Origin of the sequence: Pleomorphomonas carboxyditropha (assembly GCF_002770725.1) — a bacterium.
Taxonomy (GTDB): Bacteria; Pseudomonadota; Alphaproteobacteria; order Rhizobiales; family Pleomorphomonadaceae; genus Pleomorphomonas; species Pleomorphomonas carboxyditropha.
Genome location: NZ_NQVN01000004.1, coordinates 224,128 through 277,903 on the forward strand (window position 1 = coordinate 224,128; position 53,776 = coordinate 277,903).

Below are 53,776 nucleotides of genomic sequence, written 5' to 3' on the forward strand. Positions count from 1 at the left end.
CGTCGAGGGCGCGCTGCTGGTGCCGATCGACCGCAAGCCGAGCCACACGCTGGCCGCCCGGCGCGCCGAGGCCCGTCGCGCCGAACGGGAGCAGGCCCTCGAGGCCGCCGCCGCGCTTCGTGAATAACACGTACGTGTTTCATAAGAGTCCCGCATAAGTCCAATCGAAAACATTCGCCGGACTTATGAAAAGGTAAACGAAATCCCAACGGGGCTTCCAGGCGAAGCCCCGTTGCCACCTTCACCCCTCGACCTCAACCCCTGACCCAACGCGCAACGCGCCAAACCATCCCAAGCCCCTTGATGGAGCCGATCATGTCCACGACCCTCGCGTCCAACACCTACGCCGCCGCCTTTGTCACGACGTCCGCCTCGCTGGTGCGCGCCGCTGCCGAGCGCACCGCGTTCGTCGCGAAGATCCTGGCCAATCGCTGGATGGCCAAACAACTCTGCGACTTTACCGACCATGAGCTGGCCGACATTGGCCTCAGCCGATCCGACGTACGCGAGGCCCTCGACAGCCCGCTCTACGCCGATCCGTCGCTGACGCTCGCCGCCGTCGCCCATGGCAATTCGGTAAAAATGAGCAGTGTTGTCGCGCGCCGCGCGGAGAGCGTGGATTTCACGCCCTTGGTCAGGGGGAGGGAAGAATGATCGCGCCCAGACTGGAAGACTGCGTCAACGATCTCTGCCCGCTCACCCGCCGTCCCGTCAGCCCCGACGCCCTGACCTATTACAAGGGCAAGGTGGTCGGCTTTGCCGACCGGCAGGCGCGCGACACCTTCCTTGCGGCGATGCTGGCCTTCGAAACGGCCATCCAGCCGCCGCCGGAGGTCCGCTATTCGATGCCGCTCAAGAAGCAGAAGGAGCTCGAGGCGGCCTGAGCGCGGTTTCACGCGGGCGCATTGCCACCCCAGCGCGCCCCATTTCGGGGTCCGGACCGCCTCCCTGCCGGACCCCATCCCATCCCGGCCCCCTGCCGGATCACCTGGCGGCGTCGCAAGGCGCCGCCTCTTTTTTTGCCCCGGCGGGACGTGCTATTGGCCTCTGATGGCCCATTCCGATTTCCGCACGCCGCGCGTCTTCGTCGCAACGCCGCTCGACGGCGCGCCGGTGTCCTTCGACCGCGACCAGAGCAACTATCTCCTCAACGTGCTGCGCCTCAGGGAAGGCGACGACGTGCTGGTGTTCGACGGCCGCAACGGCGAGTGGCGGGGCCGGCTCGGTCTGGCCGGCCGCAAGTCGGCCGAGCTCGCCGATCTCCGGCCGAGCCGGCCGCAGCCGCCCGCTCCCGACCTCCTTTATCTCTTCGCGCCGCTGAAGCACGCCCGGCTCGACTACATGGTTCAGAAGGCGGTGGAGATGGGCGTCGGCCGGATGCGGCCGGTGCTGACCCAGCATACCCAGGCGAGCCGGGTGAACATCGAGCGGATGCGGGCCAACGTGATCGAGGCGGCCGAGCAGTGCGGCGTGCTCCATGTTCCCGTGGTCGAGGATGAAGAAAAGCTCGACCGGACGCTCGAACGCTTCGGGCGCGACGAGCCCCGCCGCCGGCTGATCTTCTGCGACGAGGGAGAGGAGACGACCAATCCGCTTGCCGTCCTGTCGGCGCTGCCGCGCGGGCCGCTCGCCGTGCTGATCGGCCCGGAGGGCGGCTTCTCCGACGACGAGCGGCGGACCTTGCGCGCCCTGCCCTTCGTCACGGCGATTCCCCTCGGCCCGCGCATCCTCAGGGCCGACACGGCGGCGGTGGCGGCGCTCGCCGTGATCCAGGCGACGCTCGGCGACTGGTAGCCCCCTCTCCTGACATGTCCGCGTCCCGGGCTGGAGCAAAACGTTTCCCGCCGGCCGCCTTCCGACGATTGAACAAACCTTGCCGGGCGGCTAGTTTGCCGCCCAATCCTCGGGGAACCCATTCATGGCGCGCGATACGTCCGACACCACGCCGATCACTTCCGTCGCCGATCTCGTCGAGCGGATCGCCGGCGGCTGCAAACCGAAGGCGCGCTGGCGGATCGGCACCGAGCACGAGAAGGTCGGCTTCCGCAAGTTCGGCCATAGTCCGGTGCCCTACGAAGGACCCGGCGGCATCCGCCAGCTCCTCGAAGGCATGGAGGGGCTGCTGGGCTGGGAGCCGATCGCCGACCAGGACTTGCCGATCGGCCTGCTCGATCCGGCCCACGGCGGCGCCATCAGCCTCGAGCCGGGCGGACAGTTCGAGCTCAGCGGCGCGCCGCTTTCCAACCTGCACCAGACGGCCACCGAGCTGCAGGCGCACATGATGCAGGTGCTGGAGATCGCGACGCCGCTCAGGATCGGCTTCCTCGCCCTCGGCGCCAGCCCGGTGTGGACGCTGCCCGAGACGCCGGTGATGCCGAAATCGCGCTACGCCATCATGGCCGACTACATGCCGACGGTCGGCACGCGCGGCCTCGACATGATGTTCCGCACCGCCACCGTGCAGGTGAACCTCGATTTCGCCTCCGAGGCCGACATGCGCCGCAAGATGCAGGTGTCGATCGCCCTGCAGCCGGTCGCCACGGCGCTGTTCGCCAACTCGCCCTATCTCGACGGCCGCGCCACCGGCCGGCTGTCGGAACGCTCCGAGATCTGGCGCGATACCGACAACGCGCGGGCCGGCATGATTCCCTTCGTGTTCGAGGAGAGCTTCGGGTTCGAGCGCTACGTCGAATGGGCGCTCGACGTGCCGATGTATTTCGTCAAGCGCGGCGACACCTACCACCGGGCCACCGACATCACCTTCCGGCAGTTCATGGCCGGCGCCTTCCGCAACCGGCTGCCCGACGTCGAGCCGACCATCGGCGACTGGGACAACCACCTCGGCACGCTGTTCCCCGAGGTGCGGCTCAAGCGCTACCTCGAGATGCGCGGCGCCGATTCCGGCTCCACCGCCCATATCCTGGCGCTGCCGGCCTTCTGGGTCGGCCTCCTGTACGACCAGGCCTCGCTCGACGCCGCCTGGGATCTCGTCAAGGGCTGGAGCGAGGAGGAGCGGCAGCGCCTGCGCGACGACGTGCCGGCCCTGGCGCTCGGGGCGGAGATCGGCGGGCGGACGGTGCGCGACATCGGCCGCGAGGTGGTGGCGCTGTCGCGGGCCGGCCTTGCCCGGCGCGCCCGGCTCAACCGCTGCGGCGAGGACGAGACCCAGTATCTGAGGCCGCTCGACATCATCCTCGACCGCGGCAAGACGGAAGCCGAGGTGCTGCTGGAAAAATTCGGCGACAATCTCGACGGCATCTTCTGCGCGCTCGACATGCAGCCGATGAGCGACCTCAACTGCCTGTGATCCGGCGGCCGGCCGGCGTTTGACGCCCCGCCTCGCGGCCGCCATGATCGCCCGATGCCCTCCGAGTCGCGCCGCGCGGCTCGCCCAACCTTGCCGGACATTCATCGGTGACCGACGTCTCTTCCAACGCCGCCGAATATACGGTTTCGGAAATCTCCTTCGCGCTCAAGCGCAGCATCGAGGACCAGTTCGGCTTCGTGCGCGTGCGCGGCGAGATTTCCGGCTACCGCGGGCCGCACTCCTCGGGACACGCCTATTTCGCCCTGAAGGACGAGGGCGCGCGCATCGAGGCCGTGGTCTGGCGCGGCGTGCTCGGCAAGCTGCGCTTCAAGCCCGAGGAAGGCATGGAGGTGATCGCCACCGGCCGGCTCACCACCTATCCCAACTCCTCCAAGTACCAGATCGTCATCGACGCGCTTGAACCGGCCGGCGCCGGGGCGCTGATGGCGCTGCTCGAAGAGCGCAAGCGCAAGCTCGGCGCCGAGGGGCTGTTCGATCCCGGCCGGAAGCAGCTTCTTCCCTACCTGCCGCGCGTCGTCGGCGTCGTCACCTCGCCGACCGGCGCGGTCATCCGCGACATCCTGCATCGCCTCGCCGACCGCTTCCCGGTCCACGTGCTGGTCTGGCCGGTGAAGGTGCAGGGCGAGGGCTGCGGCAACGAGGTGGCGGCCGGCATCGCCGGCTTCAACGCGCTGGCCGAGGGCGGCGCCATCCCGCGGCCCGACGTGCTGATCGTGGCGCGCGGCGGCGGCAGCCTCGAGGACCTCTGGGGCTTCAACGACGAGGTAGTGGTGCGCGCCGCCGCGGCGAGCGACATTCCGCTGATCTCCGCCGTCGGCCACGAGACCGACTGGACGCTGATCGACCTCGTCGCCGACGTGCGGGCACCGACGCCGACCGGCGCGGCCGAAATGGCGGTGCCGGTGCGGCGCGAGCTCCTGGACCGCGTCGACGATCTCGGCCGCCGGCTCACCGGCGCCAGCCTGCGGGCGATCGACCTCAGGCGGACGCGGCTCGTGGCCTGCGCCCGCGCGCTGCCGCGCGCCGCCGATATTCTCGCCCTGCCGCGCCAGCGCTTCGACGCCGCCGCCAACGCCCTGCCGAAGGCGCTGATCGCCAACACGACGCTGCACGCCCGGCAGTTCGAGCGCGTCACCGCCCGCCTGACGCCGGCGAGCCTTCTCCGCACCCAGGCCCAGCTCGCCGAGCGGCTGTCGGTGCTGTCGGCGCGCGGCGGCCGGGCGGTGGGCGAACTGATCGCCCGCCGGCGGGCGCGGCTCGACCAGGTGGCGTCGGTGTTCGACGCGGTCAACCACATGGCGACGCTGAGGCGCGGTTATGCGCTGGTGCGCGACGATGGGGGAAAGCCGGTGTTCCGCGCCGGGGGGCTCCTCGCCGGCACGGCGATCGAGATCGAATTCGCCGACGGCCGGCTTCGCGGCCGGGTCGGCGACGAGGCGCCGGCGGCCGAGGCGAAGCCGGCGCCGCGCCGCGCCAAGGCGAAACACGATCCGGACGATCAGGGCAATCTATTCTGATCGTCCGGAATCAGGCCGAGCGCGTCCGGCCGTCGCCCAGCTCGCCCGGCGGACGGGCGACCACGACGCGGTTGCGGCCGGCCCGCTTGGCGGCATAGACGGCCTTGTCGGCCTGCTGCAACATCTGCTCGAAAGAGGCGGCCGTATCCGGATAGGCGGAAATGCCGGCCGAGAAGGTGATCTCCGCCGCTCCCTGGCTGGTCGCCACCGGCTGGGCGCGAATGACCGCCCGCCACGCCTCGGTCCGGGCGCGCGCCTCCTCGATGTCGGCGTTGGGCATCAGCACCAGGAACTCCTCGCCGCCCATGCGCACGGCCACCTCGCCGGGCCGGAGCGACCGCGCGAGCACGCCGGCCATCGCCACCAGCGCGTCGTCGCCGGCCTTGTGACCGTAGGTGTCGTTGAGCCGCTTGAAATGATCGAGGTCGAGCGAGACGGCGACCAGCGATCGCCCGACGGCGTCGGCCGTGTCGATCAGCCGGCCGGAGATGTTCTCGAGAATGCGCCGGTTGTGAAGGCCGGTCAGGCTGTCGCGGTGCGCCATCTCGTGCAACTGCTCCTGCAGGCGTAGGTTGGCTTCGAGGCGCTCCTCCATCAGCCGCGTCGAGACGAAAAGGCTTTCCTGGGCACGCAGGTAGTCGGTGATGTCGCGCAGCACGTAGGCGACGCTCCGCGAATGGCGCACGGCGTCGACGGCCATGGTCCGCACCTCGTAGACGCGGTCGCCCCGCCGCCAGCGGTGGACCAGCTCGCTGCCGTCGAACAGGCTCGCCCGGTCGGCGGGGCCGAATGTGGCGCCCAGCTCGGAAAAGGGTTGTCCGACGAGCTGCCTGCCGTCGAAGATCGCCCGCATCGCCGCGTTGGCCTCGGCGATGAACCCGTTGCCGGAGACCACCAGAATGCCGTCGGGATGGGCGGCGACCACCGCGCCGATGGCGACGGGCGCCAGCGACAGGAACTGGTTGCGGCTGATCAGCACCCCGTAGATCATCGGCGCCAGGACATAGGCGAGCGGCGTCGGGTCGAAGCCGAAGACGCGGATGCCCGCCAGATTGTAGGCGGCGTTGGCCGCCCACGGCACCATTGCCGAAACCAGAAGGCCGATGAACTGGATGCGATGCACTCGCGGGGCGCGGATTGCCGCCCTAAGCGTCCGGACGGCCGTCAACGCCATGAAGAAATAGATGGCGATCATCGCCGCGAAGAACACCGGCCCGTGCTCGTAGTGCAGTTGATGCGGGTAGGCGGGCGTCGGCGCCGGCGTGATGGCGACATAGACGAGATGATGCACGTCGTTGGTCATCGCGATCGTCAGCATCACCAGCCCGGCCGCGATGGCGAGGCCGGTGTGCAGCGCGGCGTTGGGCAGGTCGGAACCGCGGATGTAGGCGGTCATGAACAGCATCCACGAGATCGGCGTGGTGACGATGCCGTACCAGGCGAGCTCGGCGTAGAATATCTTCGTCGCCGGATCGCTGGCGCTGATGTCGAAAAACGCGCTGACCGCCCACCAGCCGCCGGAGGCCATCAGCATCAGATAGTCGGTGCGCCCGGGGAAGTTGCCGAGCCGCAGCGTATGCCATGCGGTCAAGACCGCCCCGACCACGACGAAAGCCAGGATGACGGCGGCAGGCTGCACGAGTGTTCGAGCTCCGGGACAATCGCTCGTTTGGGGCGGTTCGGCGACGTTATTCTGCGGGTTCTTTCGATTTCGTTTCGACTTTATGCGGGTCCTCGCGAAAAAATGCACGCCTCCAAGCACCGGCAGGACTAGACAGCGGGCGTCGCAACGGCTTTCGTTGGGGCCGCCAGCCGTATGCGGCCGAGCTGCCCTTGCTTCTCAACCGAGACATATCAAGATGACCGCCTATCGCACGCTGAACGGCCTCAAGGTTGCCGCCGAACTTGTCGATTTCATGGAGTGGGAGGCGCTGCCCGGCAGCGGCCTCGCAGCCGATGGCTTCTGGGCGGCGCTCGCCGACATCATCGGCCGCTTCGGCCCCGAGAACAGGCGGCTTCTCGAACGGCGCGACGCCTTGCAGCGGCAGATCGACGCCTGGCATACCGCCCACCCCGGCGCCGTCGATCCCGCGGCCTATCGGGCGTTCCTCACGGAGATCGGCTATATCGTCGCCGAACCGGCGCCCTTCTCCATCGAGACGACCGGCGTCGATCTGGAGATCGCCGAGGTCGCCGGGCCGCAGCTCGTCGTGCCGGTGATGAACGCCCGCTACGCGCTCAACGCCGCCAACGCCCGCTGGGGCAGCCTCTATGACGCCCTCTACGGCACCGATGCCCTCGGCACGCCGCCGCCCACGGGCGGGTTCGACGCCGAACGGGCGAAGGCGGTGGTGGCGCGCGCCAGGACGGTGCTCGACGGGGTGGCGCCGCTCGCCTCCCGCGGCCATGCCGACGTCGTCGCCTACTTCATCACCGAGGATGGCCTCAAGGTGCGCTTTGCCGACGGCAACGAGGAGGAGCTCGCCGATCCCGAGGCCTTCGTCGGCTACCGCGGCGATCTGGAGGAGCCGGCCGGCATTCTGCTGCAGCGGAACGGCCTGCATGTCGACATCCACTTCGACCGGGGGCAGCCGACCGGAGCCAGCGATCCGGCCGGCATCGCCGACATTCTGGTCGAGAGCGCGCTCACCACCATCATGGACTGCGAGGATTCGGTGGCCGCCGTCGATGCCGAGGACAAGGTGGCCGTCTATCGCAACTGGCTCGGGCTGATGCGCGGCGATCTCCAGGCGAGCTTCGACAAGGGCGGCGTCGCCACGACGCGGCGGCTGGCCGCCGACCGCAGCTTCATCCGGCGCGACGGTTCGGACGGCGCGCTGAAGGGCCTCAGCCTGATGCTGGTGCGCAACGTCGGCTCGCTTCTCACCACCGACGCGGTGCTCGACGCCGACGGCCACGAGACGGCCGAATGCCTCGTCGATGCGCTGGTCACCTCGGCGATCGCCCTCCACGACGTCGGTCCGAACGGCCGGCACGCCAACAGCCGCACCGGCGCCGTCTACATCGTCAAGCCGAAGATGCACGGCCCCGACGAGGTCGCCGTCGCCGACCGGTTGTTCTCGGCGGTCGAGGCGGCGCTCGGCCTTCCGCCGCTCACCCTCAAGATGGGCATCATGGACGAGGAGCGGTGCACCTCGGTCAACCTCCGCGCGGCGATCGCTGCGGCGAAATCGCGCGTGTTCTTCATCAACACCGGCTTCCTCGACCGCACCGGCGACGAGATCCACACCTCGATGCTGGCCGGCCCGATGGTGCGGAAGGGCGACATGAAGTCGTCGGCCTGGATCGCCGCCTACGAGGCGGGCAACGTCGACGCCGGCCTGGCGCTCGGCTTTTCCGGCCGCGCCCAGATCGGCAAGGGCATGTGGGCGGCGCCCGACCGCATGGCGGCGATGCTCGCCGAGAAGATCGGCCATCCGCGCGCCGGCGCCTCCACCGCCTGGGTGCCGTCGCCGACGGCGGCGACGCTGCATGCCCTGCACTATCTCGAGGTCGACGTCGCCGCCCGGCAGGCCGAGCTTTCCGGCCGCGAGCCCGCTTCGCTCGATGCGCTGCTGACGCTGCCGATCGCCCCGGATCGCCCGTGGAGCGCCGCCGAGATCGCCGAGGAACTCGACAACAACGCGCAAGGGCTTCTCGGCTACGTCGTCCGCTGGATCGACCAGGGCGTCGGCTGCTCCAAGGTGCCGGACATCCACGACGTCGGCCTGATGGAGGACCGGGCGACGCTGCGCATCTCCAGCCAGCACATCGCCAACTGGCTGAAGCACGGCGTCGTCAGTCGCGAACAAGTGATGACGACGCTGGAGCGGATGGCGGCCGTCGTCGACCGGCAGAACGAGGGCGACCCGGCCTACCGGCCGATCGGCAACGATTTTGCCGGATCGCTGGCCTTCCAGGCCGCCGTCGAGCTGGTGCTGACCGGCGACCGCCAGCCGAACGGCTATACCGAGCCGGTGCTTACCGCCTTCCGGCGTAGGCGAAAGGTCGAGATCGCCATGAGATGAATTGATCGGCGCCAAGACCTATCTAAGGATTATGGCGCCGGTGGTTTTGTGGTCTCGTACAAGAGCTTGCCGCCGGTGCCGGGTCGCCGGGACCCTTTTGAAGTCGCTGAGGAGGCGCCGCCATGACCGTCAGGGACATCTTCACCATCATCGACATTTATAACGACAAGATGAACGCCTCCACGGCGGCGCTGGAACTCGCATCGCGGCGAAAGGCCCACGTCACCGGGCTGGCGCTGGCGCTCGAACCGATCGCGCCCGGCTTCCTCGCCTCGCCGGTGCCAGCGGAATATCTCGTCGAGGCGATCACCAACGCCGAGAATTCGGCCAAGGACGCCGCCGCCGCCTTCACCGCCGAAGCGGCGAAGTTCGGCGTCGACGCCGAGGCGCGCACCGCCACCGTCTATTCCGGCGGCACGCCGGCCATCGTGCGACAGGCGCAGCTTTCCGATCTGATCGTCGTCGGCCAGGACGATCCCGAGCACGGCGAGCCGATGCGCGCCGCCATCATCGAGACGCTGCTGTTCGAATCCGGCGTGCCGGTGCTGATCGTTCCCTCGGCGTGGAACAAGCCGATCACCTCGGAGAAGGTGATGATCGCTTGGGACGGCTCGTCGACGGCGGCCCGCGCCGTGCACGCCGCCCTGCCGGCGCTGAGGGTGGCGACCTCGATCGAGATCGTCATGGTGGCCGGCTCCAAGAAGTGGTCCGGCGAACCCGGCGCCGACGTCGCCGCCTATCTCGCCCGCCACGACCACAAGGTCACGGTGACGACGCTGCCGCGCTCGGCCTCCGAGGTGTCGACGGTGCTGCTCAACCATGCCAGCGAAAGCGGCGCCACCATGCTGGTGATGGGCGGCTACGGCCACAACCGCTTCCGCCAGTTCGTGCTGGGCGGCGTCACCCGCGACATGCTGGAAAAGATGACGATCCCGACGCTGATGACCCACTGACCCCCGACGCCGGAGCGCGGCCGGGCGGCCGCGTTCCGGCTCTCTTGCTGCCGAGCCTCAGCCCGACATGAGCCTTTCGAGCCTCGACCCCTTTTTCCGGCCGAAGCGCGTCGTGCTGATCGGCGCGACGCCACGGCCGAACTCGGTCGGTTCGGTGCTGGCCCGCAACCTTTCCGCCTTCGGCCGCGACCGGGTGGCCTTCGTCAATCCCTTCTTCACCGAGCTCGACGGCGCTCCCGTCCACCCCTCGCTCTCCGAGCTCACGGCGCCGGCCGACCTCGCGGTGGTCGCCGTGCCGCCGGAGGCGATCGTCGGCGTGATGGAGGAGATCGGCGCCGCCGGCATCCGCCACGCCGTGGTGATCACCACCGGCCTCGGCCACGGGCCGGGCAGCCTTCTCGAAGCGATGACCGCCGTGGCCCGGCGGCACGGCATCCGCGTGCTCGGCCCCAACAGCGCCGGCCTGCAGATCCCGCCGATCGGCCTCAACGCCAGTTTCGCGCAGCGGGCGGCGGTGCCCGGCGATCTCGCCTTCATCTCGCAATCGGGCACGCTCACCCACGCGGCGCTCGACTGGGCGGCCGGGCACGGCATCGGCTTTTCCGGCATCGCCGTGCTGGGCGACGCCGTCGATGTGCATTTCGACGAGATGCTCGACCATTTCGCCCTCGACCACCGGACGCGGGCGATCCTGCTTTACCTCGAGAGCATACGCGACGCCCGCAGCTTCCTGTCGGCGGCGCGCGCCGCCGCCCGCTCGAAGCCGGTGGTGGTGATCAAGGCCGGCCGCCACGCCGCCGGCGCCCGCGCCGCCCGCTCGCATACCGGCGCGCTGGCCGGCGTCGACGCCGTCTACGACTGCGCCTTCCGCCGGGCCGGCCTGCTCAGGGTGGCCGACCTCGACGAGATGTTCGCGGCCGCCGAGACGCTCAGCCTGGTGCCGCGCATCCAGGGCAAGCGCATCGCCATCGTCACCAACGGCGGCGGCGCCGGCGTGCTGGCCGCCGACCGCGTCGTCGACCTCGGCGGCGAGCTCGCGACGCTCGGCGAGGAGACCCTCGCGGCGCTCGACCGGCTGCTGCCGCCCGGCTGGTCGCGCGGCAACCCGGTGGACCTGATCGGCAACGCCGCCTCCGACCGCTACGGCGCCGCAACGCGGGCGGTGCTCGCCGACAGCGGCGTCGACGCCGTGGTGGCGATCAACTGCCCGACGCCACTCGCCCCTTCCAGGCTGGCCGCCGAAGCGGTGGTGGAAGCCGTCGCCGACTACCGCCGCGGCCGCTACGACGGCAAGCCGCTGATCGCCGCCTGGCTCGGCGAGGACGACGGCTGGAACGCCACCTTCGCGCGGGCGCGCATCCCGGCCCTCGAAACGCCGCGCGCCGCCGTAGAGGGGCTGATGCAACTGGTCCGCCACGCCGAGGCGCAGGCGGCGCTGACCGCGACGCCGGCCGACGTTCTCGCCGGCTTCTCGCCCGACCGGGCCCGCGCGGCGGCGGTGATCACCGCGGCGCTGGCCGACGGCCGCCTGTGGCTCAAGGCGAGCGAGGTGGTCGACCTTCTGGCCGCCTACGACATTCCCATCGTGCCGGCGCTCGCCGCGGCCGACGCCGCCGAGGCCCGGCTTCTCGCCACCGGTCTTTTCGCCGAGCACCGCTCGCTGGTGGTGAAGATCGCCTCGCCCGACATCGTTCACAAATCCGACGTCGGCGGCGTGGAGCTGGAACTGTCCAGCCCGGAGGCGGTGGGCGAAGCGACCGCGGCGGTGATCGCCCGCGCCAGGGCTGCCCGCCCCGGCGCCCGCATCGACGGCGTGACGCTCCACCCGATGATCGTGGCGCCCAAGGCGGTGGAGCTGATCGCCGGCGTCACCGACGATCCGGTGTTCGGCCCGGTGATGGTGTTCGGCCGCGGCGGCACCGCCGTCGAGGTGATCAACGACCGGGCGCTGGCGCTGCCGCCGCTCGACGCCAACCTCGCCCGCGACCTGATCGCCCGGACGCGCGTCGCCCGCCAGCTCCAGGGCTATCGCGACCGGCGGCCCGTCGACGAGGGCCGCCTGGCCGGCGTCCTGCAACGGCTCGCCCAGCTCGTCGCCGAACATCCGGCGATCGGCGACATCGACCTCAACCCGCTGATCGCCGAGGCGGACCGCCTGGTGGTGGTCGACGCGCGGGTGACGCTGGTCGCCGGCTCGCCGGCGTCGGGCGCCGCCGTGCATCATCCCCGCTTCTCCATCCGTCCCTACCCGACCGAGTGGGAGGACACCATCACGCTGCCCGGCGGCCGGTCGGTGTTCGTGCGGCCGGTGCGGCCGGAGGACGAAGGCCGCTATGTCGATTTCTTTTCCAAGATGACGGCCGAGGACATGCGCCTGCGCTTCTTCCAGCGCGTCCACGACCTCGGCCACGCCTTCGTCGCCCGGCTGACGCAGATCGACTACGCCCGCGCCATGGCCTTCGTCGCCCTCGACCCGCAAAGCGGCGACATGCTCGGCGGCGTCCGGCTGCACGGCGATCCCGGCGGCGGCGACGGCGAATATGCCGTGTCGGTCCGCTCCGACCTCAAGGGGCTCGGCCTCGGCCGGGCGCTGATGGTGCAGATCATCCGCTACGCGCTCCGCGAGCGCTACGCGCACATCCACGGCGAGGTGCTCGCCGAAAACCGGCAGATGCTGCGGATGTGCGAACGGCTCGGCTTCGTGCTGACGCCGGATCCGGACAGCCCGGAGATCATCAAGGTGGATCTCGATCTCCGGTCGATGACCGTTTGATCCAAAGTCTATACGTCGGATGGTCGGGCCTGCGCGGGCGCCGCCGGAGCGATGCCTCGCCCTAAGGCATTGGTTTTCGCCTCCTTTCCGGCCGTTGACGAAGGACCGTCGCGACCTCGGACGCCCGCGTTTCGCAAACGATTGCAAAGTCAGCAAATTTTCGCGTTTTGGGAGTGTTTCATCCACTTTTTCTTTACCCGGCCGCCGCACAGTGGCGGGCATGCGCGTGGAGCCTGCGCGCCGTCTCGTGGCGGGCGCCAATCCGGGGGGAGAAGATGTCGCTCACGGCTTTCCTGTCGAACCGTTCGATCTCGATGAAGATCGGCGGTGGTCTGATTTCCCTCGCGGTGCTGGCCGCCATCGTCGGAGGCGCCGGTTTCCTGGGCCTCAACCGGCTGGGCCTCGCCGTCGACATGACGTCGAAGTCGGCCTCGGTGCTGGCGACCGTCAACGACGCCGGCAACGCCGTCACCACCTTCATCCAGAATCGCGACAACGGCGCCGCCGCCGAGGCCAACCGCCTGCTCGACCAGGTCAACGCCAGTCTCGACGCGCTCGGCGGCAAGGCCGATACCGGCCTTGCCCCGGCCTACGCGGCCGTCGGCCAATTCCGCGCGTCGATCGGTGTCCTGTCCTCGTCGTCGGACACCGTGGCCGCCACCGCCGCCACCACCATGGAGCTCTTGTCCAACATGCAGAGCCGCGCCGGCCAGATCGAGTCCGACGCGGCGGCCAAGGCCAGGGACTTCCAGACCAAGGCGGCCGACGCGGCCAAGGCGGCCAACACGGCGGCCGACCTCGCGGTCGTCGCCTACAACATCGAGGCCCACGTGCTGAAGGCCAACGAGGCGCTGGCCAAGTTCGCCGCCGACAGCGACGCCAAGAACGTCGCGGCCGCCTCGCAGTCGGTGACGTCGGCGCGCATGCTGGTCGACCAGATCCGGGCGCTCGGCACGTCCGACGACATCCAGGCGCAGGCCAACGCCATCGAATCGACGGCCCAGGGGCTCGGCGCGCTGTTGCAGGGCATGAAGGACAGCGCCAATCCCTTCTCGGTCGAGCAGAAGCGCATCTTCGTCCTGGACCGCCTCGCCACGCTGACCAAGGGCACCGAGGAGATCATCCGCCTCGCCGGCCAGCAGCGCGACGGAGCCGTCGCCAACATGCAGACCTCGCTCACCGACGCCGACAAGGCGCGGCAGCTTTCCGAATTCGCCACCGCCTTCGGCGCGGCCATCGACACCCTCGCCCTGCAGACCACCACCTACCGCTACGATCCGGAAGCCATCAGCACCAAGATGCTGCTGAAGGCGGCCGACGCCGCCAAGGAGATCGGCCAGAAGATCGTCGCCGCCGGCGGCGTCGATCCCTCCAAGGACATCGACCGCTTCAAGGAGGCCTTCACCAAGCTGATCGATGCGTCGAAGGCCTTCATGGGCGCGCGCGAGGAGTCGCGCAGCCAGTCGGCGGCCGCCATCTCGGCGATCAAGACGGTGGTCGACGACCGCGCCGCCGCCGCCAGCCGCAATCGTACGTCGAGCACCTTCACCATGTCCGGCACGCTGGGCGTCGCGCTGGTGCTGGCGCTGATGATCGGCATCGTGCTGTCGCGCCTGATCACCCGGCCGATCACCAGCCTCACCGCCGCCATGCGGCGGCTGGCCACCGGCGACACCGACATGGCGCTCGACCTCGCCGGCCGCCGCGACGAGATCGGCGGCATGTTCGGGGCGGTGCGGGTGTTCCGCGACAACGCCATCGAGCGCCGCCGCCTCGCCGAGCAGACCGAGGCCGAACAGCGGGCGCGCGAACAGCGGCAGGAGACCATCGAGGGCGTGATCAACGACTTCCGCCTGGAGATCGAGCAGCTCGTCGGCCTGGTCGGCGGCAACGCCGACCAGATGGAGGCGACCGCCCGGGCGCTGGCCGCCATCGCCGAGGAGGCGCGCGAACGCGCCGGCACCGCCGCCTCGGCCTCCGAGCTCGCCTCCGACGGCGTCCAGACGGTGGCCGCCGCCGCCGAGGAGCTGTCGGCGTCGATCGGCGAGATCTCGCGCCAGACCGACACGGCGACCGCCGTCGCCCAGCGCGCCACCGGCGAGGCGAAGAAGACCGACGCCACCATCTCCGGCCTTGCCGACGCGGCGACGCGCATCGGCAACGTCATCACCCTCATCAAGGCGATCGCCGAGCAGACCAACCTGCTGGCGCTCAACGCCACCATCGAGGCGGCGCGGGCCGGCGAAGCCGGCAAGGGCTTCGCCGTCGTCGCCGCCGAGGTGAAGAACCTCGCCGGCCAGACCGCCAAGGCCACCGAGGAGATCGCCTCGCAGATCGCCCAGATCCAGTCGTCGACCGGCGAGGCGGTGGCGGCCATCCGCGCCATCTCCGACATCATGGGCGAGGTCGACCGCACGACCAACGTGATCGCCACCGCCGTCGGCGAGCAGGGCCACGCCACCGCCGAGATCTCGCTCAACGCCCAGAAGGCGGCCGGCGGCACCAAACAGGTGGCCGACGAGACGCAGGCGCTGACCCGCGTCGTCGGCGAGACGTCGCAATCGGCGAGCCAGGTGCTCGCCGTCTCCAACGACATGAACGATCAGGCGACCCGGTTGCGCGAGGTCGTCGAGCGCTTCATCAACAGGGTGATGGCGGCCTGACCGGTTTTCGGGGGGAGAGGGAAGCGGGCGGGCTCCGACAGGGCCCGCCCGTTCCATTTGTCGCTTGAAAATGCAATTAATTTCTTTTTATCAGTTTCTTGCATTTTAAAGGGCGAGGAGCCATAGTTCTGGAGGACGGAAAGCGGCCGCCGCACCGGAGAAGGCATCGGCCGGATATGGAGTTGAGGATATGGCTTCCAAGCTGGATCAATTGCGCGAGATGACCGTGGTGGTCGCCGACACGGGCGACATCGACGCCATCAAGAAGTTCAAGCCGGTCGATTGCACGACCAACCCGACGCTGGTGCTGAAGGCCATCGGCCTGCCGGCCTACGAGCCGATCCTCGCCGACGCGGTCGCCTGGGGCAAGAAGCAGGGCGGCACGCAGGAAGCGGCGGTCAAGGCGATCGGCGACCGGCTCGCCGTCGCCGTCGGCACCGAGCTCACAAAGCTGGTCGAGGGCCGCGTGTCCACCGAGGTCGACGCCGACCTCTCCTTCGACACCGCCGCCACCGTCGAGAAGGCGCGGGCCATCATCGCCGCCTACAAGGCCAACGGCGTCGAGCGCGAGCGGATCCTGATCAAGGTCGCCGGCACCTGGGAAGGCATCCGCGCCTCGGAGATCCTGCAGAAGGAAGGCATCGACACCAACATGACGCTGATCTTCGACATCGCCCAGGCCATCGCCTGCGCCGATGCGAAGGCCTTCCTGATCTCGCCGTTCGTCGGCCGCATCCTCGACTGGTACGTCAAGGCCGAGAACCGCACCTTCACGCCGGACGAGGATCCGGGCGTCATCTCGGTCCACGGCATCTACGACTACTACAAGGCGCACGGCATCCCGACCGTGGTGATGGGCGCCTCCTTCCGCTCGCAGGGCGAAGTCGAGGCGCTGGCCGGCTGCGACCGCCTGACCATCTCGCCGGCCCTGCTCGACGCGCTGGCCGCCGACAACGGCACGCTCAAGCGCGCGCTGTCGCCGGACAAGCCGGGCCCGAAGCCGGCGGTGGTCAACCTCGACGAAAAGGCCTTCCGCTGGGCCATGAACCAGAACCCGATGGCCACCGAGAAGCTGGCCGAAGGCATCCGCCTGTTCGCCAAGGATCTCGGCGAGCTGCGCAACATCGTCGCCAAGCGCTTCGTCGCCTGACGGCCGGCTATCTGCCTGCGCATCCGCCGTTCGATCGGCCGGTTCGGCCCGATCGGCGGATGCTTCAAGGCCGGGGGCGCCTCAAGTCGGTGCCCGCCGGCTCCTCCCCGGGCCGGCACGTCGACGACGGACGACGTGCCGGACGCCGGAGACGGTGATTTCCTCCCTCCAAGGCGAGCGCATCATGCCCCGGCCCCGCCGCAGCGAAGACATGATCGTCGAGATCGCCCGCCTCCGCTATGAACAGCGCCTGCCGCAGACCGAGATCGCCCGCCTGCTGGAAATCTCCGAGGCGACCGTCAGCCGGGCGCTGAAATCGGCGCTCGACCTCGGCTACATCGAATTCCAGGTCACGCCCAAGGCGTTCCGCGACGGCGCCGCCGAGCAGCGCCTCAAGGCGCATCTCGGCCTTCGCCTCGCCGTGGTCGTCGAGAACCGGGCCGGCGCCCATGCCCCGGCCGATACGCTGGGCAAGGCGGTGGCCCGCGTCATCGAGGACACGCTGAAGAGCGGCGACGTGCTCGGCGTGTCCGACGGCGCCACGGCGGCCGCCATCGCCGCCGCCGCCCGCCGGCCGCCGGCGCGCGACCTCAACGTGGTGGCGCTGGTCGGCGGCGTCGGCGCGCCCGAGCACTATACCCATTCGTCCGAGGTCTGCCGCCGCCTTGCCGCCGGGCTCGGCGCCCAGGCCTGGCAATTGCCGGTGCCGGCCATCGTCGACGATGCCGGCGCGGCGCGTCTGCTGCGCGAGACCGGCACGGTGCGCGGCGTCTTTTCGATGATGGACCGCATGGCCGTCGCCGTGGTCGGCGTCGGCGCCATCTCGGCCACCGCCATGGTGTTCCGCGAGGGGTTCATCGCCCCCGGCAAGCTCGAGGAGATCCGGGCCCACGGCGCCGTCGGCACCATCTGCGGACGCTTCTTCGGGCGCGACGGCCGGCCGGTCGGCACGGAATTCGACGACCGGACCCTTTCGATCTCGCTCGAACGCCTTTCCCGCGTGCCGCTCGCCATCGCCGCCGCGCTGTCGCCCCAGAAGGCCGAGGCGATCCGCGCCGCCGTCGCCGGCGGCCTCGTCAACGCGGTGGCGACCGATGTCGAGACCGCCGAGGCGCTGATGGCGTCACCCTCCGATTGATGCTGACAGGCGCCGTCGCGCCGCTGGCCTAGCTTCCCCTCGTCAATTTTTGGGAGGCTGTCATGACCATTGCCGACGACATTATCACCCTCGAGAAAGCGGCGCTCGACCGCTGGTGCGCCGGTGATCCCGACGCCGCCCTGGCGCTTTCGGCGGAGGACGTGACGTATTTCGATCCGTTCCGGGACAGCCGTCTCGACGGCCATGCCGCGCTGGCCGAGCTTTATGACGGCATTCGCGGCCAGATCGATGCGCCGCGCCACGAGATGATCGAGCCCAAGGTGCAGGTGGTCGGCGACGCCGCCGTGCTGACCTTCCGCTTCGTATCCTGGAACGGCAGCGAAGGCACGCGCCTGGCCTGGAACTGCACCGAGGTCTATCGGCGCGATGCCCAGGGCTGGCGGGTCATCCACACCCACTGGTCGTTTACCGGCGCCGGCCTTGCCGCCAAGCAGGCGGACGCATGAGGCCTATTGGGTTTTCCGCGTAGCCGTTGTTATGCTGGGTAACAGTCGCAACAGCGGGCGGATGGAATCATGGCGGATGTGAGGGCTATCTGCGCGATCGGTCAGCGCGGCCAGATCGGGCTCAACGGCGAGTTGCCCTGGGAGGGCAATCCCGGACGCGAATTCGTCGCCGATGTCGAGCGCTTCTACGAGCTGACGCGCGGCCACGTCATGCTGGCCGGGCCGCACACCATCTCCACCCTGCCCGGTTTCATGCAGTTCGACCGGACGCTCTGCCCCGTCCGCTCCGGCGACCGGCCGGAAGAGGTGTTGGCCCGCTTTGCCGACCGCGTCGTCTACGTCGCCGGCGGGCCGGCGGTGTGGGAAGCCTACGCGGCTTTCATCCGCCACTGGGACATCAACCGCCTGCCCTACGACGGCCCGGCCGACCGCTGGTTCAAGCCGGACTGGCTGGTGGCGACGCGCTGAAATGTCATCCGGCGGCCAGCAAAAAGGCACCGGAGCCATGCCCCGGTGCCCTTATTGTTTCCAGAACCACGAAAAAACGTTTCTGAAACCGCGATGCGCCGGCCTTTGTTTCCGTCTTGGAGCGCCATTCGATCCGATTGAATCAGATCGGCGCTCCAAGTCATCGTTTCGAAAGCATCATCTTTTCGATCCTCGTTTCACTCCGGTCGGATGATGCCCTAGAGACTTTTCAGCCACGCCATGCGCTTGCCGAGGTCGGGGGCGTCGAACACCAGCTTGCCGGCGACGATGGCTTGCGCGCCGGCCTTGCGCAGCACCGGAACGGTATCCTCGCGGATGGCGCCGTCGGCCACCAGGACAATCCGGTGATCGGACGGTACGCCGGCGATGTATTTCTGCGCTTCCTCGAGGCGTTGCGTGGCCGACTGGCTGATGCCCTCGCGCTCGCCGATGCCGGCCCCGAACAGGGTGACCAACTGCACGCGCGGCAGATGGCGGATCAGCTTGGCGACCGGCGTGTCGACCTTCAGCACGACGCCGGCGACCAGGCCGAGCTCGTTGATGCGGGCGATGCCGCTGTCGGTGAGCAGCGTATTCTCGGCGTGGATGGAGATGGCGTCGGCGCCGGCGGCGGCAAACTGGTTGATCTGGTTGATCAGCGCCGGCTCGCCCACCATCAGGTGGACGTGGATGGGCTTGTCGGTGATGGAGCGGATGCGGGCGACGATTTCCGGAAACATCAGCAGCGTGTCGGCGAAAACGCCGTCCGACGCATCGATGTGGATGACGTTGGCATAGGGTTCGACGCGGGCCACTTCGTCGGCGATACGCAGGAGATCCGATGACCACATCGAGAATTCGGTGATCAGGTGGTCGGTCGGGAGGCGGTCGATCCATCCGGCGGCGGGGCGGTTCATCAGGCGATTCTCCGGGGTCAAGCTATGCACGGCACCAGGCGTGCCGACGGCCCTCGCCGGCTGGCACGCCGTGTTCAAGATTGCGCACAAGTACTTGGATAGCACTAGTGCTTTCGTAGCGAGGAGCGCTTTTTTCGCGGCAAACGGGCCGGAGCATAGCTCCCCTGCCGATAACGCAAAGCGGCGGGGCAAGGCCCCGCCGCTCGGCTTGCGATCGGATGTTTCCGTCAGGCGACCAGATCGAACAGGTAGCTGGCGCTGCCCGACGAACTCGAGGAGCCGTCGGCGCCGTAGGAGGTCTGGCTGTTTTCGGCGAGAGCCTCCTGGAGCTGCTTCAGGATGTCGGCGATCGTGGTGCCGGACGACGAGCTGTCGTCGGCAGCGTCGGCCGACTGGCCACCCTCGGGAGGCGGTCCGGGAGGCGGACCGCCGGCACCCTGCGGCCCGCCGGCGCCCTGGGCGGCCTTGGAAAAGGTCTCGTCGAACACCTTGGCGAGTTCGTCGGCCTGGTCGGAGGTCAGCGTGCCGGCGTCGACCTGCTGCTGGATGAGATCGGCGATCTTCTCCTGCATCTCGTCGGGCGATGGCGGCTTGCTGCCGGAGGTCGCGTTCGATCGGTTGCCCGACAGCGTCTCGTCGATGCTTTCGAGCGCGGTGGCGAGCGCGGACTGGTCGCTCGACTGGATGCTGCCGGTGCTGATGTCGGACTGGAGCGTCGACTGCAGCCGGGCGAGCGGCGACTGGTAGGCACTGGCGGAGGAAATCGAGGTCATGTTTACCCTCGGGCTAGAGTCTTACGCATTACTTCGACGAGCCAAGCGCCCGGTTCGTTAACGACCGGTAACCAATGGGTTGGCGCGGTAACCATGCGTTTCGGCGGTCACAAAAAGAAACATATGGATACAAAATAACTGTCGGGCCCGGCCGCCCGAATGCTAAAGCTCGGCCGTTGAATGAGGATGGCCTTTCTTCATGCAGAACCACATCCTGCTGGTCGAAGATGACAACGACATCAATACGCTGGTCTCGCGCTACCTGAAGGCCAACGACTGCCGCGTATCTGTGGCGCGCGACGGCCGCGAAATGGATCGCATCCTGACGACCTCGCGCGTCGACATCGTGCTGCTCGACATCATGCTGCCCGGCGAGGACGGGCTCAGCATCTGCCGGCGGCTGCGCAACACCTCGACCATCCCCATCATCATCCTGTCGGCGCGCGGCGAGGAGATCGACCGGGTGGTCGGCCTGGAGATCGGCGCCGACGACTACGTCGCCAAGCCGTTCAGCGCCCGCGAGCTCTTGGCGCGCATCCGGGCCATCCTCCGGCGAAGCAGCCTGCCGGCCGCCAAGGCGACGCGGTCGGAAGCGCGCCGCCTCAGCTTTGCCGGCTGGGTGATCGACACCCGCGAGCGCAGCCTGACGACGCCGTCCGGCGCCAAGGCGACGCTGACCGGCGCCGAGTTCGACCTGCTGGTCGCCTTCGCCGAGCGGGCGGGCATCACGCTCAGCCGCGACCAGCTCCTGGAGCTGACCCAGGGCCGGCTCGCCGCGCCCTTCGAGCGGTCGATCGACATCCTGGTCAGCCGCCTGCGGCGCAAGCTCTCGCCCGACGACGAGAAGTCGGAATTCATCCGCACCATCCGGTCGGAAGGCTATCTGTTCACCCCGGAAGTGACGGCCTCATGATCGGCAGGATCCTGCGCCTGGTCTTCGATTCCGTCGCAGGCCAGGTCATCGTCCTGCTGGTGCTGTCGATCGCTGCCATGCACGGGGTGCTGACCGCCTATTTCTTCCTATCCAACCCGAGCACCATGTTCGCCGCCACGCCGGGCGAGACGGCCGGCGAGATCGGCGCGGCCGCCCATATGCTGGCCGCCGCCAGCCCGGACGAGCGGCCACGGCTCCTGGAGCTCTTGAAGGGCTCGCTGCCGTCGATCGCCGCTTGCAGCGCCCCGGTGCCGGAGGCGGCCGACAAGGTCAGGTTCGGGCCGCTCGCCGCCCGCCTCGGCGACGCCGCCACCGCCCGCAAGGTGTTCGACGGCCGGCCGGGGCCGGGCGACGAATTCGTCGGGCCGCTCTTCCTGGTGCTGAAGGACGGGACCTGCTACCGGCTCGAGCTGCCCGAAGGCGAGGCGCCGCATTTCTTCGGTCCGGGAACGACCATGCTCGGCTTCCTGCTGATCACCACGGTGGTGCTGGTGAGCTGGGCGATGGTGGTGATCATCGGCCCGCTCCGGCGGTTCGAAGCCGCCGTCGAGCGCCTGCGCGACATGCGCTCGGAAGTATCGGTCCCCGAGATCGGGCCGCGCGAGCTGCGCTCGGCCATTTCCGCCTTCAACCGCATGCGCGCCCGCATCGGCAAGCTGATGGCCGAGAAGACCGCCATGCTGGCCGCGGTCAGCCACGATCTCCGGACGCCGATCACCCGCCTCAGGCTGCGCGCCGAGTTCATCGACGACGAGACGATCCGCGAGCCGATGCTGGCGGATCTCGACCATATGGCGGCGCTGGCGCAGGTGGCGCTGGTCCATCTCTCCGGCACCGACAGCCCGGAGCCTTTCGACCAGACCGACCTGCCGAGCCTGTTGCAGACCATCGCCGACCAGTTCGCCGATCTCGGCCACGCGGTTTCCTACGAGGGGCCGAGCCGGCTCGCCGCCCGCGTCCGCCATCGCGACATCCTCAGGGCGGTGAGCAATCTCGTCGAGAACGCCGTGCGCTACGGCGACAAGGTGGTGGTGTCGCTGAACAAGCTGCCGGGCCGCCGGCTGGCCATCGCCGTCGCCGACAACGGGCCCGGCATACCGGCCGCCGAACGCGAGCATCTGCTCGAGCCCTTCGTGCGCGGCGACAGCGCCCGCGGTTCGCTGCCGAACTCCGGCTTCGGCCTCGGCCTCACCATCGCCCGCGACGTCGCCGAGGCGCACGGCGGCTCGATCGTGCTGGCCGACAATCCGCCGCATGGCCTCCTGGCCACCCTGGAAATCGAGGGATAGCCATCCCCGAAAGAATACGGCCGGCGTATTTCCCCGCCGGCCGTTCATTCCTTCCAAGCCGACCTCCGTCAGCCTTCCTTGGCAAGATTCGCCACGGTCCAGCCGAACATCTCGGTGTGGATGGTGTTGACCTTGAACTCGTAGCCCGCCGCCTTGTCGTTGATCGCCTTGGCGGCATCGGCCGCCTTGGGATCGACCGCCTCGGCGGCGATGCGGATCCAGCCCTTGCCGGCATCGTCGGCCGCCGGTACCGCCGTGGCGGTCACGGTAAGACCGTCGGTGGTCTCGTAGCGCAGGCGCGTCGTGTTGCCGATCGACGCCGGCGTTTCCTTGCGCACGTCGGTGAAGTCGAAGCCTTGCAGGAAGGCGGTGACGCGGTTGGCCTTGCCCTCGTCGGGCGCCTTGCCATCCGGCAACGCCGCCGGCAGCAGCTTGTCGCCCGTTCGCGTGAAGTCGACGGAGGCGCCGGCGGCGTCGGTCAGGGTCACCTTCGCCAAGGTCGCCGGCTTGATGTCGGTGATACGAGCGTCGAACCAGTCGGCGCGGGCGGTCGGCATGTCGAGCGAGCCGCGCACCAGATAGGACTGCGGGTTGCCGTCGAGACGGACATACTGGCCGCCGCGGCTGCCGCCCACCGTATAGTCCTTGGTGCCGGCATAGACGGCGGCGACCGGCTTGCCCTCCTTGTCGAGCAGCGCCACCTTGGTCGCCGCGCCGTCGTCCGCCGCCGGATCGGCAAGGCCGAGGTCGACATAGCGGTCGGGCTTGTCGGTCTTGTCCTCGTCGATGGTCAGCGTCGCCAGCGACGACACCAGCTTGCGCACCGTGTCGAGCCGAGCCGGATAGCCCGAGGCATCGACGAAGCGATCGCCGTCGCGCGTCAGCGTCGTGGTGGTCTTGCCGGCGGTGATGGCCAGGCTTTCGATCGAGGCGGATGTCCTGACGAGGTCGGGCAGCAGCGCCCGGCCACGGTCGGCGACCGCGCTGTCGGCGGCGGTTCCGCCAGCCACCACCACGGCGGCCGCGACGGCGGCGGCGGTGACGACGGCAAGGCCGATGAGCGATTTCGGCGTCATGTTTGCAACTCCTCGCGGGGATCAGGCTTTGCGGACCGGCACCGGCCGCCGGGGCCGGCGCAGGGCGAAGACGAGGGCGATAAGCGCCACCGCCGCCGGCACGACGCCGATGATCAGGATCATGATCCAGTTCTTGAGCCGCGCGACGTCGGCGCGGAGGTTGTACTGCACCTCGCGCAGCTCGGCGCGGGCCGACAGGAGATCGGACTTGAAGGTCTCGATCGCCTTGGCCTGCTCGGTGGAGACCAGTTCGCCCTCCTTGGCCTCGCCGGTGGAGGAAGCGTCCTTCAGCTTCTTCTCGGTGTCGGCGATGCGCTGCGTCAGCTCCTGCTGCTTGGCGAGGAAGCGTTCCTCGGCGGCGCGCTCCAGGGCGTCGATGCGGGTGAACGGCCGCCAGGAGACGGTCCGGCTGCGCAGATCGGCCAGCGCCACGCCGCCGGCCATCTGCTCGACGGCGTTGAGCAGGAAGTCGCCGTTGTTGGCGAAGGCCTGCGCCACCTCGCGGCCGAGCACGTTCTGCTTCTGCAGCCAGTTGCGGTCGGACAGCATGTCGGCGTCGCCGACCAGGATGACGTTGGGCGCCGAGGCGCTTTCCTTGACCGGCGTGCCGTCGGCCGCCGAATCCTTCGGCTTGCCGTCCGGGAAGGCGGTGTGCAGCTTGCCTTCGAGGCGGGCGGCGACCACCGGGCGACCGCCGGCCTTTTCGATCTTGGAGAGAAGGGCGCGCGGGTCGCCGTAGGGATCGGCCGCCTCGCCGGCCGGCAGAAGGCCGGCGTCGGCGGAGGCGTACATCAGCGGCTTCAGCGTCGCGTCCTTGCCGGTGGCGGTGAAGGCGCCGGCGGTGGTCATGACCACGGCGTTGAGCTTGGAGGTGACCGCGTCGCCCCGGTCGAAGCCGTCGTCGTGGATGGCGAACCAGGGATAGTTGGCGACCTCGGCCTGGCGGCCGCCGATGTTGCGGACGGTGCGGATCGCCCAGTCGGGATCGCCGATCGCCTTCTTGGCATCGAAGCCGACGCCCCAGGCATCGAACATCTTCTGGAAGTCGGTGGCGTTGTTCTCGGCCGGCACGCCGGGTTGCGGCCCGGCCTGCGTCTCGGCGAAGGGGTCGGCGAACACCAGCGTGGCGCCGCCCGACAGCACCCACTGGTCGAGCGTGTAGAGGGTGCGGTCGCTGAGCTTCTGCGGCTGCACCACCAGCACGACGCGGGTGTTGTCGGGCAGCTTGTCGATGTCGCCGCCGACCGTCTCGACGCTGTAGGTCTCCTTCAGCATCGCGAGGATCTGGGCCGGCTCCTGGCCGGTCATCGGGTTGCCGGCCATGCCGAGGCCGTCGAGAAGCGCCACCACCGGCTTCTTCGGCTGGCCCAGCTCGGCGACGAGGCGCGTCAGGTCGTATTCCAGGAAGGCCTCGCGGTCGGGCGTGAACACCGGAATGTTGGCCGAGCCGTTGGTCGAGTTGGTGGCGGCGAGACCGAAGTAGATCGGGTCGGAGGTGCCGTCGAGGCTGATGCGGTTGATGCCGAGGCCGACGGCGCGGTCCTCTTCCTCCGAATAGGGCTGCGGGTCGATCACCTCCAGGGTGATCTTGCCGTGCGACAGGCTCTCGTAGGTGTCGAGCATGGCACGGACGCGCGACGCGTAGGCGGACAGCGCCGGCGCCGCCTCGTGCAGGCCGGCGGACATGAACAGGCGCATGTGGATCGGCTCGTCGAGCTTGTCGAGCATCGCCACCGTGCCGTGCGAGAGCGAATAGAGGCCGCCGTCGGTGAGATCGATGCGGCTCGAACGGAACAGCGTCGCCGACAGCGAATTGACGGCGAGGTAGAGGATGACCGCCAGGACGGCGCCGACGGCGACGAGACGGGATTTCGGGATCCGGTTGAACTTCGACATCGCGGAACCTCAGGCGGCTTTCTTGGCGTCGACGACCTGGACGTTGATCCAGAGCGCGAGCACGATGGTCGACACGAAAAGGATGACGGCCGGCGCCTCGAGGACGCCGCGCGTCAGCCGGTCGAAGTTGGTGATGAAGGACAGCGACTGCACCAGGTCGACCACGAAGGCCGGCGCCCAGCCGCGCAGCGCCGCCAGCACCAGGTTGGTGCCGGACATCACCAGCAGGAACGACACGATGGCGGCGAGGATGAAGGCGATCACCTGGTTCTTGGTCATCGCCGAAACGCAGGCGGAAATCGCCAGGAAGGCGCCGGCCATCAGGAAGGAGCCGATGTAGCTCGCCGCGACGATGCCGTTGTCCGGCGAGCCGAGGTAGAGCGTCACCAGCCAGAAGCTCATGGTGAGCACCAGCGCCACCGCCGTGAAGGCCCAGCCGGCCAGGAACTTGCCGATCACCACCTCATGGGCGCGCACCGGCAGCGTCATCAGGAGTTCGATGACGCCGGAGCGGCGCTCGTCGGCCCAGAGTCGCATGCCGATGGCCGGCATCAGGATCAGGAACAGCCAGGGATGCCAGGCGAAGAACGGGCCGAGGTCGGCCTGTCCGCGCTCGAAGAAGCCGCCGGCGAAAAAGGCGAGGCCGGCCGAAAGGGCCAGGAACACCAGGAGAAACACGGCAGCCAGCGGCGTCGCGAAATAGGCGCGGAACTCGCGGCCGAACACCAGCGCGATGGTGCGGAAGGAGGTTTTCATCTCGGATCGTCTCCGGAAGGGAAGCGGCGTCAGGCGGCCTTGCTGCCGGTGATGGAGCGGAACACGGCTTCGAGCGTCGGACGCCGGCCATCGACGGCGGCAGCATCGAGCAGGGCGGACGGGGTCGCGTCGGCCACCACCCTGCCCTCGTCGATGATGACGACGCGGCTGCAGATCGCCTCGACCTCCTCGAGGATATGCGTCGAGATGACGATCGCCTTGCCCGGCGCGATGGCGGAGATCAGCTCGCGCATGTCGTGCTTCTGGTTGGGGTCGAGGCCATCGGTCGGCTCGTCGAGGATCAGCACTTCCGGGTCGTGGATCAGCGCCTGGGCGATGCCGACGCGGCGCTTGAAGCCCTTGGAGAGCGCGTCGATCGGCCGGTTCCACACCGCGGCGAGATTGACCCGCTCCACCATTTCGGCGAGGCGCTCACCGAGCGCGCTATTCGCGAGGCCGCGCATGCGGCCGACGAAGGCGAGGAAGTCGGCCACCGTCATGTCGCCATAGGCCGGCGCGCCCTCGGGAAGATAGCCGAGGCGGCGGCGGGCGGCGATCGGGTCGGCGAACACGTCGTGGCCGGCGATCGAGGCGGTGCCGGCGTCCGGCTCCAGAAAGCCGGTCAGCATCTTCATGGTCGTCGACTTGCCGGCGCCGTTGGGGCCGAGGAAGCCCACGACCTCGCCGCGGCTCACCTCGAGGCTGACGCCGTCGACGGCGCGCAGTCGCGAAAACGTCTTCACCAGGCCGCTGGCCTGAACGAGTTGCATGCCTTTTCCTCCAGCGTTCGAAATCGTCCATCCGGGGTGCGCGTGGCGCCGAACCGATGCCGGCCGCAGCTACCACAGGCGGGCAAGCAGGGATATCGGATTCTTGGCAAAATCGTGTTCAAAAACAGACCTTACCGATTGTTCATCAACAGACCGGCGGCGCATGCGTAGCGCCGCGTAGATGACTGCGTCCGAGGCGGCGCCTGCCCAACAAAACGCCTTGGCCAATCCTTAAGCGATGGTAGACTGACGATCATGCCCAGCTACGCCATCCTGCTCGACCGCCAGCGCCACGTCTTCGACGACCTCAAGGCCGTCATGGCCGCCGCCTCGCCGGAAAAATCCGGCGACCGGCTGGCCGGCATCGCCGCCGACAGCAACGAGCGGCGCGTCGCCGCCCGCTATCTCCTGGCCGACATTCCGCTCAGGACCTTTCTTGAAGAGCCGCTGATCCCCTACGAGGTCGACGAGGTCACCCGGCTGATCCTCGATGGCCACGACGACGCCGCCTTTTCGCCGGTCGCCCACATGACGGTCGGCCAGTTGCGCGACTGGCTGCTCTCCTACGAGTGCACCACCGCCGCGCTTTCGGCGCTCGCTCCCGGCCTGACGCCGGAGATGGTCGCCGCCGTCTCCAAGATCATGCGCAACCACGACCTGATCGTCGCCGCCGCCAAGACCAGCGTCGTCACCGGCTTCCGGACCACCATCGGCCTCAAGGGCCGCCTTTCCAGCCGCCTGCAACCCAACCACCCGACCGACGATCCCGAGGGCGTCGCCGGCTCGACGCTCGACGGCCTCACCTACGGCGTCGGCGACGCGGTGATCGGCATCAATCCGGCCGGCGACAACCTCGACGCCTGCATGCGGCTGATGGAGCTGTTCGACCGGCTACGCCAGCGCTTCGACATTCCCATGCAGTCCTGCGTGCTGACGCATGTGACCACGTCGATCAAGGCGGTGGAGGCCGGCGCGCCGCTCGATCTGGTGTTCCAGTCGATCGCCGGCACCGAGGCCGCCAACCGCGGCTTCGGCGTCGACCTTAAGGTGCTCAGGGAAGGCCGCGAGGCGGCGCTCGGCCTGAGGCGCGGCACGGTCGGCGACAACGTCATGTATCTGGAGACCGGCCAGGGCTCGGCGCTTTCGGCCGACGCCCACCACGGCGTCGACGAGCAGACCATCGAGGCGCGCGCCTATGCCGTCGCCCGCCACCTGAAGCCGCTGATCGTCAACACCGTCGTCGGCTTCATCGGGCCGGAATATCTCTACGACGCCAAGCAGATCATCCGCGCCGGCCTCGAAGATCACTTCTGCGGCAAGCTGATGGGCGTGCCGATGGGCGTCGACGTCTGCTACACCAACCACGCCGAGGCCGACCAGGACGACATGGACAACCTGATGTTCCTGCTCGCCTCGGCCGGCGTCAACTTCCTGATCGCCGTGCCCGGCGCCGACGACGTCATGCTGAACTACCAGTCATTGAGCTACCACGACATCGTCAGCCTCCGGCATTCCTTCGGCCGGCCGCCGGCGCCGGAGTTCGAGGCCTGGCTCCACCGCATGGACCTCATCGACGGCGACGGGCGGCTGGCGCCGCAGGCCAGCTCCGTCGCGCGGCGCCTCATCGACTACAGGGCGTCGGCATGAGCAATCCGATCGACCTCGACCCGTTCGCCCGCTTCCGCGCCGTCACCCGCGCCCGCATCGGTCTGGGGCGGGCCGGCGACTCGCTGCCGATCCGCGCCGTGCTCGACTTCCAGCTCGCCCATGCCCGCGCCCGCGACGCCGTGCACGGCCACGTCGACTTCGCCGCCATGGCCGCCCGGATCGGCGGACAGCGGCCGGTAATCCACCTGAAATCGCGCGCCGCCGACCGCTCGACCTACCTCGCCCGTCCCGATCTCGGCCGTCGCGTCGATCCGGCGGCGCTCGCCGGCGTCGAAAAGGGCGATTGGGACGTCGCCTTCGTCGTCGCCGACGGCCTGTCGGCCGCCGCCGTCGAGGCGCATGCCGAGATTGTGCTCACCGCCTGCCTGCGCCGGCTCGGCGACCTCAAGGTCGCGCCCATCGTGCTCGGCGAACAGGCGCGCGTCGCCTTCGGCGACGAGGCCGGCGAGGCGCTGGGCGCCCGCATGGTGGTGGTGCTGATCGGCGAGCGGCCGGGCCTGTCGGTTCCCGACAGCCTCGGCGCCTACCTGACCTTCGGTCCCGAGGTCGGCCGGCGCGACAGCGAGCGCAATTGCATCTCCAACATCCACGCCGACGGGCTGCCGCACGAGACGGCGGCCGACAAGATCGCCTGGCTGATCCGCGAGGCGCTGCGGCTCGGCCTCACCGGCGTCGACCTCAAGGAGGACATGGGCGCGGCCGCCCTTCCTGCCCCCTGAACGGCAATTTTTTGAACAATCCCTCGCTTGCGCGACCCTTCGCTAATACCTTCGGATCCGTTGCCGCACTAACATCCCCGATCGCGGAGGAGCGGATTCGAATTGGTGGAGGAGACGACGATGCGCTTCAGCGCCTTTCTGGCGGCGGCGACGCTGATCGGCGCGACCGGCGCCGCGGCAGCCGCCGACATGCTGACGATCGCCGCCGCCGACAACGCCGACATGGTCCGGATGCAGGAGCTCACCGACGACTTCGTGGCGAACAATCCGGGCATCCATCTCAACTGGGTGATTCTGGAAGAAAGCGTCCTGCGCCAGAAGATCGCCACCGACATCGAGACGCACGGCGGCCAGTTCGACGTCATCACCATCGGCAACTACGAAGTGCCGATCTGGGCGCGGCGGGGCTGGCTCAGGCCGCTCGACGCGCTCGGCGACAGATACGACGCGAACGATCTTCTGCCGGCCATCCGGAAGGCCATCTCCTACGACGGCAAGCTCTACGCCTCGCCCTTCTACGGCGAAAGCGCCATGCTGATGTACCGCACCGACCTGTTGCGCGCCGCCGGACTGGAGATGCCGCCCTCGCCGACCTGGACCTTCGTGCGCGAAGCGGCGCTGAAACTCACCGACAAGGCCGCCGGACGCTATGGCATGTGCCTGCGCGGCAAGGCCGGCTGGGGCGAAAACATGGCGCTCATCACCGCCGCCGCCAACTCGTTCGGCGCCCGCTGGTTCGACTTCGACTGGCGTCCGGAGTTCGAGACGCCGGAGTGGCGGCGGACGCTCGACTTCTACGTCGACCTGCTGCAGACGGCGGGGCCGCCGGGCGCCGCCTTCTACGGCTATGCCGAGAACCTCGACCTGTTCCGCACCGGCAAGTGCGCCATGTGGATCGACTCCACCGTCGCCGCCTCGACGCTGAACAACCCCAGGACGTCGGATGTGGTCGGCCGGGTCGGCTACGCGCCGTTTCCGAGCTACGGCAGCCTCGGCAACCACGGCAACTGGCTGTGGACCTGGAATCTCGCCGTTCCCGCCGGCACGACCAAGGCCGGGCCGGCGCAGCGCTTCATCGCCTGGGCGACCGACCGGGCCTATGCCGAGCTGGTCGCCGCCCACGAGGGCTGGGCCTACGCGCCGCCGGGCACGCGCGCCTCGCTCTACAGCAATCCGTCCTACCGCTCGGCGGCGCCGTTTTCCGGCTACACGCTGACCGCCATCCATACCGCCAATCCCGACCAGCCGACCGTCAAGCCGGCGCCCTACACGGGCAGCCAGTTCGTGGCGATCCCGGAATTTCCGCGCATCGGCAACGCCGTCGGCCAGATCTTCGCCGCCGCCGTCGTCGGCCAGATGAGCGTCGGGCAGGCGCTCGCCTCGGCGAACGACCTGACGCTCAGGGAGATGACGCGGGCGGGATACGTGAAGTCGCCGTGAAATCGCCGGTCAATTTGTCGCCGCGCAACGTCGCCGGCGCCCGTCCCGCCTAGGGTTCCCTCCATTCCGCCGGCTTGCCGGCAAGAAGGGCTAGAAGCCCCCGAGGATGGAGACGGACAATGTTTTGCTATCAATGTGAACAGACCGCCCGCGGAACCGGCTGCGTGACGCGCGGCGTCTGCGGCAAGTCGCCGGAGGCTTCCGACCTGCAGGACGTGCTCGTCCACGCGGCCAAGCGCCTGGCAACGCGTTACGCCGGCGTAGCGGCCGCCGAGCGGCCGGCGAGCCTCGCGCCGATGCTGGAGGACGCGCTGTTCGTCACCGTCACCAACGTCAACTTCGACACCGCCTCCATCCTCGAAAAGATCCGCGACGTGGTCGCCGCGGCCGGCGCCACCGCCGCCGGCGTGGCGGTCGAAGCGCCGGAGGACACCCTGCTGGCCTGGTCGCGCGATTCGATGATCGCCTCCCGCAAGGCGAGCCTCGGCGACGACATCACCGGGTTGCAGGAACTGTTGCTCTACGGCCTCAAGGGCATGGCCGCCTACGCCCATCACGCCCGCCAGATGAACCGCGCCGACCCGGTGGTCGACGCCTTCATGGTCGAGGCGCTGGCCAAGCTCGACGCCGGCGTCGCCACCGTCGACGAACTGCTCGCCCTCAACCTCAAGTGCGGCGAGGTCACCGTCAACGTGCTGGCGCTGCTCGACGCCGCCCATGGCGACACCTTCGGCAAGCCGACGCCGACGCCGGTGCTGATGGGCCACGTGCCCGGCAAGGCGATCCTGGTCTCCGGCCACGACATGGTCGACCTCAAGGCGCTGCTCGAACAGACCGAGGGCAAGGGCATCAATATCTATACCCACGGCGAGATGCTGCCGGCCCACGGCTATCCCGAGCTCAAGAAGTTCAAGCACCTGGCCGGCCACTTCGGCGGCGCCTGGATGCTGCAGCAGCGGGAATTCCCGAAATTCCCCGGCGCCATCCTGATGACCACCAACTGCCTGATGCAGCCGTTCGAGGAGTATGAGGGCCGTCTGTTCACCCGCAACCTCGTCGCCTGGCCGGGCATCGCCCACATCGACGGCCGCGACTTCACGCCGGTCATCGAGGCGGCGCTGGCCGCTCCCGGCTTCACCGACAGCGTCAAGACCGGCGAGCATCTGGTCGGCTTCGGCCATGACGCCGTGCTGGGCGCCGCCGACAAGATCATCGGCGCCGTCAAGGCGGGCGAGATCAAGCACTTCGCCGTCATCGGCGGCTGCGACGGCACCGAGGGCGAGCGTTCCTACTACACCGACCTCGGCACGACCATTCCGAACGACTGGGTGATCCTGACGCTCGGCTGCGGCAAGTACCGCCTGCTCGGCCACGACTACGGCACGGTCGCCGGTCTGCCGCGCCTGCTGGACATGGGCCAGTGCAACGACAGCTTCTCGGCCGTCAAGGTGGCGCTGGCGCTGGCCGATGCCTTCGGCTGCACGGTCAACGACCTGCCGCTGTCCATCGTGCTGTCGTGGTTCGAGCAGAAGGCGGTCTGCGTGCTGCTCGCCCTCCTGCACCTCAACGTCAAGAACATCCGCATCGGGCCGCGCCTGCCCGCCTTCCTGACGCCGGCCGTCCTGAAGGTGCTGGTCGACACCTTCGGCCTGAAGCCGGTCGGCGAGGTGGATACCGACCTCAAGGCGATGGCCAACGCCGCCTGACGGGCGCGTCGCGAGGAGGGAAAAACGGACCGGCCGGGCATCGCTGCCCGGCCGGCGGTTTCCATGAAGGGCCGTTGCGCGGATCAGACGCCGACGGCGATGGCCTGAAGGCCGAACAACACCGTCAGAAATGCCGCGGCAACAGCGATCCGCAGGCAGAAACCAGCGGACGGACACACAAGCGTCCGCCCCACTTCCTTGACCATGGTGACAATCACGGCCGCCTCCCTGTTGCGTTCGCAGGTCACCGATGAACCATGAGGCCCGGCAAGTTCCTCCCGCGCCGGACCGCACGTCGCAAGAAGCTAGAATCGAATCCGGCCGAGAGCCACTCAAAACGTTTCGCCTACGTATTCGGAGGGATGACCGCCGCCTGTCGCCGAGACGTCATTCAGGCTATATCTTACTCAATAAATATAAGTTTTCGGACAGCCGATGAGCAGAGCCGCAGCCCTTCTGGAACAAGTCCCGACCGGAGACGTTTTCGACCGCGCCGCCGTCAGGGCGTTGTTCGACCTGCCGCGCGAGACGCTGTTCGCCCGCGCCGACGCGGTGCGCAAGGACAACATGGGCGACGACGTGTTCCTGCGCGGCATCGTCGAGTTCTCCAACATCTGCGCCAACGACTGCCTCTATTGCGGCATCCGCAAATCCAACCACGACGTGCGCCGCTACCGCATCGACGAGGAGGAAATCCTCGAGGTGGCCCGCCGCATGGAGGGCTGGCAGCAGACCACCATCGTGCTGCAATCGGGCGAGGTGGCGGCCGACAAGGAAGACGAGCGCATCGAGCGCATCATCCGGCGGATCAAGACGGAGACGCGGCTGGCGGTGACGATGAGCGCCGGCAACCGGCCGCGCGACACCTACGCCCGCTGGCGGGCGGCCGGCATGGACCGCTATCTCCTGCGCTTCGAGACGTCGGATCCCGAGCTCTTCGCCTTCCTGCATCCGGACTGCGACCTTGAAGAACGCATCCGCTGCCTCCAGGACCTGCGCAGCCTCGGCGTGCAGGTGGGCTCCGGCTTCATGATCGGCGTGCCGGGCGAGACGCTGGACATTCTCGCCGACAACATCCTGCTCTGCCGCGATCTCGACTTGGACATGATCGGCATCGGGCCGTTCATCGCCCATCCCGATACGCCGCTCGTCGGCCAGCCGAACGCCTACGCCGGCGACAGCGACATGTTCTTCGCCGCCGTGTCGGCGCTGCGCATCGTCAATCCGAGAGCGCACATTCCGGCGACGACGGCCTTCGACGCCATCTTCCCGCATGCCGGCCGCGACCTCGTGCTGCAGCGCGGCGCCAACGTGTTCATGCCCAACGCCACGCCCGGCCGCTTCCGCAAGAACTACATGCTCTATCCGGACAAGCCCTGCGTCGACGAGGACGACCACCAGTGCTCGGGCTGCGCCGCCGCCCGCATCTGGTCGATCGGCCGGGTGATCGGCCAGGGACCGGGGCATTCGATCAAGGTGAGGTGATCGTCGCTTCCGTTGAAAAATGGCATATGCCCGGTTATATTTCCGGCTAGATACCGCCGGGATGCCTCCATGACCAGTTCCGCCCAGAGCCGAGCCATCAAGACCTATCGCAGCCGCCTTGCCGACAAGGGGCTGGTGCGCTTCGAGATCGTGGCGCGCGAGGACGACCGCGACCTCATCCGCCGGCTGGCCCGCACGCTGGCCGAGGAGACCTCCGAGGCGAGGACCTTGCGCGACAGCGTCGCCCAGGCGCTCGGCGGCGGCGACGGACCGACCGGCGGCATCCTCGCCGCGCTCAGGCGGTCGCCACTCGTCTCGGCCGATATCGACCTCGCCCGACCGCGTCTTGCCGGGCGCGAGGTCGAGCTGTGAGCCGCTACCTGCTCGACACCAACGTCATCAGCAATCTCGTCCGGCCGGTGCCGTCCCCGTCGCTGGTAGACTGGATGGCCGGGCGCGCCGACGGCGAATTGTTCATCTCGGCCCTAACGCTGGCCGAGATCGAACGCGGCATCCGCCAACTGCCGGACGGCCGCAAGAAGATTAAGCTCGAAGCCTGGTTTGCCGGGCCGGAAGGCCCCGCGGCGCTGTTCGCCGGCCGGGTCGTCGCCTTCGACGCGGCCGCCGCCGCGATCTGGGCGCGGCTGATGGCCGACGGCAAGCGTGCCGGCCGGCCGCGCAGCGCGCTCGACATGATCGTCGCCGCCTGCGCCGAAGCGATGGACGCCGTGATCGTCACCGATAATGCGCGAGATTTCGAGGGACTCGATATCCTGAATCCTATCCGCCCGGCTTGAGCCAGCGCCATGCGTGTCCATGGCGGCAATATACGGCTGTAAATCCATTCGCGGCGACGCATGGCTTTCCCCTTCCCTCGCCTACGCCGAAAGCCGTTCATTCCCCTGCAAAAACAGTCGCAAGAAGACAAAGCGCCCTGCCAGCGGGCGACTGTCAATCTTTTGCAGTTGGAACTTTTACCGTCGGTCGGCCGTTGTCGGGGGCATCAACAGACAGGAGTCCGAGATGAAAAAGATCCTCGCAGCTTCGCTTCTCCTCGGCGGTCTCGCCATCACGCCGGCCGCCTTTGCCCAGGAAGGCACTCTCTCCGGCGCGGCCGGCGGCGCCGCCACCGGCGCTGTCGTGGGTGGCCCGGTCGGTGCCGTGGTGGGGGGCGTAGCGGGCGCAGCCGTCGGCACCATCCTCGATCCGCCGCCGCCGGAGGTTCGCACCGTCGTCATCCAGCAGACGACGCCGTCGGTGGTCTATCAGCAGCCGGTCGTCGTCGGACAGGCGCTGCCGCCCACGGTGGTGCTCTATCCGGTGCCCGGCTACGACAATTACTACTACACCGTCGTCAACAACGAGCGCGTCATCGTCGACCCGCAGAACCGCACGGTGCTGCAGGTCGTCAACTGACGACAGACGAACGGTTGAAAGGCGGGGCTTCGGCCCCGCTTTTCATTGGGCGGCGTTGGCGCGCTCGAAAGCGATGCGCGCCGAGGGGAACGGGCCGAGCGAGCGGTGCAGGACGCCCTGCACGCGGCTGATGGCAACGCCGTAGTTGGTGATCGGTACGCCCTGCCGCTCCGCCTGGCGGATGCGAAGCAACGCCTGCTTGCGATTGACGGTACAGGCGCCGCACTGGACCACGAGGGCGTAAGGGCTGAGGTCCTCGGGAAAGGCCCGGCCGGCCATGGTCTCGAATTCGATGTCGCCGCCGGCATACTGGCGGAACCAGCGGGGGATCTTCACCCGGCCGATGTCGTCGGCCATCGAATGATGGGTGCAGGCCTCGGCGATCAGCACCTTGTCGCCGGGCTTCAGCCGGTCGATCCGCGCCGCGCCCTCGGCGAGGCGGATGAGATCGCCCTTGAAGCGGGCCATCAGGATCGAGAAGGTGGTGAGCGGCACGTCGTCCGGCGTGTCGGCCGCCGCCTTCAGCACGATCTGGCTGTCGCAGACCACCAGGTCGGGTTTCCTCTGGAACGACTTCAGCGTCGCCGCCAGCTCGCGCTCCTTGACCACCGTGCAGCTCGCATCGGCGTCGAGGATGTCGCGGATGGCCATCACCTGCGGCAGGATCAGCCGGCCCTTGGGCGCCGAGAGGTCGATCGGAACGACGAGCACCACGTGGCCGCCGGCCGGCACCAGGTCGGCGAGGAGGTGCGGCACCTCGAAGGAGCTTTCCGGCGCCGCCTCCAGGATCACCTCGCGCACGCAGGCGGCGTCGGCCTTCAGCGTTGTGGAGATCGAGGCGAAGGGCACATCGCGCGCCTTGACCAGCGCCAGCGCCTCGGCCGGCGGAGCGCCGAGGTCGGCCTTGGTGAAGACGACGCAATAGGGCGTCTCGCGGTCGGCGAGCGCGTCCATCAGCCTGACCTCGTCGTCGCCGATCGGCCCGTCGGTGACGATGATGCCGAGGTCGGTGTGGTCGAGCGCCTTGAGAGTCTTGTCGACGCGCATGCCGCCGAGATCGCCGACGTCGTCGATGCCGGCGGTGTCGACGAACAGCACCGGGCCGATCGGCAGCAGCTCCATCGCCTTCTCGACCGGGTCGGTGGTGGTGCCGGCGACGTCGGAGACGATCGACACCTCCTGACCGATGAGGAGGTTGACCAGCGACGACTTGCCGACGTTGCGCCGGCCGTAGACGCCGATGTGCAGGCGAAGACCCTTGGGCGTGGCAAGCATGATGTTTTCTCCAATGGCATCGGCCTGTCCGAAAACCGGTTCCCACTTTTCGGGCCGATGCTTTGTCTATTTCGTGCCCAGCGCCGTCATGGCGTTGGCGGAGAGCAGGCGTTCGAGGTCGGCCGGTTCGATCAGCTTGCGCTCGAGGACGATCTCGATCACCGATCGGCCGCCGCCCTGCGCCGCCAGCGCCACCTCGGTGGCCGTCTCGTAGCCGAGGCGCGGCAGCAGCGCCGTAACGACGGCGCGGCTTTCGCCTACCTGCCGGCGGCAGGCCGCCTCGTCGACCGAAAGACCCTCGACGCAGCGGCTGCGGAAGATGGTCGAAGCGGCTTCCAGCAGGCCGAGGCTGTCGAGCAGGGCGTCGGCGAGAAGCGGCAGGAAGGCGTTGAGCTCCAACTGGCCGTTCTGGGCGGCCAGCGTCACCACCTGGTCGTTGCCCATCACCCGCATCGCCGCCTGGCCGACCGCCTCGGGGATCACCGGGTTGACCTTGCCGGGCATGATCGACGAGCCCGCCTGGACGGCCGGCAGCAGGATTTCGCCGAGGCCGGCCTGCGGCCCGGACGACAACAGGCGGAGGTCGGAGGAAATCTTGAACAAGTTGACGGCGTTGGCCTTCAGGATGCCCGACACCTCGACGAAGGCGTCGGCGTTCTGGGTGGCGTCGACCAGGTTTTCCGCCCGGGCGAGGCCGAGGCCGGTCACCTCACGCAGCACCTCGGTGACCATGAACACATAGTCGCGCGGCGCGGCGATGGCGGTGCCGACGGCGGTGCCGCCGAGGTTGACGACGCGTAGCCGTTCCTCGCACTTGAAGATGCGCCAGCGATCGCGCGACAGCGCCTCGGCCCAGGCCGAGAACACGGCGCCATAGGCGATCGGACAGGCGTCCTGCAGCTCGGTGCGGGCGATCTTGACCACCCCCGACCAGGTCCGCTCCTTGTCCTGGAAGGCGACCTGCAAGTCGGCGATGGCCTTCTCGAGGCGGTGCAGCAGGCGGATGGCGGCGATCTTCAGCGCCGTCGGGAAGGTGTCGTTGGTCGACTGGTTGAGGTTGACGTGGTCGTTGGGATGGACGCGGGCGTGCCGACCGCGCCGGCCGCCGAGCAGCTCCTCGGCGCGGTTGGCGATCACCTCGTTGACGTTCATGTTGAGCGAGGTGCCGGCGCCGCCCTGCAAGGCGTCGACGACGATCTCGGAGACGAGCGTGCCGTCCTCGATGTCGCGGGCGGCGCGGATGATCGCCTCCGCCACGTCGTCGGCGATGAGGCCGAGGCGATGGTTGGTCTTCGCCGCCGCGATCTTCACCGCCGCGTAGGCCTTGACCAGCTCGGGATGGGCCGGCCGGCCGCTGAGCGGGAAGTTGTCGCGGGCGCGCGCCGTGTGGATGCCCCAGAGGACATCCTCGGGAACCTCACGCTCGCCGATGAGATCGGCCTCGCGCCGCGCCGCCATCATTCGCCTCCGGGCAACGTCCGCCTCAGCGGTAGACGTCGCGCTTGCCCTCGCGCACCTTGCGCATCATCGTCTGGGAATAGCGGGCGATCTTCGGTTCCATGGTGGCGACCTCGGCGGCCACCGCCTGTTCGCCGGCGGCGCAGGTTTCCTCGGAGCCGTAGTCGAGCATGTATTCCATGAAGGACGACAGGGCGTTCGGTCCGCACATTTCGCGGATCAGGCCGGGCTTGGCAAGGTCCATGAAGTCGGCGCCGGTGCGGCCCATGCGGTAGCAGGCGGTACAGAAGGACGGCACGCAGCCGCTGGCGGCGATGTCGCGCACCACTTCGTCGAGCGGCCGGTGATCGCCGCGGGTGAACTGGGCCGCCTGCTCCTCGACCGGCGTCGCATAGCCGCCGGGGTTGGTGCGGCTGCCGCCGGAGATCTGCGACACGCCGAGCCGGAAGGCCTCGCGGCGCATCTCCGGGTTCTCGCGCGTCGACAGGATGATGCCGGTGTAGGGCACGGCGATACGCAGGATGGCGATGATCTTCCGGAAGTCGAAGTCGGAGACGGCGTAGGGCGGCGCCATCGACACGTCGGAGCCGAACGCCGGCTCCATGCGCGGCACCGAGATGGTGTGCGGGCCGACGCCGAAGGCATCCTCCAGATGGGCGATGTGCTGCATGGTGGCCAGCACCTCGAAACGCCAGTCGTGCAGGCCGAACAGCGGTCCGATGCCGACGTCGTCGATGCCGGCCGCCATGGCCCGGTCCATCACCGACACGCGCCAGTCGAAGTCGGCCTTGGCGCCCGACGGATGCATCTGTTCGTAGACCTTGCGGTTATAGGTCTCCTGGAACAGCTGGTAGGTGCCGATGCCGGTGGCCTTCAGGCGGCGGAACTCGTCGGTCTCCAGTGGCGCGACGTTGACGTTGATGCGGCGGATCTCGCCGCGGCCGCGCTTCACCGAATAAATGTGCTCGATGGCGTCGATCAGATACTGGAAGCCGGTCTTCGGGAAGGCCTCGCCGCCGATCAGCAACAGGCGCTTGTGGCCCTGGTCGATCAGCGCCGCCGTCTCCGCCTCGATCTCCTCCATGGTCAGGATCTTGCGGTCGAGTTCCTTGTTGGACCGGCGGAAGGCGCAGTAAACGCACTCGTTGAGACAGATGTTGGAGAAGTAGAGCGGCGCGAACAGCACGATGCGCGGGCCATAGATCTCCGTCTTCACCGTCTCGGCGGTGTGGAACAGCTCGGCCGCGAGATCGGGATCGGTGACGGCGCAGAGAACGGCGACGTCGTCCTCCGACAGGCCGCCCAGCGTCGCCGCCTTGTCGAGGATCTCGCGCACACGCAGCTTGTCGGCGCCGGCGGCAGTGGCGGCGATCTCCGTCTCGATGCGGGTTTCGTCGAGCCAGGTGATCCGTTCAGTCTTCGTCATGGTTGCAGCCTTTCACCGGCCCGTCCGCCGGAGCTTTTCTGCAAGCGACACTGCCCGATCTCGGCCAAAGACGATTTGCGCAAGATCAATCCTAACTCGGTTAAACTGGAATAGTGAGGTAATAAAAGCGAGAACAGTCCCGTTTGCACGGTATTCACCTTCGCCATGAACGCTGTTTGCGGGCCGGCGTTTCCTGTGAAAGCAAAAGCGGGTAGGCTCGCAGCGAGTCAGCGAGGATTTTCATATGAGCGACAGGGACCACGAAGCCTTGTCCGGCGGCTTGGCCGGGCGGCAAGGCGGCGCCCGCCATCGGGGCCGCCTCAGGGATATTTCCCGGTCGCTGCCGATCGCCCTTCTGAGGACTCGGGAAGCGGTGATGCGGCAGTTCCGGCCGGCGCTGAGGTCCGTCGATCTCACCGAGCAGCAGTGGCGCGTGCTGCGGGCGCTCGATTCGGTGCCCGAGATCGACGCCACCGGCCTTGCCATGGCGACCTTCCTGCTGCCGCCGTCGCTGTCGCGCATCCTGCGCGACCTCGAGGGGCGGCGGCTGATCAGCCGGCGTCCCGACCCCGCCGACCTCAGGGCCTGGCTGATCTCGCTGACGCCGGAAGGACGCAAGACCATCGACGCCGCCGGCGTCTGGGTCGAGACGATCTACGCCGCCATGACCGACCGGATCGGGCAGGAGCGCCTCGGCGTGCTGATGCAGCTCCTCAGGGACATCGAGCAGGATCTCGATGCGCCGCTTGCCGACCACGGCGGCGGGACGCCCGACTTGCGCGGCGAATGAGCGGGGAAGACATGCCAAGAACGGGATTTGACGGCGGCGCCTGGCTGAACGAGCCGTCCCGCTGGAGCATCGACGGCGACCGGCTGACGGTGACCACCGAACTCGAGACCGATTTCTGGCGCGAGACCTACTACGGTTTCGTTCACGACAACGGCCACGCCTATCTGCTGCCGGTCGACGACGGCTTCACCATCCTGCTGCGCGTCCGCGCCGACTACACGGCCAACTTCGATCAGGCCGGCCTCATGCTGTATCTCGACGACCGGCATTGGCTGAAATGCGGCGTCGAGCTGACGGACGGCGACCGCTTCCTCTCCGTGGTGGCGACCAACGGCCGCTCCGACTGGTCGGTCTGCCAGCCGTTCCGCCAACTCGACGATTTCCGCCTGCGCATGACGGTGAAGGACGGCTCGGTGCTGGTTCACGCTTCCCGCGACGGCGCGGTCTGGTCGATGCTGCGGGTTGCCGCCTTCGCGCCGGCGCCACGCTACCGCGTCGGGCCGATGACCTGCTCGCCGTCGCGGGCCGGCCTCGAGGTGACGTTCTCCGACCTGTCGATCGGCCCGGCCTCCACCGAACCGCTGCACGCCGAGGCCTGAGACAATCGAGGTATTGCCATGACCGCTGCCCCCGCCATTCGGCTTGCCGGCGTCGGCAAGCTGTTCGCCGCCGAATCCGGCGGCACGGTGACGGCGCTCGCCGATGTCGGCTTCGACGTAGCGGCCGGCGAATTCGTGGCGTTGATCGGCCCGTCGGGCTGCGGCAAGAGCACCATCCTGCGGCTGGTCGCCGGGCTTGACCAGCCGAGCGACGGCTCGGTCACCGTGCACGGCGGCGATCCGGAGGCGCTCAGCCGCGCCCACAAGCTGGGCTTTGCCTTCCAGGATGCCGCGCTGCTGCCCTGGCTCGATGTGCGCGACAACATCGCCATGCCCTTCCGCCTGGCCGGCGTTCCGAAGGACATGGACCGGGTGGCGAAGCTCATCGACCTCGTCGGCCTTGCCGGCTTCGAGCGGGCGCGGCCGGACGAGCTGTCCGGCGGCATGCGCCAGCGCGTCGCCATCGCCCGGGCGCTGGTGCTCGAGCCGGAGGTGCTGCTGCTCGACGAGCCGTTCGGCGCGCTCGACGCCGTGACGCGGCGGCAGATGAATCTCGAACTGCAACGCATCTGGAGCGCCACCAGGACGACCACGCTCATGGTCACCCACGCCGTCGACGAGGCGCTGTTCCTCGCCGACCGCGTGCTGATCATGAGCCCGCGGCCCGGCCGCGTCGTCGAAGCGGTGACGGTGCCGTTCGGCCGGCCGCGCGCGCCGGCCCTCCTGCGCGAACCCGCCTTCCATGCGCTGGAGGACAGACTGACGGAGGCGCTCATTCCGGAGGCGCCCGGCGACAGCGGCCCTATCCAGCCTATTGCGTAGCCGCGCCCGAAACGCTAGGTAACTTTCACGTTTTGGTCGCGGGGCATAGCGCAGTCTGGTAGCGCACCTGCTTTGGGAGCAGGGGGTCGCAAGTTCGAATCTTGCTGCCCCGACCAAACGGCGGCCCTCGATCGCGGACCCGCGGGCGCGGGCCGGGACGGCGACAGAGGAGAAGGGCCACCATGACGGCGCGAATCTACAAGCCTGCCAAGACCGCCATGCAGTCGGGACGCGGCCGCACGGACCGCTGGCTGTTGGAATTCGAGCCGGAAAAGCCCAAGAGCATCGAGCCGCTGATGGGCTACACCTCGTCCGGCGACATGCGGCAGCAGGTGCGCCTTTCCTTCGACACGCGCGAGGAGGCGATCGCCTATGCCATGCGCGAGGGCCTCGCCTACCAGGTGATGGAGCCCAAGGAACGGACGCCCAAGAAGCTTTCCTATTCCGATAATTTCAAGTTCGGCAGGGCCGAAACCTGGACGCACTGACGTCCGTTCCGGCCGTTTCCAAGGCTCCATAGCTCAGCTGGATAGAGCAGCCGCCTTCTAAGCGGCAGGTCGCAGGTTCGAGCCCTGCTGGAGTCGCCACCATTCAAAAAGTCCCTTATATTTCATCTTCTTAGCCTCCGAAATTCCCAACCCGCGAACAGGGTTGGGATTATCTGTCCTTGGAATGTTCTTCGAGGCGGACAATCGCAGCCTTGGAAAGGGCCTTCTGGCCAGCCTCTTTCGTGTAGCGTTCGACCTCCGACAGCGTCTTATGGCCGGTGATCGACATGATCTCATTGGCGCTGCAACCGGCCTCAGCAAGACGGCGCGCCGCGGCCTTGCGAACACCGTGCAGGACGCAACGGTCCGGCAGCTTAGCCGCACCGATCGCATCTGCCAGCCAATTGCCATAGCCGGCGACAGAGCGAGCTTTGCCGCTCATCGTCGGCAACATCACCATATGCCGACGTGGCGTGACATCTAGAACCGCTCTCAGATCCTTGTGAACGGAAATGGTCAGCTTCGCTTCTGTCTTATCTTGCGCCACGTCGATGGTGTTGCGCGCCGCGTCATAGGCCGCCCATGTCATCTTGCAGACGTCGGAACGGCGCTGCCCGGTGTACAGGTGCAAAGCGAAGGCAAAACGCTCAGGCGTGCCGATCGGCCATTTGGCTTCGAATTGCTCAATCTCGTCTTCGGTCCACGTGTGATAGGTGCCCTGCTTAAACTTCTTGACGCCGGCCGCTGGATTGTCGGTCCGATAGCCATTGGCGATGCCGAAGCGAAGCAGCATGTTCAGGATCTTGAGGAGGTTGTTCGCGCCGGCCGGCGTGCTCGCCTTCTTCCCGATGATGGTCGAGACGTTCTGGCGTGTCATCTGGCGAACAAGTCGCTTGCCGTGCTCTTCGCAGAAGCGATCGATCAGCCCGCGGTTCTTTGCTTGGGTCGATGGTTTCAGGCCAAGGAAGTCGGTGGAGCGATAATAGTCATAGGCTAGGCGATCGAATGTGCCTTCAGCACCGCGCACCTTAGCCTTCTTCTCCACCGGCGCAGTTGATGCCTGTGCTGCCTCATAAGCTGCAAGGAAGCCAGGATCGCTCTCATCTGGCAGAGGAATGCGCTTACCGCCGGGCGGGCGGAAGTAGAAGCGCGTGATTCCATGCCGATCTTTGAAGCGGTCGATGTGCTTCAGCTTGAGCGTCATCCCACGTCGCCCCATGTGTCGACCTCATCTGCCTCGGTGTCGTGAGGCAGATTCTTGAATGCATCCCGCAGTTCGTCAACGTCGTACAGTTTGCGGCCATCCAGGCGCCGGGGCGACGGCATGCGGCCCGATATGACGAGTTGGCGAAATTTTGATGGACTGATTCCGATGCACGCTGCCGCCTCATCCTCGGAAAGGCCGAAGACAACTGGCAGGGTCGGAGTGATCAGAGAGCGTGCCCGCGACATGACAAGCCTTTCAGAAAGGCCCGGCGCGCTGCCGAATGTTGCGATATTCGACAGCGCGCCGGGTACGGTGAAGGCCTCCAAAAGCGCCCATAGCGGGCAGTCTCGTCCCGTTGAGATCAGGACGAAGTCAGAGAAGACGAAATCTTGTCCGCCAGAATTTCAAGGTCCAGAAGGTGCATAGAACAAGCAATGAAGTCGCCATCATGCTGTTGGTCTTCGGCGAACTTCTCGAAGGCAAGGCGAGCGAGAGCTAAGCCGCGCTGTAGACGCGCAACCTCATCAATTGCAAAGAACGTATCTTTCTCTGATGCGGTATCAATAGAAATCGTACCAACTACCTTGGGCATTGGAGGGTCTCCTCAATCTGTATGAGATTTGGCGGATTCATCGGCCGGATATAGCCGCTCAAGCTGCATGATGAGCTCGGCATTCATGCTGCGGTGGTTCGTAGCTGCCGCGATCTTGATCCGATCACGCAGGCCGTCAGGCAGGCGGAGAGCAAGTTGTTCGGTGTTTCTGAGTTGTTGCGTCATCTGGGAAGGCCCATCACCGTGATGTTATGTGCTATGTATCACGGTGCTTCATTGCACGCAATAGCATCGTGCTATATATCGAGCACATGGCACGCGATGACCTCCAAGTGAACGTTCGAATTCCCGCCGACCTCAAAGCCGCGCTCGAGGCCAAGGCGAATTCAAACTATCGGTCGCTGACAGGCGAAATCGTCGCCCGCCTGTGGCGTACTCTAGAAGAAGACGATTTGCTCAATGCCGTGGCCGGCGACGTGGAAGACCTCAAGGAACGGGTGAAAAACCTCGAGGACGAGCGCCGGATTGCGTACGATGGCGACTAATCCGCCGGCAATCTCGGATGACACGCCTTTGAGGCTTGCGGATGCCGTCGAGATCGCATTCCCTATGGGCGGCATGACGGTTTCAGGTCTCCGGAGCGAACGCGACGCCGGCCGGCTTGTCGTGCGCAGGATCGCCGGCAAGGATTTTACCACGCTGGCGGATATCCGGAGCATGATGGATAAATGCCGCGTCCAGCCGAAGGCCCCCGGCTCTACCTCCGAGCAAGGGAAGGCGCTACCTCGGTCTGGTACGTCCAAGACGGGAAAGAACTCACCAGCACTGGCTGCGTTGCTCACGACCATCCAGGAGCAGAAAGAGAGCTTGCGCGCCACTTCGGCGAAAAAAACACGCTAGCAAGGGCAGAAACAATAAAAGCCGCCCCCGTGAGGGGGCGGCGGACGGCGCGGACGGCGCGTGAGAAAGAACTATTTCGCAGGGCTAGCCGGCACGTTGCCGAGGCACTGATACTTGATCGTGGCGAGCCACTGATTGCAACCGTAGTTGGTTGAGACCTGACACATTCGAGACTCGCCACCGAATGGGGCGGCATCCTTGTAGCCCCAAGCCTGACAGCGCTCGCGAGCCGTAGCGACACCCTTAACCGGGTCGATCTTGACGTTCTCGATGCTGGCTTGCTCGTAGCTCAGGTCAACCGTTCCATCTGCCCGGCTGCCGCCGGTTGCCACGAGTTCCTTGTTCACGTTCACGCATCCGGCGAGTGCGAGGCACAGCGCCGCAATAGTCAGCTTTTTCATGATTTCCCCCGTTGCCACGTGGGGAACTCAAGCAAATCGCGGAATGGTTGTCGAGTCAGCGTTTTGGCGACAACCAACGCCCTTCGTGCGGACTCACCACCTCGGCAACGGAACAATCCAGTCCTTTATGTCGAAGTCGGGATCGTCGAGGATGCTGCCTCCGCCCTGCCCGGCTGCGCACCGCGCAACGGCCATTGCCGAAGCAACGGCGCCGTCGATGGAGAGCCAGCGCCGGGGCTTGGTCAGGCGAACGAGATGGCCATGGGTGTTCCGTTGCGCCTCGGCATTGGCGAATGACGTGCGCAAAACCGGGTGCCCGCCATGGCGGAACCGACGTCCGAGGACGGCCGTCTCCAGTTCGGCGAGCGCCGGCATCATCGTAAGCGAGCCCTGACGCATCTCGACGGCCGGCAAGCCGTCATCGCGCAGGTTCGACATGACGTCGCGCGCCAAGGCCGGATCAAAGGCGATCTCCCGGACGTCAAAGCGGTCGCAGATGTCCCGGATTACGGCTTCCACACGGCGGGTATCGACGACGTTGCCGGGCGTGGCTTCAATCAGCCCTTCCTCAGCCCATAGGCCGTATGGCGCGCCGGAGAGTGATTGCCGCTGCGCCAGGTTGTCCCTCGGGCAGAAGAACCATGGATAGACGATGTGGCCGCCGGTGCCATCGCTCCAGGCGGCGACGATCACCGTGAGGTCGATTGACGACGACAGGTCGACACCAAGCCAGCATGGCAATCCCGCCAGCTCCTCCAGGTCGACGGGGTCGCCGGCAGACTCGTCATAGGCGACCATGTCCACAAACGGGTTATTCGCCGCCTCAGCGCGGATGCCGAGGTAAAATTGCCGGAACTCCTCGCGTTCGGCGGGTCGCTCCATCGCTTCGTGAGCGAGGACGCGAAGGCTCGGCAGATCGGGATAGCCGTACTCGAGCCCGGGCAGGACGGCGCGCCAAACGGCCTCGTCAGTCCAGTCACATTCCCGCGGCGCCTCAAAGATCACCGGCAGGAACGACGAATCCACGATCTCGCCGAACTGGACCTTCTTCGCGTAGCTGTAGACGGGGAAATCAGCGCGGTCGTTGCCCCGGCCGGCGGTGGTGGCGACGACGAGAAGCGAGCCCGGCACCTTTGCCGCACCAAGGCGCATTGCCCTGAAGAGATCCGGCTTCTTGTGCGCCCATAGCTCATCGACGAGGACGAAGGACGGCGTGCGCGCATGGGCACGGTCACCGTCGGAGGCGATGGCCTCGAAGTAGCTGCCGGACTTCGGATGAGTCAGGCGGTTCTTGCTGTCGATCGGGCGGGAGGCGCCGGCAAGTTGCGGCACCTCTTCTATGATCGATGCGGCTTCCTCGAACGCTACGCGCGCTTGCGCTCGGTCGGCGGCCACGACGTAGTTCTGACCTCGAGGCGTCCGCTCCGGCCCGAAGGTATGGATGAGAGCGAGCACGGCGGCGAGACTGGTCTTCCTGCTTCCCTTGCCAACCTGGAGATAGACCGTTCGCACCTGACGGTTGCCGTTCTCGTCCGTTGGGCCGTAGATGCGGCGCATCAAGCGCTCGTGCCAAGGATCGAGACGAAGGGCGCGTTGGGGAAGGCGCGATTTCGGGTGCTTCAGCAGGCCGGCGAACCGAACGGCGCGTTCGCCAAAACCGCAGGGGTCGGGAATGGGGCTGTCGTCGAAAAGCCAGCCAGGCCTAAGCACCTCAGAGACCGAATTCGTCGAAGGGGTCGGCAGCAGCATCGGCCTTCCTCTCCTGGTCTCTGATGCCAGCGCGCGACCGGCCAAGGGCGGTAAGCCCCAACTCAGCGGCGAGGCGGGCGACGAGCTCGCCTTGGCTCTTCAGCATGTTGGCGGCCGGGTGTGGCTTGGGGTTGCCTTGGGCAGTCCGGACGATCGGGCCATCTTTGAAGATGGCGGCGCGACACTCGCGGGCGATGGCGAGGCCGCCAATATATTCGGCAACAACCGGCAGCACGGCAGGCAGGAGAAGACCGCGCCCCTGAAGGTCGGCCGTCGTCGTGCGCCAGTCGTCGAGGCAGGATTCCGGGAGATGCGAAGGCATCGGTGGGACGCGGTTTAGCCCGCCGTCGACGGCTTTGAGCGTCGGGCGGCGGCCCCTCATAGAGCCACCCCCGGAGCTTTCGCCTTGATCTCGAGTCCTTCTCGCCGGCCGATCTCGCGAACGCCCCGGATGTCGAAGACCCGGCCATCGATCACCAACCGATCGGTCGTGATCAGGCCGGCGAACCATCGGCACTGGACCTTGACCAGCACGAAGGCGAGGTCGACCCCGAGCTGATATTTCTCGTCCTCGCTGTCAGGCGTCACGCGTGCCCACACGGTACGAAGATCGTTCCATGTCTCCGATGGAACACCGTATTCGTCCGGCGTGCCGGTTGTGAGGCGCTGCATGGTCACGCGCCTGTCGAGAGTGCCGGCCTTCATTTCTTCGCCGCCTTCTTCGCTGCGCGCCGCGCCAGGCGGTCGGCCTGTTTCTCGATGGCCGGGCCGATGGTATCGGCGAAGATCTTCACCGCGCCTTCCTTGTTCTGTTCGAAGGCAGGACGCATAAAAGGCTTAGGCCGGGCGCCCGGGTGCATCCGATTGAGTTCGGGCTGGAAGTGCGGGGCGGTGCCGAACTCGACGAGATGGGCTTCCCTGTATGCAGGGTCAGAGCCGTCAGGTCCGACTTCGTAGACAGGCCTCAATGCCGAGGACCGCTTACGGTTTCGGACAACGGTGATGATGCGGTAAAGGCGGCCGGCTTTGACACTGCCGTTCCGCTTAAGCAGATCCTTGGCGGCTTCGGCCATCGGCTCCACGGCTCGTTTGGACGCCTCGTTCAGGGGGGCACCGAGGGCGGCACGCAGGGCCTTCAGGGCAGCGCGCGTCTCGGCACCACCGGTGACACCTGACTTAGCCATGGGTAAGCACCCTGTAATTGATGAAGGACGATAGGGCATCCTGAGCGGTCGCCGGCACCTGGTCGACCGACACGCCTGCGGAGGCGGACTCGCGGAACGCGTACCGGTCCGCGACGATTTCAAGGATGGCGCCGCGGATCGGCTCGGGCACGTCGGCGGCGGTGGCACCGTACCCTGCCGTGAAGGTGACGGTGACCGCCTCGGGGTGGCCGGAACGGACGGCAGGCCAGGACGTGCCCGGCGCGGAATGGACGGCAACGTCATCGGAGCCGATGCCGGCCACGACATAGGCGGCGACGTCGAGCGTCTGGGGAGCGCCCGCTGGGTCGAGATAGGCCACCGACGACACGGCCGACACCGGCGGCAGGGGAATGGCGATCGGACCACGGGGGAAGCGGGGGAGCTTGAGCGCCCACGTCTGCGATATAAGGCAGCGCGCCAGCATGCCGCCCGGCCCGTCGAGAAGCGCGCAGGCGGCGGCGACGTAGGACCGCACTAGATCCGCTTCAGCGGTGGCCGGCTCGCCTTCATCATCGAGGATAAGGCGGAGATGGGCAAAGACGACGGCCTCGTCGATGGGGAGCGAGGCCGGTGCAACGGTGCGAATGAGCGTCATCTGGACCTCGAAAAAATGTTGGCGAATTCGGAAAAATCGCTCGCGATGGACACCGGCTCGGTCTTTCTGCCGGCGGGAAAGTTGTTGCCCACCCCCCGGTTCGGGGTTGGCGGGCGCGACGTTGGCTCAGGATGGCCGTTCGCGGTTTGGGTGGTCGACTGACACGCAAAGCCCTGGTCTCGTGCCGTGCGTCTGCTGTGGCAGGATTTGCAGAAGGATCGCAGGTTCGACCACTTCAGACGGAGGTCAGGCCGCTCGGCAACGGGCTTGATGTGGTCAACCTCGGTTGCCGCGGCCCCACACTCGACGCAACGAGGGTGAGCGGCGAGGAATTGGGAACGCACCTTACGCCATGCGGCGTCATAGCCTCGAGCCGTGGCGCTTGGGCGCTTGGCATCAACGGCGCGGCGCGCTTCCTGCTGACGTCGGCGCTGGCATGGGCATAGCTCACCGGCCGCGATGGTCAGGCCGCAGCAGGGGGCAATGCGTGGCGGACGAGTTGGCATGGGAATCCTATGGGAAGGTGGCCCGGTCAGGGCGTGGGTGACCGGGCCGTGAGCGCTTCACAGCCATGGAGAGGTGCTACGCTCGGGATGTCTGCGAGATTGAACGGATCAAGTTCAGATGGCGGGCCGCATCTCGCTTCTCGTTGTCGGACGCACCCGATCACCCTCAGAATCCCCGCCGAATGGATCAGCTCACCGGGCGCTGATGGGCATGGCCCTTGATGAGCAGGGCGACGGCGACGATCGACGTGCCGCTGTTCTTGGTCACCACCAGGCGCAGGTAACGCTTGAAGCCGGCATAGCCGACCTTGACGACGCTGTCGGCGGCGAGAGACGCCGGGAAAGTGCCCTGAAGCTGGTCATCATCCACGTCGGTGAAGTCGCCGGCCGTGGTGGTGTCGCTCTCCTGGAGCTTGGCGGTATAGTTGCCGTCGCCGACGATAGCGCCGGTGGCGATGATGATGGCGGCGCTCTCGAAGCCGAGAAGGTCGAGGACGGCGCCGGTGGCCGTGGCGGTGAGCACCGCCGGAGCGAGCGCCGGAGCGGCGCCGATATTGTAGACGATATTACGCATGGTCTGTGTCTCCTTAGCTCGCGGCCATCTTCAGCTTGCGGAATCGGGCAGCCTGCAACACGCCGCCGCCGACGCGGCGGGTGGCGTGGATGCGGGTCGTGCCCTCGGTGGCGAGCAGGTAGGGGTTGACGAGGATGCTGAGGCCGACGCGATCGACGATGCGATAGGCGGAGAAGTCGCCGTAGATGATCGGGAAGGCGTTCGCCTCGATGTCCGGCATGTCGACCATCTCGACCACCGGACGGCCCAGGATGGTCTCCGGCTGACCGGCGACATAGGCCGGCTGCCAGAGATAGTTGTTCTGCCCGTCCTTGAGCTTGCGCAGCATGGCGAGCGTGGTGCCGTTCATGGCCCAGCTACCGGCGTTGCGATAGGCGCCCGGCAGCGCATAGAGCAGCGAAATCAGCGCGTCGGCCGAAAGGTTCGTCGCATGGCCGTTGAGGGTGAAGCCGATATCGGCATCGGTCATGAACCCTTCCGGCTGGAGCGGGCCGGCACCGTTGACGAAGGCCGTCGCCTCCGTCTTGCCGAAGTTCTCGGCGAGCGCCATCCGGACTTCCGCCTCCGCCTGTCCGGCGCTGTCGGCGAGCAACTGGTTGGAAATGTCGACGAAGGTGTTGATCTCCCGGACAGGGATTTCCGCCTGACCGAGGCTGATATTGCTCTCCTCCTGCGACTGCGTCTCGCCCTTCCATTTCGCGTTCGTGCCGGAGGTGCGCTTGGGGTAGATCACGCTCGGTGCGCCGGTCGAGCGAACCGAGGCGATGGAGCGCACCGGCGACACTTCGACCAGATCCCTGATGAACTCGGTCGACATCTCCGCCGGAGCGAGATAGCCGCCCTGCGTGTCGGTCGACACGGTAAGGGCGCGGATCTCTTCCGGCGGAGCGGCATTGCCGAAGCGGAGATAGGTCCCGAAGGCCCGGCGCTCGGCGGTGGGTTCCTCCTGCTGCTGCTGACCGCCGCCGGGGCGGTTGTTGCGGGTTTCGAGCGCGGTGAGGCGATCGGTCAACGAGCGGACTTCGGTACGAAGAGCCTCGGCGCCCTGCTGCTGCTGGGTATGGAAGGTGGTCTGAGCGCTGCGCATCTCCTCGATTGCAGCGACGGCCGCGACGATGGGGTCACCACCTTCGCCGCCGGCACCCTCGCGGGTCTCGATCGGCAGCGCCGAGCGAGTTTCAAGCATCATCTTGTTCATGCTGTCCTCTTCACTGGAAGGCGCGTGCGGCCGCCTTGGCCGCGATGGCAAGACGGATCGCCGCGCCGTAGCGATCGTCATTGGTGGTCCGGACACCGGTCACGCCGGAGCCGGGCACGGATGGGAAAGCGGTGAGGCTGATTTCGACGAGCTCGGCCGCCGTGATGGTCCGAATACCGGACTTCAACTCGGCCTTAATGGTGTTGAAGCCGATCGACAGTCCCTTGACGTCGCCAGCAATCAGCATGGCGCGAACCTCGCGGGAGCGCTGAACCTCCAAGTTCAGCTTGCCGGCGACCATCACCCCCTCAGAGGTCGATCGGAGTGAGGTCCAAGAGCCGATGACCTCGCGGGAGTCGTGCGCCCACAGCATCGGCACCGACCGGCCGGCAAGCCCCTTGAAGGCTGTGGGCGTGAATGTGCTCCCATAGGTATCGATCACGCCAAACCTGACGGCCACACCTTCCAGAGCGCCGTCCTCGATCTGGCCGGCGAAACGGACTTCGAGCGCCGCGGCGTGTTCAAGTTGAAGCACCATTGTCGGCACCTCCGTCTTTCGTGGTGTTGGGATTGAGGAACTCGTCGCCGCCGGCGTAAGGCGCGCGGCCTTCCATGGCGCGGCACTCGTTCGGGTTCAGAACGCGAGCGGTGATGAGCTTGCCGTAGGCATCGGCACGCGAGGCCAGGTCGGCGCGGAGAAGATCGTCAACGAGGAACTCCACGTCGAACTGGTCGCGCTCTTCGGACGAGAACAGCACACGGAGGATTGCCCCGATCCACGCCTCCAGCCAAGGCAGGATGGAAAAGGTCAGGAAGTCCTGCCGCATCTGGACGCTGTTCGCCCACGTCGCCCGGCCGTACTCATGAAGCAAAATCGATGGGGTTCGGAACGCGCGGGCAACTTCATCGATCAGGAAGCGCCGCTGGTCGACGAGCTCGAGCGCTTCGGGCGTCCAACTGGCGGCGTTGAAGTCCACCGGGGACGGGAGAACGAGCAAACTGCCCTCGGCGTCGCCAGTGGTCTGAGCGATTACCGCATCCCTGAGATTCTTAAGGGCTGCCGGGGTCAGGTCGTTCTTCGCGGAGAGGACCGCCCCCGCCTTTGGACCGTTCTTCATCAGGCGCCCGGCGTAGCTTTGGAGCGCCGACGTAAGCCCGATGCTTTCGGTTGCCAGGGTGAGAGGCGATTTCCCGAGGGAGGCCCGGATATGGATCACGTCGCCAGCACCGACCTTTCGGGAGCCGATGGCATCGGAAATCGAGTAGGTTGGAACGTCGAGATCGTCATACGAGACCGACCACTTGGCCGGCGGGATGCGGATCAGCTCTCGGACCTCATTGCCCACCCGGTTGATGAATATCAGCCCGCCGGCATCGCGCGTCAGGGCGTCAATCATCACCTTGAGCTTGAGGTCGTAGGAGCTTTGGAAGTCGTTCGGCGCGTCGTGCAGCAGGCGGTAAACCGGATGGTCGGTCGCCCGCTCCTTGCCGCCGCCATCAAGCCGGCGATGCACCAGAATGGGCAGGGTGGCGACGGTCTCGGCAATCAGTCGGATAGCGCAGCTCGCCGCGGTTACCATCAACGCCGTGTCTGGCGTCACCGTGATACCGGCGCTTGAGACGCGACCAACCATTGCCGCCAGGATGCCGCCGTTCTCCAGGTCAAGCGCACGCGTCTCCGCCGCCGGCCGAAGCCGTCGAAGCCAGTTGAACATGTGATTTTCCTTAGATCAGCCCAGGAATCCGCCAGTCATGATGGACGAGAAGCGGTTTTTTTCCTTGGGTCGGCGGCTCTTGGCCGGGACGAAGACGGCCGCCGGATCGAGTGGCTTGCCGACGCGATCGTCAGGCCAGCGGCCGACTTCCCGCTGATGAATGCCGGTCGCGCTCACTGTGGTCGCAACGACGCTGCCGCCGATGGTTGCCACCACCGGCCGGCGGCACCATCCGAAGGGCTTCAGGACGTTCCGTTGCGTCGAGGCCAACCACTTCACGCAGGAGCCGTCGTCCTCGTCGTACAGTGAGGGGAGATTGGTCGCGTCCTCATCGAAGTCGTCGCCCTCGCCTTCGTTGAAAATGCAGGATAACGGCGCCAACTGCCAGGCGGGCACGCCGAAGACCGGGCGGTTAGAAAGGCCCCATAGGCGGGCATTGCCCTTTTTAGGGACGTGTGCGACGACGAGATCAAAGGCGGTCCAGCGGAACAGCGGCAACCGCTTGAGACGGGCGGAAAGGCCGTTCTCGAATTCCGAATATGTCTGGAAGTCGGATTTTGCCAGGGCCACTAAGAGGCTCGGAATGTGCGCTGCGCTGCCACGGACGGCAACCGCCGCATTGAGGTGCGGGAAAGTCGTCACCTTGTTGGCGAAGCTGGCAACCCGGCCTGACTGGCGGAACGACTGCCGGAGCATGGCAGTATCCGTCAACAGCAAGATATCACCGTCGCGACGCCAAGCGTTCAACATGGTCATTTCCGGCACCTCCCGATGATTAGGCGGGTCACGCGAGCACTCGCGAAGAGGCTAATTCCGGCAAGAGTGGCACCGGTGAAACCAATGCCGGAGAAGATCGCAGTGAAAATCGGCGTAAAAATCGGGTCGGCGTTGGCAGTCCCAGCCATGGCGAAGAAGATCGCCAGTGTAATCAAAACCTTTTTCATCAGTCCCGCTCCTGCGACATGCGATGGTAAGAACCGAAGTT

The 53,776-nt window shown here is 67.4% G+C and carries 58 protein-coding genes and 2 tRNA genes (1 of these 60 cut by a window edge); 32 read left to right on the top strand and 28 right to left on the bottom strand.

Annotated features, from left to right (window positions below):
• The 6 genes from CJ014_RS09920 to xseA all read left to right on the top strand — a co-directional run.
• Positions 1-127 carry the 3' end of a YjiS-like domain-containing protein gene (locus CJ014_RS09920; protein WP_100080310.1) on the top strand. The gene continues 197 nt to the left of window position 1, outside the view, so 127 of the gene's 324 nt are visible here — the last part of the coding sequence; the start codon falls outside the window, past its left edge; the stop codon is at positions 125-127.
• Between the two features lie 188 nt (positions 128-315).
• Positions 316-654 carry a DUF1127 domain-containing protein gene (locus CJ014_RS09925; protein WP_165790809.1) on the top strand — a complete coding sequence of 113 codons (339 nt, stop codon included), beginning with the start codon at positions 316-318 and terminating at the stop codon, positions 652-654.
• Complete coding sequence (locus CJ014_RS09930) at positions 651-884, top strand: glutathione S-transferase (protein ID WP_100080312.1); 234 nt, start codon at positions 651-653, stop codon at positions 882-884. Before CJ014_RS09925 ends, CJ014_RS09930 begins: the two co-directional genes overlap by 4 nt.
• Before the next feature lie 166 nt (positions 885-1,050).
• Positions 1,051-1,794, top strand: coding sequence for a 16S rRNA (uracil(1498)-N(3))-methyltransferase (locus CJ014_RS09935; protein ID WP_100080313.1), 744 nt, complete (start codon positions 1,051-1,053; stop codon positions 1,792-1,794).
• A 124-nt stretch (positions 1,795-1,918) separates the two neighbouring features.
• Positions 1,919-3,307 carry a glutamate--cysteine ligase gene (locus CJ014_RS09940; protein WP_100080314.1) on the top strand — a complete coding sequence of 463 codons (1,389 nt, stop codon included), beginning with the start codon at positions 1,919-1,921 and terminating at the stop codon, positions 3,305-3,307.
• Between the two features lie 107 nt (positions 3,308-3,414).
• A complete protein-coding gene (gene xseA, locus CJ014_RS09945; RefSeq protein WP_100080315.1) occupies positions 3,415-4,845 on the top strand; it encodes an exodeoxyribonuclease VII large subunit in 1,431 nt (476 codons plus the stop codon).
• A 10-nt stretch (positions 4,846-4,855) separates the two neighbouring features.
• Here the strand turns inward: xseA and CJ014_RS09950 are convergent, their stop codons facing one another.
• On the bottom strand, positions 4,856-6,484 hold the full coding sequence (locus CJ014_RS09950; protein ID WP_133121836.1) for a histidine kinase N-terminal 7TM domain-containing diguanylate cyclase: 1,629 nt from the start codon (positions 6,482-6,484) through the stop codon (positions 4,856-4,858).
• Between the two features lie 220 nt (positions 6,485-6,704).
• On the opposite strand from CJ014_RS09950, the gene CJ014_RS09955 reads away from it, so the two are divergent.
• The 8 genes from CJ014_RS09955 to CJ014_RS09990 all read left to right on the top strand — a co-directional run bounded on the left by CJ014_RS09955 (position 6,705) and on the right by CJ014_RS09990 (position 18,485).
• Positions 6,705-8,873, top strand: coding sequence for a malate synthase G (locus tag CJ014_RS09955; RefSeq protein WP_100080317.1), 2,169 nt, complete (start codon positions 6,705-6,707; stop codon positions 8,871-8,873).
• 122 nt (positions 8,874-8,995) lie between these two features.
• Positions 8,996-9,826, top strand: a complete 831-nt coding sequence (locus tag CJ014_RS09960) for a universal stress protein (protein ID WP_100080318.1) — start codon at positions 8,996-8,998, stop codon at positions 9,824-9,826.
• A gap of 67 nt (positions 9,827-9,893) precedes the next feature.
• Positions 9,894-12,599: a bifunctional acetate--CoA ligase family protein/GNAT family N-acetyltransferase gene (locus tag CJ014_RS09965; RefSeq protein WP_100080319.1), complete on the top strand. Its 2,706-nt coding sequence runs from the start codon at positions 9,894-9,896 to the stop codon at positions 12,597-12,599.
• A 275-nt stretch (positions 12,600-12,874) separates the two neighbouring features.
• Positions 12,875-15,262, top strand: coding sequence for a methyl-accepting chemotaxis protein (locus tag CJ014_RS09970; RefSeq protein ID WP_100080320.1), 2,388 nt, complete (start codon positions 12,875-12,877; stop codon positions 15,260-15,262).
• A gap of 190 nt (positions 15,263-15,452) precedes the next feature.
• Positions 15,453-16,412: a transaldolase gene (gene tal, locus CJ014_RS09975; RefSeq protein WP_100080321.1), complete on the top strand. Its 960-nt coding sequence runs from the start codon at positions 15,453-15,455 to the stop codon at positions 16,410-16,412.
• A gap of 184 nt (positions 16,413-16,596) precedes the next feature.
• Complete coding sequence (locus tag CJ014_RS09980) at positions 16,597-17,550, top strand: sugar-binding transcriptional regulator (RefSeq protein WP_133121837.1); 954 nt, start codon at positions 16,597-16,599, stop codon at positions 17,548-17,550.
• A 62-nt stretch (positions 17,551-17,612) separates the two neighbouring features.
• Positions 17,613-18,017 carry a YybH family protein gene (locus CJ014_RS09985; protein WP_100080323.1) on the top strand — a complete coding sequence of 135 codons (405 nt, stop codon included), beginning with the start codon at positions 17,613-17,615 and terminating at the stop codon, positions 18,015-18,017.
• Positions 18,018-18,086: 69 nt separating this feature from the next.
• Positions 18,087-18,485, top strand: a complete 399-nt coding sequence (locus CJ014_RS09990; protein WP_100080324.1) for a dihydrofolate reductase family protein — start codon at positions 18,087-18,089, stop codon at positions 18,483-18,485.
• Between the two features lie 218 nt (positions 18,486-18,703).
• On the opposite strand, the gene CJ014_RS09995 is transcribed toward CJ014_RS09990, so the two are convergent.
• Together CJ014_RS09995 and CJ014_RS10000 are read right to left on the bottom strand one after the other, a co-directional pair.
• The gene (locus CJ014_RS09995; RefSeq protein ID WP_100080325.1) at positions 18,704-19,402 is read right to left on the bottom strand and encodes a beta/alpha barrel domain-containing protein; all 699 of its coding nucleotides are present in this window, start codon (positions 19,400-19,402) and stop codon (positions 18,704-18,706) included.
• A gap of 227 nt (positions 19,403-19,629) precedes the next feature.
• Entirely contained in the window at positions 19,630-20,175 is a 546-nt protein-coding gene (locus CJ014_RS10000) for a DUF2680 domain-containing protein (protein ID WP_100080326.1), read from the bottom strand.
• Between the two features lie 199 nt (positions 20,176-20,374).
• Here CJ014_RS10000 and CJ014_RS10005 point away from each other — a divergent pair, with 199 nt between their 5' ends.
• Together CJ014_RS10005 and CJ014_RS10010 are read left to right on the top strand one after the other, a co-directional pair.
• Positions 20,375-21,088, top strand: coding sequence for a response regulator (locus tag CJ014_RS10005; protein ID WP_100080327.1), 714 nt, complete (start codon positions 20,375-20,377; stop codon positions 21,086-21,088).
• Positions 21,085-22,398: an ATP-binding protein gene (locus tag CJ014_RS10010; RefSeq protein WP_100080328.1), complete on the top strand. Its 1,314-nt coding sequence runs from the start codon at positions 21,085-21,087 to the stop codon at positions 22,396-22,398. The genes CJ014_RS10005 and CJ014_RS10010 overlap by 4 nt, the downstream gene beginning before the upstream one ends.
• Positions 22,399-22,466: 68 nt before the next feature.
• Here CJ014_RS10010 and CJ014_RS10015 read toward each other — a convergent pair whose 3' ends face one another.
• From CJ014_RS10015 to CJ014_RS10030, 4 genes are read right to left on the bottom strand one after another with little or no spacing between them, the layout of a single operon-like run.
• Positions 22,467-23,474, bottom strand: a complete 1,008-nt coding sequence (locus CJ014_RS10015; protein ID WP_100080329.1) for a DUF4340 domain-containing protein — start codon at positions 23,472-23,474, stop codon at positions 22,467-22,469.
• Between the two features lie 21 nt (positions 23,475-23,495).
• The gene (locus CJ014_RS10020) at positions 23,496-25,370 is read right to left on the bottom strand and encodes a Gldg family protein (RefSeq protein WP_100080330.1); all 1,875 of its coding nucleotides are present in this window, start codon (positions 25,368-25,370) and stop codon (positions 23,496-23,498) included.
• 9 nt (positions 25,371-25,379) lie between these two features.
• Complete coding sequence (locus tag CJ014_RS10025) at positions 25,380-26,126, bottom strand: ABC transporter permease subunit (protein WP_100080331.1); 747 nt, start codon at positions 26,124-26,126, stop codon at positions 25,380-25,382.
• A gap of 29 nt (positions 26,127-26,155) precedes the next feature.
• The gene (locus CJ014_RS10030; protein ID WP_100080332.1) at positions 26,156-26,896 is read right to left on the bottom strand and encodes an ABC transporter ATP-binding protein; all 741 of its coding nucleotides are present in this window, start codon (positions 26,894-26,896) and stop codon (positions 26,156-26,158) included.
• A gap of 255 nt (positions 26,897-27,151) precedes the next feature.
• Between CJ014_RS10030 and CJ014_RS10035 the strand changes: the two genes are divergently transcribed.
• From CJ014_RS10035 to hcp, 4 genes are all read left to right on the top strand, one after another.
• Positions 27,152-28,543, top strand: coding sequence for an ethanolamine ammonia-lyase subunit EutB (locus CJ014_RS10035; protein WP_100080333.1), 1,392 nt, complete (start codon positions 27,152-27,154; stop codon positions 28,541-28,543).
• Complete coding sequence (eutC, locus tag CJ014_RS10040) at positions 28,540-29,283, top strand: ethanolamine ammonia-lyase subunit EutC (RefSeq protein WP_100080334.1); 744 nt, start codon at positions 28,540-28,542, stop codon at positions 29,281-29,283. Before CJ014_RS10035 ends, eutC begins: the two co-directional genes overlap by 4 nt.
• Positions 29,284-29,403: 120 nt before the next feature.
• Positions 29,404-30,723: an ABC transporter substrate-binding protein gene (locus CJ014_RS10045; protein WP_100080335.1), complete on the top strand. Its 1,320-nt coding sequence runs from the start codon at positions 29,404-29,406 to the stop codon at positions 30,721-30,723.
• A 119-nt stretch (positions 30,724-30,842) separates the two neighbouring features.
• Complete coding sequence (hcp, locus tag CJ014_RS10050) at positions 30,843-32,429, top strand: hydroxylamine reductase (RefSeq protein ID WP_100080336.1); 1,587 nt, start codon at positions 30,843-30,845, stop codon at positions 32,427-32,429.
• Between the two features lie 83 nt (positions 32,430-32,512).
• On the opposite strand, the gene CJ014_RS28290 is transcribed toward hcp, so the two are convergent.
• The gene (locus tag CJ014_RS28290) at positions 32,513-32,647 is read right to left on the bottom strand and encodes a hypothetical protein (RefSeq protein WP_280952335.1); all 135 of its coding nucleotides are present in this window, start codon (positions 32,645-32,647) and stop codon (positions 32,513-32,515) included.
• A 217-nt stretch (positions 32,648-32,864) separates the two neighbouring features.
• Between CJ014_RS28290 and hydE the strand changes: the two genes are divergently transcribed.
• From hydE to CJ014_RS10070, 4 genes are all read left to right on the top strand, one after another.
• A complete protein-coding gene (gene hydE / locus CJ014_RS10055) occupies positions 32,865-33,914 on the top strand; it encodes a [FeFe] hydrogenase H-cluster radical SAM maturase HydE (RefSeq protein ID WP_100080337.1) in 1,050 nt (349 codons plus the stop codon).
• Between the two features lie 69 nt (positions 33,915-33,983).
• Entirely contained in the window at positions 33,984-34,286 is a 303-nt protein-coding gene (locus CJ014_RS10060) for a hypothetical protein (protein WP_100080338.1), read from the top strand.
• The gene (locus CJ014_RS10065) at positions 34,283-34,711 is read left to right on the top strand and encodes a PIN domain-containing protein (protein ID WP_100080339.1); all 429 of its coding nucleotides are present in this window, start codon (positions 34,283-34,285) and stop codon (positions 34,709-34,711) included. Before CJ014_RS10060 ends, CJ014_RS10065 begins: the two co-directional genes overlap by 4 nt.
• Positions 34,712-34,937: 226 nt before the next feature.
• Complete coding sequence (locus CJ014_RS10070) at positions 34,938-35,330, top strand: DUF1236 domain-containing protein (protein WP_100080340.1); 393 nt, start codon at positions 34,938-34,940, stop codon at positions 35,328-35,330.
• Positions 35,331-35,372: 42 nt separating this feature from the next.
• Here CJ014_RS10070 and hydF read toward each other — a convergent pair whose 3' ends face one another.
• The 3 genes from hydF to hydG all read right to left on the bottom strand — a co-directional run bounded on the left by hydF (position 35,373) and on the right by hydG (position 39,489).
• Entirely contained in the window at positions 35,373-36,605 is a 1,233-nt protein-coding gene (gene hydF, locus CJ014_RS10075) for a [FeFe] hydrogenase H-cluster maturation GTPase HydF (RefSeq protein ID WP_100080341.1), read from the bottom strand.
• Positions 36,606-36,671: 66 nt separating this feature from the next.
• Complete coding sequence (locus CJ014_RS10080; protein ID WP_100080342.1) at positions 36,672-38,066, bottom strand: aspartate ammonia-lyase; 1,395 nt, start codon at positions 38,064-38,066, stop codon at positions 36,672-36,674.
• Between the two features lie 22 nt (positions 38,067-38,088).
• Positions 38,089-39,489, bottom strand: a complete 1,401-nt coding sequence (gene hydG / locus CJ014_RS10085; RefSeq protein ID WP_100080343.1) for a [FeFe] hydrogenase H-cluster radical SAM maturase HydG — start codon at positions 39,487-39,489, stop codon at positions 38,089-38,091.
• A 244-nt stretch (positions 39,490-39,733) separates the two neighbouring features.
• On the opposite strand from hydG, the gene hpaR reads away from it, so the two are divergent.
• From hpaR to CJ014_RS10115, 6 genes are all read left to right on the top strand, one after another.
• Complete coding sequence (gene hpaR / locus CJ014_RS10090; RefSeq protein ID WP_100080344.1) at positions 39,734-40,279, top strand: homoprotocatechuate degradation operon regulator HpaR; 546 nt, start codon at positions 39,734-39,736, stop codon at positions 40,277-40,279.
• Between the two features lie 11 nt (positions 40,280-40,290).
• Entirely contained in the window at positions 40,291-40,878 is a 588-nt protein-coding gene (locus tag CJ014_RS10095; RefSeq protein ID WP_100080345.1) for a DUF1349 domain-containing protein, read from the top strand.
• Between the two features lie 18 nt (positions 40,879-40,896).
• Positions 40,897-41,700, top strand: coding sequence for an ABC transporter ATP-binding protein (locus tag CJ014_RS10100; RefSeq protein WP_100080346.1), 804 nt, complete (start codon positions 40,897-40,899; stop codon positions 41,698-41,700).
• Positions 41,701-41,739: 39 nt separating this feature from the next.
• A tRNA-Pro gene (locus CJ014_RS10105) sits at positions 41,740-41,816 on the top strand.
• 66 nt (positions 41,817-41,882) lie between these two features.
• The gene (locus CJ014_RS10110; protein ID WP_100080347.1) at positions 41,883-42,188 is read left to right on the top strand and encodes an ETC complex I subunit; all 306 of its coding nucleotides are present in this window, start codon (positions 41,883-41,885) and stop codon (positions 42,186-42,188) included.
• A gap of 22 nt (positions 42,189-42,210) precedes the next feature.
• Positions 42,211-42,287: transfer RNA gene (locus CJ014_RS10115), tRNA-Arg, on the top strand.
• A 70-nt stretch (positions 42,288-42,357) separates the two neighbouring features.
• Here CJ014_RS10115 and CJ014_RS10120 read toward each other — a convergent pair.
• Genes CJ014_RS10120 through CJ014_RS10135 form a run of 4 tightly spaced genes read right to left on the bottom strand, consistent with a single transcriptional unit; the run spans position 42,358 to position 44,173 of the window.
• The gene (locus CJ014_RS10120; protein WP_165790810.1) at positions 42,358-43,392 is read right to left on the bottom strand and encodes a tyrosine-type recombinase/integrase; all 1,035 of its coding nucleotides are present in this window, start codon (positions 43,390-43,392) and stop codon (positions 42,358-42,360) included.
• Positions 43,389-43,721 carry a helix-turn-helix transcriptional regulator gene (locus CJ014_RS10125; protein ID WP_100080349.1) on the bottom strand — a complete coding sequence of 111 codons (333 nt, stop codon included), beginning with the start codon at positions 43,719-43,721 and terminating at the stop codon, positions 43,389-43,391. The genes CJ014_RS10120 and CJ014_RS10125 overlap by 4 nt, the downstream gene beginning before the upstream one ends.
• 35 nt (positions 43,722-43,756) lie before the next feature.
• A complete protein-coding gene (locus CJ014_RS10130; RefSeq protein WP_100080350.1) occupies positions 43,757-43,987 on the bottom strand; it encodes a hypothetical protein in 231 nt (76 codons plus the stop codon).
• A gap of 12 nt (positions 43,988-43,999) precedes the next feature.
• Positions 44,000-44,173, bottom strand: a complete 174-nt coding sequence (locus CJ014_RS10135; RefSeq protein WP_100080351.1) for an Arc family DNA-binding protein — start codon at positions 44,171-44,173, stop codon at positions 44,000-44,002.
• A gap of 86 nt (positions 44,174-44,259) precedes the next feature.
• Between CJ014_RS10135 and CJ014_RS10140 the strand changes: the two genes are divergently transcribed.
• A complete protein-coding gene (locus tag CJ014_RS10140) occupies positions 44,260-44,493 on the top strand; it encodes an Arc family DNA-binding protein (protein WP_100080383.1) in 234 nt (77 codons plus the stop codon).
• Positions 44,483-44,848 carry an excisionase gene (locus CJ014_RS10145; protein ID WP_100080352.1) on the top strand — a complete coding sequence of 122 codons (366 nt, stop codon included), beginning with the start codon at positions 44,483-44,485 and terminating at the stop codon, positions 44,846-44,848. The genes CJ014_RS10140 and CJ014_RS10145 overlap by 11 nt, the downstream gene beginning before the upstream one ends.
• 71 nt (positions 44,849-44,919) lie before the next feature.
• Here the strand turns inward: CJ014_RS10145 and yecR are convergent, their stop codons facing one another.
• From yecR to CJ014_RS10210, 13 genes are all read right to left on the bottom strand, one after another.
• Positions 44,920-45,249 carry a YecR family lipoprotein gene (yecR, locus tag CJ014_RS10150; protein ID WP_100080353.1) on the bottom strand — a complete coding sequence of 110 codons (330 nt, stop codon included), beginning with the start codon at positions 45,247-45,249 and terminating at the stop codon, positions 44,920-44,922.
• A 93-nt stretch (positions 45,250-45,342) separates the two neighbouring features.
• Positions 45,343-46,998, bottom strand: coding sequence for a terminase large subunit (locus tag CJ014_RS10155; RefSeq protein WP_100080354.1), 1,656 nt, complete (start codon positions 46,996-46,998; stop codon positions 45,343-45,345).
• On the bottom strand, positions 46,961-47,320 hold the full coding sequence (locus CJ014_RS10160; RefSeq protein WP_165790811.1) for a phage terminase small subunit P27 family: 360 nt from the start codon (positions 47,318-47,320) through the stop codon (positions 46,961-46,963). Before CJ014_RS10160 ends, CJ014_RS10155 begins: the two co-directional genes overlap by 38 nt.
• Positions 47,321-47,376: 56 nt before the next feature.
• A complete protein-coding gene (locus tag CJ014_RS10165; RefSeq protein WP_100080356.1) occupies positions 47,377-47,703 on the bottom strand; it encodes a phage head closure protein in 327 nt (108 codons plus the stop codon).
• The gene (locus CJ014_RS27355; protein WP_165790812.1) at positions 47,700-48,182 is read right to left on the bottom strand and encodes an HK97-gp10 family putative phage morphogenesis protein; all 483 of its coding nucleotides are present in this window, start codon (positions 48,180-48,182) and stop codon (positions 47,700-47,702) included. Before CJ014_RS27355 ends, CJ014_RS10165 begins: the two co-directional genes overlap by 4 nt.
• Entirely contained in the window at positions 48,175-48,798 is a 624-nt protein-coding gene (locus CJ014_RS10175; protein ID WP_100080358.1) for a head-tail connector protein, read from the bottom strand. The genes CJ014_RS27355 and CJ014_RS10175 overlap by 8 nt, the downstream gene beginning before the upstream one ends.
• Complete coding sequence (locus CJ014_RS10180) at positions 48,795-49,304, bottom strand: HNH endonuclease (protein ID WP_100080359.1); 510 nt, start codon at positions 49,302-49,304, stop codon at positions 48,795-48,797. Before CJ014_RS10180 ends, CJ014_RS10175 begins: the two co-directional genes overlap by 4 nt.
• Positions 49,305-49,491: 187 nt before the next feature.
• Positions 49,492-49,878 (bottom strand): hypothetical protein, encoded by a 387-nt coding sequence (locus tag CJ014_RS10185; RefSeq protein ID WP_100080360.1) that lies wholly within the window; start codon positions 49,876-49,878, stop codon positions 49,492-49,494.
• A 13-nt stretch (positions 49,879-49,891) separates the two neighbouring features.
• Positions 49,892-51,076: a phage major capsid protein gene (locus CJ014_RS10190; RefSeq protein ID WP_100080361.1), complete on the bottom strand. Its 1,185-nt coding sequence runs from the start codon at positions 51,074-51,076 to the stop codon at positions 49,892-49,894.
• A gap of 10 nt (positions 51,077-51,086) precedes the next feature.
• Positions 51,087-51,614: an HK97 family phage prohead protease gene (locus CJ014_RS10195; protein ID WP_100080362.1), complete on the bottom strand. Its 528-nt coding sequence runs from the start codon at positions 51,612-51,614 to the stop codon at positions 51,087-51,089.
• Positions 51,598-52,791 (bottom strand): phage portal protein, encoded by a 1,194-nt coding sequence (locus CJ014_RS10200; RefSeq protein ID WP_100080363.1) that lies wholly within the window; start codon positions 52,789-52,791, stop codon positions 51,598-51,600. The genes CJ014_RS10195 and CJ014_RS10200 overlap by 17 nt, the downstream gene beginning before the upstream one ends.
• 15 nt (positions 52,792-52,806) lie before the next feature.
• Complete coding sequence (locus CJ014_RS10205) at positions 52,807-53,547, bottom strand: hypothetical protein (RefSeq protein WP_133121838.1); 741 nt, start codon at positions 53,545-53,547, stop codon at positions 52,807-52,809.
• The coding region (locus tag CJ014_RS10210; RefSeq protein ID WP_207765717.1) for a hypothetical protein at positions 53,544-53,776 on the bottom strand (233 nt) is incomplete at its 5' end. The genes CJ014_RS10205 and CJ014_RS10210, both read right to left, overlap by 4 nt.

Excerpts from the sequence above, each read along its gene's own strand:
- CJ014_RS09925 (WP_165790809.1), top strand. The coding sequence starts at position 316 with ATGTCCACGACCCTCGCGTCCAACACCTACGCCGCCGCCTTTGTCACG.
- CJ014_RS09930 (WP_100080312.1), top strand. The coding sequence starts at position 651 with ATGATCGCGCCCAGACTGGAAGACTGCGTCAACGATCTCTGCCCGCTC.
- CJ014_RS09935 (WP_100080313.1), top strand. The coding sequence starts at position 1,051 with ATGGCCCATTCCGATTTCCGCACGCCGCGCGTCTTCGTCGCAACGCCG.
- CJ014_RS09940 (WP_100080314.1), top strand. The coding sequence starts at position 1,919 with ATGGCGCGCGATACGTCCGACACCACGCCGATCACTTCCGTCGCCGAT.
- CJ014_RS09955 (WP_100080317.1), top strand. The coding sequence starts at position 6,705 with ATGACCGCCTATCGCACGCTGAACGGCCTCAAGGTTGCCGCCGAACTT.
- CJ014_RS09960 (WP_100080318.1), top strand. The coding sequence starts at position 8,996 with ATGACCGTCAGGGACATCTTCACCATCATCGACATTTATAACGACAAG.
- CJ014_RS09965 (WP_100080319.1), top strand. The coding sequence starts at position 9,894 with ATGAGCCTTTCGAGCCTCGACCCCTTTTTCCGGCCGAAGCGCGTCGTG.
- CJ014_RS09970 (WP_100080320.1), top strand. The coding sequence starts at position 12,875 with ATGTCGCTCACGGCTTTCCTGTCGAACCGTTCGATCTCGATGAAGATC.
- tal (WP_100080321.1), top strand. The coding sequence starts at position 15,453 with ATGGCTTCCAAGCTGGATCAATTGCGCGAGATGACCGTGGTGGTCGCC.
- CJ014_RS09980 (WP_133121837.1), top strand. The coding sequence starts at position 16,597 with ATGCCCCGGCCCCGCCGCAGCGAAGACATGATCGTCGAGATCGCCCGC.
- CJ014_RS09985 (WP_100080323.1), top strand. The coding sequence starts at position 17,613 with ATGACCATTGCCGACGACATTATCACCCTCGAGAAAGCGGCGCTCGAC.
- CJ014_RS09990 (WP_100080324.1), top strand. The coding sequence starts at position 18,087 with ATGGCGGATGTGAGGGCTATCTGCGCGATCGGTCAGCGCGGCCAGATC.
- CJ014_RS09995 (WP_100080325.1), bottom strand. The coding sequence starts at position 19,402 with ATGAACCGCCCCGCCGCCGGATGGATCGACCGCCTCCCGACCGACCAC.
- CJ014_RS10000 (WP_100080326.1), bottom strand. The coding sequence starts at position 20,175 with ATGACCTCGATTTCCTCCGCCAGTGCCTACCAGTCGCCGCTCGCCCGG.
- CJ014_RS10005 (WP_100080327.1), top strand. The coding sequence starts at position 20,375 with ATGCAGAACCACATCCTGCTGGTCGAAGATGACAACGACATCAATACG.
- CJ014_RS10010 (WP_100080328.1), top strand. The coding sequence starts at position 21,085 with ATGATCGGCAGGATCCTGCGCCTGGTCTTCGATTCCGTCGCAGGCCAG.
- CJ014_RS10015 (WP_100080329.1), bottom strand. The coding sequence starts at position 23,474 with ATGACGCCGAAATCGCTCATCGGCCTTGCCGTCGTCACCGCCGCCGCC.
- CJ014_RS10020 (WP_100080330.1), bottom strand. The coding sequence starts at position 25,370 with ATGTCGAAGTTCAACCGGATCCCGAAATCCCGTCTCGTCGCCGTCGGC.
- CJ014_RS10025 (WP_100080331.1), bottom strand. The coding sequence starts at position 26,126 with ATGAAAACCTCCTTCCGCACCATCGCGCTGGTGTTCGGCCGCGAGTTC.
- CJ014_RS10030 (WP_100080332.1), bottom strand. The coding sequence starts at position 26,896 with ATGCAACTCGTTCAGGCCAGCGGCCTGGTGAAGACGTTTTCGCGACTG.
- CJ014_RS10035 (WP_100080333.1), top strand. The coding sequence starts at position 27,152 with ATGCCCAGCTACGCCATCCTGCTCGACCGCCAGCGCCACGTCTTCGAC.
- eutC (WP_100080334.1), top strand. The coding sequence starts at position 28,540 with ATGAGCAATCCGATCGACCTCGACCCGTTCGCCCGCTTCCGCGCCGTC.
- CJ014_RS10045 (WP_100080335.1), top strand. The coding sequence starts at position 29,404 with ATGCGCTTCAGCGCCTTTCTGGCGGCGGCGACGCTGATCGGCGCGACC.
- hcp (WP_100080336.1), top strand. The coding sequence starts at position 30,843 with ATGTTTTGCTATCAATGTGAACAGACCGCCCGCGGAACCGGCTGCGTG.
- hydE (WP_100080337.1), top strand. The coding sequence starts at position 32,865 with ATGAGCAGAGCCGCAGCCCTTCTGGAACAAGTCCCGACCGGAGACGTT.
- CJ014_RS10060 (WP_100080338.1), top strand. The coding sequence starts at position 33,984 with ATGACCAGTTCCGCCCAGAGCCGAGCCATCAAGACCTATCGCAGCCGC.
- CJ014_RS10070 (WP_100080340.1), top strand. The coding sequence starts at position 34,938 with ATGAAAAAGATCCTCGCAGCTTCGCTTCTCCTCGGCGGTCTCGCCATC.
- hydF (WP_100080341.1), bottom strand. The coding sequence starts at position 36,605 with ATGCTTGCCACGCCCAAGGGTCTTCGCCTGCACATCGGCGTCTACGGC.
- CJ014_RS10080 (WP_100080342.1), bottom strand. The coding sequence starts at position 38,066 with ATGATGGCGGCGCGGCGCGAGGCCGATCTCATCGGCGAGCGTGAGGTT.
- hydG (WP_100080343.1), bottom strand. The coding sequence starts at position 39,489 with ATGACGAAGACTGAACGGATCACCTGGCTCGACGAAACCCGCATCGAG.
- hpaR (WP_100080344.1), top strand. The coding sequence starts at position 39,734 with ATGAGCGACAGGGACCACGAAGCCTTGTCCGGCGGCTTGGCCGGGCGG.
- CJ014_RS10095 (WP_100080345.1), top strand. The coding sequence starts at position 40,291 with ATGCCAAGAACGGGATTTGACGGCGGCGCCTGGCTGAACGAGCCGTCC.
- CJ014_RS10100 (WP_100080346.1), top strand. The coding sequence starts at position 40,897 with ATGACCGCTGCCCCCGCCATTCGGCTTGCCGGCGTCGGCAAGCTGTTC.
- CJ014_RS10110 (WP_100080347.1), top strand. The coding sequence starts at position 41,883 with ATGACGGCGCGAATCTACAAGCCTGCCAAGACCGCCATGCAGTCGGGA.
- CJ014_RS10120 (WP_165790810.1), bottom strand. The coding sequence starts at position 43,392 with ATGACGCTCAAGCTGAAGCACATCGACCGCTTCAAAGATCGGCATGGA.
- CJ014_RS10130 (WP_100080350.1), bottom strand. The coding sequence starts at position 43,987 with ATGCCCAAGGTAGTTGGTACGATTTCTATTGATACCGCATCAGAGAAA.
- CJ014_RS10135 (WP_100080351.1), bottom strand. The coding sequence starts at position 44,173 with ATGACGCAACAACTCAGAAACACCGAACAACTTGCTCTCCGCCTGCCT.
- CJ014_RS10140 (WP_100080383.1), top strand. The coding sequence starts at position 44,260 with ATGGCACGCGATGACCTCCAAGTGAACGTTCGAATTCCCGCCGACCTC.
- CJ014_RS10145 (WP_100080352.1), top strand. The coding sequence starts at position 44,483 with ATGGCGACTAATCCGCCGGCAATCTCGGATGACACGCCTTTGAGGCTT.
- yecR (WP_100080353.1), bottom strand. The coding sequence starts at position 45,249 with ATGAAAAAGCTGACTATTGCGGCGCTGTGCCTCGCACTCGCCGGATGC.
- CJ014_RS10155 (WP_100080354.1), bottom strand. The coding sequence starts at position 46,998 with ATGCTGCTGCCGACCCCTTCGACGAATTCGGTCTCTGAGGTGCTTAGG.
- CJ014_RS10160 (WP_165790811.1), bottom strand. The coding sequence starts at position 47,320 with ATGCCTTCGCATCTCCCGGAATCCTGCCTCGACGACTGGCGCACGACG.
- CJ014_RS10165 (WP_100080356.1), bottom strand. The coding sequence starts at position 47,703 with ATGAAGGCCGGCACTCTCGACAGGCGCGTGACCATGCAGCGCCTCACA.
- CJ014_RS27355 (WP_165790812.1), bottom strand. The coding sequence starts at position 48,182 with ATGGCTAAGTCAGGTGTCACCGGTGGTGCCGAGACGCGCGCTGCCCTG.
- CJ014_RS10175 (WP_100080358.1), bottom strand. The coding sequence starts at position 48,798 with ATGACGCTCATTCGCACCGTTGCACCGGCCTCGCTCCCCATCGACGAG.
- CJ014_RS10180 (WP_100080359.1), bottom strand. The coding sequence starts at position 49,304 with ATGCCAACTCGTCCGCCACGCATTGCCCCCTGCTGCGGCCTGACCATC.
- CJ014_RS10185 (WP_100080360.1), bottom strand. The coding sequence starts at position 49,878 with ATGCGTAATATCGTCTACAATATCGGCGCCGCTCCGGCGCTCGCTCCG.
- CJ014_RS10190 (WP_100080361.1), bottom strand. The coding sequence starts at position 51,076 with ATGAACAAGATGATGCTTGAAACTCGCTCGGCGCTGCCGATCGAGACC.
- CJ014_RS10195 (WP_100080362.1), bottom strand. The coding sequence starts at position 51,614 with ATGGTGCTTCAACTTGAACACGCCGCGGCGCTCGAAGTCCGTTTCGCC.
- CJ014_RS10200 (WP_100080363.1), bottom strand. The coding sequence starts at position 52,791 with ATGTTCAACTGGCTTCGACGGCTTCGGCCGGCGGCGGAGACGCGTGCG.
- CJ014_RS10205 (WP_133121838.1), bottom strand. The coding sequence starts at position 53,547 with ATGACCATGTTGAACGCTTGGCGTCGCGACGGTGATATCTTGCTGTTG.